Raw genomic sequence first — 45,991 nt, forward strand, 5'->3', positions numbered from 1 at the left:
ATGGTACCTGGCTCGCCACCAGCATCGATTTCACATTGGTGGCGAAATGGCGGGATCTTTCCTAACGGGGTGTCAGGCTTCTTCGCAGGCTTCCAGATTGCCGTCTTCGCCTTCGTCGGCATTGAACTTGTCGGCACCGCAGCCGCCGAGACGCACGATCCACGACGTGCCTTACCACGCGCCATCAATGCCATTCCCATTCGTATCCTGGTGTTTTACATCGGCGCATTGCTGGCGATCATGGCCGTGACCCCGTGGTCTAGCGTGTCCCCGGACCGCAGCCCATTCGTCGCGTTATTCTCGCTCGCCGGGCTGCCAGCAGCCGCGAGCGTGATCAATTTCGTCGTGCTGTCATCGGCGGCGTCATCGGCGAACAGTGGCATTTTTTCCACCAGCCGGATGCTATATGGCCTCGGCTTGCACGGGCAAGCGCCGCGCGCGTTGACGCAATTATCCGCACGCGGGGTACCGGGACGGGGATTACTGTTTTCATGTACATGCCTGCTTTTCGCGGTCGCTTTGATCTATTGGATTCCCGACGTCATGAAAGTCTTCACGCTGATCACCACCGTATCGGCGCTCTTGTTCATGTTTGTCTGGACCATGATCCTGCTTAGCTATTTGCAATACAGACGTACGCGACAGGCGTTGCACGCAAGCTCCAGTTATCCCATGCCCGGCGGACGGCTGATGTGCTGGGTGGTGCTGATATTCTTCGCCGCTATTTTGGTGATGTTGTGGCAACGCCCGGATACGCGGGCAGCCCTGTGTGCCACACCGATATGGTTCGGAGTGTTGGCGTTAGCCTGGTGGCGCGTACGCCGCTACTGAAAGAACTGCGGGCATGGGGCGGGAAAGACGGCCGCAACGCGCCGCCGCCCAATAAACCTAGCGCACTTCCGATGCGCCAAATACTCGCTCGCCGAACGGACGAGCCGCCGTCACGGTATTAGGGGCATCACCACACGATAGATCCGCTAGCCTCCGCACGATTAGGCTTTATCTTAAGCCGTTAGGCTAGCTTGAAAGCACGACAAGAAACGTATTAAATAGCTATATGCCTTGATCGTTGGTATCACATGCCGCCTGGCTAGCGTACAGACATCCACATTGATCGGAAAACCCACATAGATGATGAGTCGTCAGCGTAAGGATGCAATGGGACGACATACGATGGATGACGCTTCACCGCAGATTTTTACGGTTTGCTCGCATCGCCGACCTGGCGATTCACCTACACCGGAAAACGCAATGGAAACAAGAATATCCAGGCTTGAAGTAGCCATCGAATACATTCAACGCGACCTCGGCGATTTGAAAAAAGACATGCGTTCGATGAGGTGCCACATCGAGACCGATTTTCGTATTTTATTTGGCGCCATCACGGCTGTCGCTATCGGCCTTGCTGGCTTGATGGCCAAAGGCTTTCAATGGTTGTGATCGATCACATACGCGTCGTTCAGGACGGGCTATTGTCAAAAAACGCCAGGCGGTCGCGATAAGCGGCAATAACATTCACATGAATAGCACCCGTAACTACTCAGTGCCATCGGCTGTCGTCGCCCCATTCGGTTTCAAACCATCCCAGCGACGGATATCAGGATGCACCAAGCCAAATTGGTCGAGTAGGCGCGCCGCCATCTGCGTATTGACGTCATCCATGCTGGTGGGAAGCAAATAATACGCAGGCATCAAGGGATAAATCGTCACGCCCATATTCGACAACGCCAGCATGTTCTCGAGGTGGATCGAATTGAATGGCGTTTCGCGCACGGCGAGCACAAGTTTGCGACGCTCTTTCAACGTCACGTCAGCGGCACGCGTAATGAGATTATCGGACAAACCGATACGGATGGACGCCAGCGACTTCGTGCTACAAGGTACCACCAACATGCCATCATGCCGAAATGAGCCGCTGGACACCGGTGCTGCCAGGTTTCGCGCATCGTGTACGACACTAGCCAACGCCCGCACGTCCTGTACGCTCTGGCCGCACTCGGTCTGCAACGTCACCGAGCCCCATTGCGACATGATCAGGTGCGTTTCCACCCGGAGCAACTGCAACGCTTCCAACACTTTTACCGCAACGGGCGCGCCCGTCGCACCGGTCATACCCACGATCAATCGCATAATCACCCTGGCCCGCATTCCGAGCCGCCTGCGTCTAAATCGCCAGCTTACCGGATTTCTCACCAACCTGGCCTGTCCGAGGCCCATACCAATGGCGCCCGGAGCAGTCGGGGCAGACTCCCTCCCTCAGGCCGCGTGATCGTTGTGCGCATGCGGCAACCGTGCGACCACGGCATGAAGCGCATGCATGCCGGCAGACTGCGCCAGCGACGCATTGCGGATCTCTCCAAGCTTCCCGGTCACACGCTCCACCGAACCGACAATCTCGAACATCGTCTCACCCGCGGCGGCCACCCGCTGCGCGTTGACACCGACCTGCTCCACCGAATTACTGATACGGTCGCGGACCTCTTTCGCCGAATCCGCACTGCGTTGCGCCAGTGCCCGCACCTCATTGGCGACGCCGGCGAACCCCTTTCCTTGCTCACCGGCCCATGCGGCTTCGATCGACGCATTCAATGCCAGCAGATTGGTCTGAAAGGCGATGTCATCGATGACGTTGACGATAGACGAAATCACTTCCGCGCTTTCCTTCACTTCGCGCATTGACTCGATTACTTCATCCATGACTTGTCCTCCGCGCAGCGCCACCTCCGACGCATCCTGCGCCATATTGCTGGCTTCTTTCGCATTCGCAGCGCTGGTACGCAATGCCGCCGAAAGCTTCAGCACCGCGTCCTGCAAGGTCCGTGTCGCAACCGTCTGCTCGGTCACGTCAGTCGCGTATTTGATGACCTTGAACGGTCGGCCATTGCAATCGAAAATCGGATTGTACGTCGCTTGCAGCCATACCGTGCGACCGCTTTTCGATACGCGCGGATAACAGCCCGCATCGTATTCGCCCTGGCCGAGCTTTTCCCAAAAACGTTGATATTCAGCATTCTCGCGATCCATTGGCGCAACGAGGCGTCGATGATGCGTGCCATGCAACTCTTCCATGCGATAACCGAATGTCCGCAAAAAATTGTCGTTCGCCGTCAGCACATTGCCGTCCAGATCGAATTCCGCAACCAACTGGGCTTTGCGTATGGCCGCAATCTGCCCGTCCAGTTCCGCCGTGCGTTCGTGTTCCTCGGTAATGTCCGTCGCGTACTTGACTACCTTGAATGGGCGGCCGTAAGTATCAAGCAGCGGATTGTACGTCGCCTGCAACCACATTTCGCGACCGTCCGCAGCCAAGCGTTTATAGATACCGGCATCGAATTCACCGCGCCCCAGCTTGTCCCAGAAACGCCGATCTTCTGCGCTGGCGCGCATTGCCGGTTCAACGAATATCCGATGATGCTTACCAATCAGAAATTTACGTGAATAGCCGGAAAGACGACAAAAATTCTCATTGGCGTCCAATATCCTGCCATCAAGCGAAAATTCGACCACCGATTGCGATTTGTCGATCGCCGCCACTTGCCCGGTCAGATCGTCTACGGAATGTGAACCCATCAAACGTTCACGGAACGAGCGGAAAAACGAGGTAACGTTCATGACTGAAATCGGAAACGAGGATACATGGAAGCACGCGTAACCGAATCGCGTGCGGACATTCGAGGCGGAATACATCCCGCATTACATACTTCGCCATGCTGGCAACCGGATACCGCCGGCGCGTCGCCCACCTGGCGCAACAACGGCACGGCATGCCTCGCGAGCGGAACATTGGCTGAACCGGTCATCACACCGTTTGATGCGCGAGCCAGTGCCGGTCGAATGGCGCTGTCACTTTCGAGCACGTGCGCCACGGCGTCGCCACTGCCCTCATCGATCCCCAGGCCCCTTGCGATGCGCAACGCTTCCTCGCTTTCCAGGCCTTCGACGCTGACGCGCATTTCCAATGTGTGGGCCAGTGAGACCAAGCGCTGCACTACCCGTGCGTGCTTTGGCGTGCTGCGCACGGCTTCGATGACCCGAAAATCAAAGCACACGGCCGTCAGGGGCAGCGTTGGCAACCAGCGCACCGTATCGAAGCCTGCGCCAAATCCGGTGACGACAACGCCGATCCCCAATTCGCGCCATGCCCGAATCCGCTTTTGCGTATCGGCAAAGCGCTCGCAAAGGTGCGCGAGCGGTACCGCTATTTCCACTTGGGCCGGCAGTAAGCCGACATGCAGCAATGCATCGAGCCATTGTCTTGGCGATTGCGCCAGCAACGTCGCCCCGCCTCGGATTTGCAGTCGCGCGGAAGTGCGCCGCTCCATCGTCCACCACCGTGAAAACCAATCGAGGAGCGCATGCCGTTGCGTCGCATCCAGCACGGCGCACAACTTTTCTCCAACCACACCTTGAGCCGCTGATGTCAGCGACACCGCCCCATCTGCCGTGTAAAAGCCGGTACCGGGTGCCTGGCCCGTGCCATCATCAATACGCTCTTCCGGCAAAATCACGTCAAATCCTTCAGCAATGGCCGCACAGAGATTGACACGCATCTGGCATCCATCTCGAACCGGTGTGTAGGACCCGGCCATGCGAGGCGATTTCGTGAGCGCGCCGATCGTGCTTACGGCATACTCCTGGCCCGCGCCCTTACCTTCGCCGGACGCATGCGCGGTGCGGCTTGTATCGAACGCGATGGACCGGCGTACTTCCCGGGTGTGATGCACGGCGACACGCGGCGCCATCAACGCGGTGATCAGATCGTGACTACTGTTACACGCGTCCACCCGCATCGCCACGAGTTGCATCTCACCCGCACACGCATTCATTTGATCATCGTGCGGCCCCTCGGCAATGGCCGTCACCATGCGTGCAAACCGGGCTCGCGTACCTGCCGCGTCATCAGGATGCAAATCAGATGCGAGCGCGGCAATCGTTTTCGCGATATCGGCACGCGGCATGGTCGCAAAAAAGGCCAGATGTCGTGCTGACAACCGGTACACACCATCGCGGGTCACGACAGCGGATCGGAGCCAAGCGGCCATATGCTCAATGTGCTGGTCAATTCGCTCCGGCTTGCCGCACGCCAGCCAGTCTTCCGCGCGTCTGGCCGGCACGGCCTCGAGACAAACGGCCCAATATGCACTCGCCATGTCGCTCGATGCAGGCAGCAAGCCCTGCCGGGCGGCATACGCCCGCCATTTGCCCGTACCTGGAGACTTGCTCGTTTCCGCGCCACTGTCATGGCCTTGCCCGCAGGCCAACGTCGTACGGTCGCCGTCCGTCGCCAACAAGGCACTCTCGCGCAATGCTGCGGCGTTCTCGTGGAAGCGGCGCTGGTTTGGCAGATTCGACGCGCGATCGACATAATGCGACGAGCGATGCATCCGGATCATTACCTCCACCGTCTCGGCCATGTCCTCGAGCATCTTCAGCACGTGTGGCTCGACACTGCCACGAGGCGCGACATCGGCAACGCACAATGTGCCAAGCGGCATGCCATCTTCACTACGCACCGGAACACCTACGTAGAACCGAACGCCTGGCGGCGAGGTGACCAAGGGATTGTCCGCAAACCGCGCGTCGCAGCGCGCATCCAGTACGATCAGGGGCTCGCGCTGCAAGATCGCATACGCACAAAACGCATCTTCGCGTGCAGTGTCGGTCAGACCCACCCCGACCGACGCCTTGAACCATTGCCGATGCTGGTCGACCAACGATATGCCCGCAATAGGTGCCTGCAACAGCTCCGACGCCGCCTGCGCAACCGCATCGAACGCGGGATCTCGCGGTGTGTCGAGGATGCAGCTGTCCCACAACGCGCGCAGACGTTCTGCATCGTTGAATGGCAAAGGAGGCGAGATTCGGTGCAAGGCATCCATCGTATGGCCTGACATTATGTGCCGCGAAAAAGCAATCGCGACGATTGGTTGTTGCGTGTTAAGACAATATATACACGAAATTATCGAATTAACGCATCATTTTCGAAGACGTTACGTACCGTTACGGTTACGTAACATACAGACGAGCGTTTGAAAAATCGACTCGAATCGAGGGGATGCAAACCTCGCGGCACCACGGGAACGATTTCACTAAACCACGGAGTTACCGCTCAATCGCTGCCAAATCGACGATGTAATCAACCCTTTCACCGATCACTCTCAATGTGTCTTCTTGCACCGATACTTTCCGTAGTCATTTAGAACCGTATACGGCCAGTCATTCAATTCGGATCAGCCATATTTCCGCTTTGCGACAAAAGAACTGTGCGATGCATTTTCGCAACATTCAATCCGAAAAGCTTGATCAGGCAAGGCTTAGCAGCCTGCCTACGTTATGACGTCTCGTCACCTCCGTTGCTCAACGTCAAGCCTCAACCACGGAATACATCGCAAAACACCGGAAGAGGACGGGCTTATTTATCTAATTGATTATTCATTATCCACTCACTTCGAGTGCAGACCGAAAAAGGAAGCGGCGTGCTACCGCGTAGCGGTACGTCGCTGCCTGTTACCTTCCTTTATCGCGGCAATACGAAACACCTGACGTAGCTGTGCACCTGGCATGACATTTTTGCTATGGTGTAGGCTCGCCACTGATGGCCCATGTCCCGCATCGATGCAGGGGCAGACGACAAACCGGCCGCCGCTTAACCGATACAATGCCTGACGCCTTTACTTCCGCTGCCCCCTCCGCAATGCCCATCCGCACGGCTCCCGAACCAACGTCTTCGATCGCACCCCTTCACGTCGGCAATGCCTTACCTGCCCGCTGTCACACGCTGATGGTGCAAGGCACGACATCGGATGCAGGCAAAAGCACGCTGGTAGCGGCGCTTTGCCGATTGCTGGCAAGACGCGGCGTCAAAGTCGCGCCGTTCAAACCACAAAACATGGCGTTGAACAGCGCGGTCAGTGTGGACGGTGGCGAGATCGGACGCGCGCAGGCCTTGCAGGCCTATGCGGCTGGTATTGCGCCGCATACGGATCTGAACCCCGTGTTGCTGAAACCGGGCAGCGACCGCACGGCGCAAGTGATTGTCCACGGCAAGCCAGTCGCCAACCTGAATGCGCGCGATTATCACGCCTACAAACCCGTTGCGATGGACGGTGTCCTGCGCAGCTACAGGCGATTGCAACTGCAATACGACGCAATATTGGTGGAGGGTGCGGGGAGCCCGGCGGAGATCAATCTGCGTGAAGGCGACATTGCCAATATGGGATTCGCCGAAGCCGTCGATTGCCCGGTCATCCTGGTCGCCGATATTGATAAAGGCGGCGTATTCGCACATCTGGTGGGCACCCTGGACGTCTTGGCACCGTCCGAACAGGCGCGCATCGTCGGATTTGTCATCAATCGCTTTCGCGGCGATCCGGCGTTACTGGAACCCGGCCTGCGCTGGCTTGAGGCCCGTACCGGCAAGCCGGTGCTGGGCGTATTGCCTTTTCTGCAAGGCCTGTATCTGGATGCGGAAGATGCGCTACCGGACACCCGAACCCCCATGTCTGCAAACGCGCGCATTCGCATAGTGGCGCCCGCTTTTCCTCGGATCTCGAACGCGACGGACTTCGACGCGCTACGATTGAACGAGTCAGTGGATTTCCGTTTTGTTCGAGCAGGCGAACCGTTGCCACCCGCCGATCTCGTGATCTTGCCCGGCAGCAAAAGCACGCGCGCCGACCTCGCGTGGCTGCACGCACAGGGCTGGGCTCCCGCATTGCGCCGTCACCTGCGGTACGGAGGCAAAGTCATCGGTATTTGCGGTGGATTCCAAATGCTTGGGCATCAAGTTCACGATCCCGAGGGGCTCGAAGGACCACCCGGCAGCAGCCCCGGCCTCGCCTTGCTTGATATCGAGACAACGATCGGACGGCACAAGCACTTACGCAACGTGCGCGGTACGCTGACCCTTGCATCGCACGGCACGTCGAGCAGTAGCTTGCAACCCATGTCGATTCCCGTGATCGGCTATGAAATTCATATGGGTACCAGCCATGGTGCCGGCCTGTCACGTCCGCTTGTCCGTATCGAGGAGACACGCGCCGATGCGATCGCCCCCCTGTCACCGACGACGGGAACGGGCGACGCCAAGTGCCGGGAAACCGATCCAGGCGCACCGTTACCCGATCGCGCGGGCGCTTGCGAAACAGATGTGCCTGATCCCATCAGTGTTCGATTCGATGGTGCGCAATCCGACGACGGTCAGATTCTGGGGACCTATCTACATGGCCTTTTCGATCATCCCGACGCCGCCCAGGCCCTGCTCGGATGGGCAAGTGCTATCGATGCGTCAACGGTACTTCCTCCGTGCTTATCGGAAGGGACAACCAGCCCCTCTTCCGCATTGGCCGGTTTAGACCTGGCGGCTCGCCGTGAGCGCGACCTGAATCGATTGACCGATGCCGTGGAATCGCACCTTGATCTTGCACGGCTTGCAAATTGGCTGCCGCTACCCTTGACCGTCGTGCCGGATAGCGGCAATGGTTCGCAGATGGACGGTTCGGCGACATGATCGGCGCATTTTCGTTCCTGACGGGCAGCCTGCTTGCCCTTGCCGCGGTCGCCGTTGACCGATGCCTCGGCGAGCCTGCACGCTGGCATCCCCTGATCGGTGTCGGGCGAGTGGCCAACGGCATCGAGCGCGCATTCAATCGAAAGGCACCCTCGCGGACGCACGACGTGCACGTGCCACGCTGCGGCGAGCATGAATGTGACGATGTTCGCGCGCAGTCAGCCGATCGCGCCGCCGCCGCGATAAGCGCACGCATGCGTGGGTTCCTTGGATGGGCATGCGTGGTGCTTCCGCCCACAGCCGCCGCCGCGTTCATCCTGCACCGTTGCCCCTGGCCAATAGCGGCGTTACTGCATGTGCTGTTGTTGTGGTTCGCCTTGGGCGCGCGCAGTTTGCGCGATCACATTGCCCCGGTTGCGCAGGCATTGGCGCGGGCGGACCTCATGTCCGCCCGGGCAGCGGCGGCGCGTGTCGTGTCGCGCGACCTGACCCATGCGGACGAGACTGCGGTCGCCAAAGCCGCGGTCGAGTCCACGCTGGAGAACGGTAGCGACGCGATCTTCGCACCACTGTTCTGGTTTCTCATTGGGGGTGGCCCGGCCGCGTTGGCGTATCGCCTGATCAATACGCTGGATGCGATGTGGGGCTATCGAACGCCACGTCTGCTGCATTACGGCTGGGCCGCGGCACGAATAGACGATATCGCGAATTGGATCCCGGCGCGGCTGACCGCGATGGCCTACCTTGCCCTTGGAGCCGCGGGTGACGGATGGCGTTGCTGGCAACAACAAGCCCCTGCCTGGGACAGTCCCAATGCCGGGCCGGTGATGGCGGCGGGCGCGGGGAGCCTGCAAGTACAGCTGGGCGGTACCGCACGCTACCACGGTCGTGACGAGCACCGCCCCTTGCTGGGCTGCGGTGCCCCGCCGATGGCACGGGATGTGACACGCGCCCTTGCCTTGGTCCAGCGTACGCTTCTGCTTTGGCTGGCGATTGCCATGGGCATCGGCGTCACCCTGGCCCTATGGCCACGCGCCTGGTCATGAGCGACCATTACGCCAGCATCCCATCATTACCGCCGCGCCCGTCCGTTCGACGCGACGTTGTCGTACATGGCGGTGATTTGCAGCGTGCCATCGACCGCTACAAACGCCCCCGGGAAGCCTGGCTGGACCTGTCGACAGGCATTAATCCGCAGGCCTATCCGGTATCGATGCCGCCCCCCGGAATCTGGCGCATGCTACCCGATGACCACGACGACTTGGCCGAGGTTGCGGCCGCCTATTATGGCTGCCACGCAAGCGCGATATTGCCGGTGGCGGGCACGCAAGCAGTCATCCGCGCCCTCCCGGGCATTCTCGCGGCCATGGGGTCCGTCCCGAACGCGATGGCGCCGGAAAGCACTTGCAGCCCGCCAGCGCCACTGCCGCTCGGCGACGCCGCCGTGGCAACGTTGACTTATGGTGAATATGCGCCCGCATTCACCGCCGCGGGGATTCGCGTACATCGATTCGATCCAGCGGACCCCGCGCCGCTCGATACATTGCCGGATACGGTGCGTTATCTAGTCGTCGTCAATCCGAACAACCCGACCACGGATCGGCACACGGTGGCACGACTGCATCGCTGGCGCGAGACGCTCGCACGGCGCGGCGGCACATTGATCGTCGACGAAGCATTTGCGGACGCCTATGCATGTGCCCCCGTCGACGCGGCGATGGACCGTGACGTGGCGGAAACGCCGACGGACGTCCCGACGCACCCTACCGCGCCGTTGTCTCCACCGGAGCCGGGATGTGCTTCAATCATCTCGAAAGACATCACACAGGATGGCTTGATCGTGCTGCGTTCCGTGGGGAAGTTCTTTGGTCTTGCCGGTATACGCGCCGGCTTCGTGGTGGCGTCACCCGCTGTGTGCGACGCCTTACGCGGACACCTCGGCGCGTGGACCGTCGCCGGACCGGCCCGGCATGCGGCGCGCGAGGCGCTACAGGATCGGCCTTGGCAGGAAGCCATGCGCCAGACACTGCGCGCCCAAAGCCGCGGATTGTACGCAATACTGGTAAAACACGGCTTCCCCGCGCGCATCACACCGTTGTTTGCCTGGTGGCCGTACGCCGAAGCGCTGACCTTGCAAGCCCAGCTCGCGGAATATGGCATCTGGATACGCTGTTTTCCAGCGCCCTCCTTCCAGACATCGCCAAGCGTGGCACCGGATACATCGGCCGATCGCGCAGACGGTTTGACGCCGACACCCAGCCTGCCGAGCGTGCGAATAGGGCTACCGGGCACCGATGCCGCGCTGACACGACTGGACCAGGCGTTACAAGCGATCGGACAGGCCAAACGCAGCGCATCGGCATGAGCCATGACGCTGAACCGTGGTAACGAGGCCCCGCGCCGAAGGTCGGCAATCGGGACCTCGACAAGAAAAGAAACAAAGGAGACAGATGAGGGATGCCGTATGAAGTCGCTTACCACGCTTCGCACACTGGCGCCGGCCGTGCTGCGTATTATGCGCACGCACGGCCGCATGGTGGCCCGGCTGTTGATCGGCGCTTTCGGGTCCTACGCCTGCGCCGAGTATTTCGGCTTCGCGCAAAGCTTCTGGTCGGTCATCACCGCCTTGGTCGTGATTCAGGCCAATGTGGGAGGAACCGTTACCGTCAGCATCGACCGCCTTGTCGGAACTGTCGCGGGTGCCCTGGTCGGCGCATTGGTCACGCCCCTCCTCGCGCTGGCGGCCCCGGTATGGCTCGCACTCTTGATTGCACTGGTACCGCTCGCCTTCATGGCGGCCACCCGCCCAGGTTATCGTATCGCGCCGATCACCGCGGTGATCGTGATTCTCGCCGGCGCGGACTTTCATCCGTTTTGGCTCGGTGCAGCGTATCGGGTGCTGGAAATCTCCCTCGGCACGGTCTTTGGCGTGCTGGTCTCGTTGTTGGTATTCCCATCACATGCGCATCGGGCGATTCGCCGACAATGCGCGCGGGCCATGGGCCCACTGGCCGATCTGCTCGATCGCTTCCTGGTCGAGCGTGGTCGTATACAAAGCGATCGCATCATCCCGCTTCATGACAAGGTACGCGCGGCGATCGCCGCCGCGGAAAAAAGTGTGCAGGACGCCCGTCGCGAGCCCGGCGCACGTCATCTTGATCTGGGCGTGGAAATTCGCGCGCTGCGTCGCATCCATAGCGATGTGATCTTTGTCGGTCGGGCAACGGATGACTGGCCGCAAGCCGCGGAGTGGCCCGAACTGGACAGTGCGATCGAAGGACTTGCCGACGTATCCCATCGCGCCTTCGAGGCGTTGGGGCATGCGCTGACCCATGGCGGATCGACGAGCGCAATCAAGGATCTCGACCAGGCCGTCGGCAAGGTCATCGAGGTGCTGTCGATGGCCTCGGAAAGGGCCCCGGATCTGGCTGCCGCCGCGCAGCAGAAACTGGGAGTGTTGCCGTTCACGATTCAGACGTTGCGCCGCGATATCACGGATTTGGCCGATCTGCTGCAAGGCGCCACGGACACCGAAACCAAAGCCGGCGAGAAAAATGACGGTCAAGACGATGACCGGGACAGAGACGAAGATGGGGACGACGGGATGGAAAACACGCCGCGTAACACGCGCGTAGGGGAATCTACTGGCGGCGCCGGCCACGCGGCGCTATCATGACCAGTTGCCATTGTCGTCGCCGTCCTGCTGCCATGCGCCACGCACTCCAATCCCTGTCGTCAATGTCACCACGCCGCTTGTTTGCCGCTATCCCATGGGCGGTACCCGTGGCGCTATCATCGCTTGCCTTGCTTGCGGGCTGTGGCTCTTCGCAGAAACCGTTCCAGCCGGATCTGTTTTCCACCAACATCAGTCCGTATGCGCATACATTCAACGCGACCAGCGCGCAAGCCTGCGAGGCCGCGCGCCGGGCAGTCTTGAGCCAGGGCTATACGACATCCACGTCGACATCGGATACCGTGGACGCGACAAAGGGGTTCCAACCGAGCGCGGAAAATCACGTATCAGTGTCGTTTCACATCGTCTGTACGCCGAGCGAGTCGTCGTCCAGCGCGAGCGTGCTGTACGTCAACGCGGTACAGGACAATTACGCGCTTAAAAAGAGCGACACGTCCGCAAGCGTGGGACTGAGTGTCCTCGGTTCCGTTTCGCTGCCGATTCGTTCGAACAATGATTCGATGGTGAAAATTTCGAGTCAGACCATCCCACCAGGATTGTTCTATGAGCGATTCTTCGGTCTGGTGGATCACTATTTGAAAACGGTTGTTCGCGCAACGCCTGTGTCGGATGCGGACGTGATCAGCAATAGGCTCGCACCACTTGCATCGCCGAAGCTCGGTAATGCGGAGCCAGTGCCGGTCGTGATTGGCACGACACCCTCGACGACCGATACCATCGCCCCCTTGCCCACACCCGCGCCGCCACCGATAACCCAGCCGGCCGCGGGTACACCAAATGCGGCCCCGGCATCATCCGCACCCGCGAGCGCCGCCACATCGGCTTCAAGCGCCTCGGCCCCGGCTGTTCCTGCCGCCACCGCGGCGGCGCCTACAGCCTCGTCAGCCGCATCCGGCGTTGCGGCCGCGTCATCGCCTACGGCGCCCAGCGCGGCAAAATAGCCCGTATCAGACGCGTTGCGCGTCTGGGGCGATCCAATCCACTACCTCCATTATGTTTTCGATCACGGGCACCGGGCGGCTCAAGCGCGCCTTCACGTGGTCCTCAAGTCGGTAGCCGACAACGTGCACACCGGCCGCAAGTCCCGCCTCGATACCAACGACACTGTCCTCGACGAGTAGGCAGTCCAGTGGCGCTACCCCCATCGCGCTGGCCGCATGCAGGATCAACGCAGGATCGGGCTTCCACGCGCCAACCTCATAGGCACTGAAAATGCGATCCGGGAAATACGCAAGCAGACCGGCCGCACGCAGGCAGACATCCAACTTATCGCGTGGCCCGTTCGATGCAACGGATATCGGCACCCGCAGTTCACGCACAAGGGCGACCGCATTCGGCATTGCCTGCAATTGGGCGGCATAGCGTGCCTTACTGCGATCACGGAATCCATCTGTGAAAGCGTCCAGCTCGGTCAAACCCGTGTCTTGCGCCAACGTTGCGAGAAATTTGGCGAACTCGCACCCCCGGAATCGACGCAATGCGTCTTCCTCATCCATGGTGATGCCCTGTTCGGCCAGCATTTCCACCACGACTTGAGCCGACAAGATTTCGCTGTCGACCAGCGTACCGTCGCTGTCGAAGATTACGCCGCGGATCTGTCCTTTACCGGACAGATCGATATGCGCTGCCTCCCCTGCAGGGGATTGCATTGCATGAGTCCCAGCGCGTACAACTGCGGTCATTCCTTATTCCCAGGAGTGTATCTATCGTTCCGTGATCTGCCGCCGAGACCAAACAGGAGATACGGCAACATGACACGCCATCCCTTCAGGCGGCGCGCCCCTCCTGAAGCAAGGCCAACACCTCGGTCGCCCCCATCGTACGGGCCGCGACCCGGGCATCATTTCCCTGGGCGTCGCGTGCGTCGGGGTTGGCGCCGCGCGCAATCAACTGGCGCACGATATCAATACGATTGAACATTGCCGCGATCATCAATGCGGTGCGACCGTCAGGAGATGCCCCCTCCACGTCAGCGCCATGCTCGAGCAAGGTATCGATGATCTGCCGATAACCCTTGAAAGCCGCGCCCGCAATGGGCGTCTGCCCCTTATCGTTGCGTAGATCGGGATCAGCGCCGCCGGCAAGCAAAACCTTCACTGCATCGACGTGCCCGTGATAACTGGCCAGCATCAACATCGTGTCGCCGTTTTCGTTGCGCAGATTCACGGGCAGGCCTTTCTCGATGAGCTTGCCGAGCATTGCGGCATCACCGCGGCGAGTACAGTCAAACACCTCGCGGGCAAATGCCATCGCTTCCTCGTCGGGTGCGGGTCCGCCCTGCCCGGAGGCATTGGTCGCGCCGGTTTCGCGGCTATTGGACGCTTCATTCATTGCGACTGTATCCAAAAGCGGTTTTTATTCACCACGTTGATCGGCAGGCTGCAATAGTGCGTTCACATCGCCGCCAAAAGCGCCATAGGCACTGGCGGGTTGCCCGGAATGCTGCGCAACCGCGGCGGCAATCTTCCGGGCCGCGGCATAATGCGACATATGTCCCACGCGGGGCAGGATACGCAGATCACTATGGGGGATGTCACGATGCAGCCGCAGCGATTGCGCCCCGGGATCGACGACCGCATCGGCGTCACCCACGAAGATCGTCGTGGGCTGCAGGATTTCCCAATAGCGTTTGCGCAACTTGAAAACGCCCGGGAGCATCAAGGCTTTTTCCCGTGCCGCCGCGCTTACCTGGGACGGGCGCGCACGCATGCCGCGCGGCACCAGCGCTTCAAAGCTCGGTGTCACCGAGTGCGGTGCAAACATACGCTTGGCAGCCCGACGTGCCAGCAGTCGAACCGCGAGTGGGGTGACAGACTGGCCGATCAATCTGCCAACCAATGGTAACTGCTGCAAGCTCGCCAATGCCTCCAGATGCATGCCAGGATAGAAATAGCCCCCCAGCAGAACGAGGCCTTTCACGGATTCAGGAGAAGTCAGTGCCAATGCCGCAGCGACCGTGGCGCCAAACGAATGTCCAACGACCACCGCCTCGTCGATTTCCATGAAATCGAGGAAGTTTCGAATGGTGGCTGCTTGCGCCATGGGCGACACGGGCATATCGGGGTGCGCCTGTTCCGCCGGCGTGAATGGGTCCGCAAGCAACCCCGCTTCACCATATTCGTCATCGGCGATGCGCAGGCCATGCAGGACCGGACCGCCATCAGGCGACACGCCGCTATAGCCGAATCCCGGGCGGTCGATCGCAATCACACGATGGCGGCGCGCCAACACATCGAACAAACCGCTGGCGACGAAGTCCGTGGCTTGCAAGCCCGTCCCGTGCAACAGCAATACGACCGGACCCTGCCCCTTCTCAAGATAATGCAGGCGGACCCCCGCGATATCGACGAAGCGCCCTTGTGCCGGTGCCCGTCGCTCAGCGCGGCTGGCCTGGCGTTTGTTCCACAGAGTCGTTCCTGCCAGCGCCACCGCGGTCAACGCGACGCCTCCGAGGATCCAAGGCAAGCTCCCGCCGCGTTCCGTACGCTCCGTCATTCGTCCGTCTCCTTGTTTGCCATGCGTGAGGGGTCGGGAGCGGAACGCCACCGGCCGGCCCATGCGCTAATTTACCGGGCGGGCGGACTGTGTGGCGCAAAATTTACACTTTGAAGCGAAATGTGGGACACAGCAGCGCGCCGACGTTCGGCATCTCTCCCTTATGCTATAGCGAAACCGCAATGGCTGCGCATTCCGTGAATCAATCGCAGATTACCCGTGTCCGTATAAAGCCGGGCTCGGCACGCAGCGCGTCGATGGCTTGCACGGAAGGCGTCCGGTCCAGATCCGTTACGACATACCCCAACTCTCCCCGGGTTTGCAGCTGTTGGGACACGATGTTCGCTTCATTGGTCGCAAACGCCGTGTTCAAACGCGCAAGCGCACCCGGGACGTTGGCATGCAGATTCAGCACGCGGCACCGTCCCTCCAAGGGCCCCGGCGTGATTTCGGGCACGTTGACCGCACCAGTGGTGGCGCCGGTTCGCATGAAACCAACCAGTTTCGCCGCAACCTCTACCCCGATGTTTTCCTGAGCTTCCTGCGTGCTGCCACCGATGTGCGGCGTCAGAATCGTATTTACGGCACCGCGCAGCGGGCTTTCGAACGGCTCTTGATTGTTCGCCGGTTCGGTTGGATATACGTCAATCGCCGCGCCACCGAGTTGACCATCGTCAAGCGCCGCGCGCAGGGACGGGATATCGACAACCTTGCCCCGCGATGCATTGATCAAGATCGCTCCGCGCTTGAACTTGCGCAACAGGTCGCCGTCGATGAGATTCGTCGTGGCCGCAGTGGCAGGTACATGCAGTGTGACGATGTCTGCCTGCGACACCGCGTCGGCCAGCGTCGGTGCCGCCCGCGCAGTGCCCAATCCCAGCTTCGCCTGCAAATCGTAATAGACCACACGCATGCCGAACGACTCTGCCAATACCCCAACCTGGGAGCCGATATTGCCATAGCCCACGACGGCGATCGTCTTACCGCGCGCTTCATAGGCGCCAGCCGCGCCCTTGGCCCAGATACCGGCATGCGTCAATGCCGTCTTCTCCGGCACGCGGCGAAGCAGCAAGACGGCTTCGGCGATGACAAGTTCAGCGACCGATCGGGTGTTCGAGAACGGTGCATTGAATACCGGGACGCCGGCACGGGCCGCGGCGTCGAGCGCGACTTGGGACGTGCCGATGCAAAAACAACCCAACGCTTGCAACGACGGCAACGCTAGAAAGTCATCCGCGCAGAGGTGGCTTGCTGAACGGATGCCCAGCAGCGCGCTGTCGCCCACGGCGTCATGCAGTGCTTTACCCGTCAACGCCGAGGCGTGCCGACGTACATCGAGGCCGGCGTCTGTCAACAGATCCGACGCGGTTTTATGTATCCCTTCCAACAACAGAATAGACGTCATTGATGCACCAAATGAAAAAGGCCGGTGAAAGTCGGCGGCCGATGCCGTACCGCCATAAGCGTTGCAAAACGTCTGCGCCTTATAATCGGAGGATATCGGCAAACGCGGCCCACCGTATGACACCGCGCCAAAGACCCTTTGGAGGCTAATGGCGATCACGTCTTCGGCTGCGCGCGCCCTCTCGATCCACCACCTTCACGTTGATCCCGGTCACCCATGTCTTCGTCACCGCAGCCTTCCTCGCCATCGTTGCCGCAGTTGGCATCGACCGATCAGAACAGCGACATCCGTGCGCAATCGCCGACGAAGCAGGCTTGGGACGTGGACCCTCGTCGAGCATTCGACGACTGGCTTGCGTTGCAACGTTTCCGCACCTCGTCGGTACTCGTCTATCGTGCGCAATGGCACCACTTCCTGGATTGGCTTGCCGCACGCGGACGAACACTACGCGGTGCCGAACCGGCGTTGATCGATGAATTCGCCGCAACGATCGATGTCAAACGCCAGCAACGCGCGCGTTACCTCCGAATCATGGAGCGGGTATTCGATGATATGACCGGGCAGTCGCAAGCACAAGGCAACCCAGCGCGCGCGGTGACGCGACGGATCGATGCTCCTTGGACCGATACCGTGTCGAATGCGCCAACCGGCTTCCTCGATGCAACGGAACGCGGGCGCCTATGGGAAGAATTGGCGCGTACGATATCGCCCGAAGGGCAGGTACTACCGTGGCGTGACCTACGGGACCGGGCGATGGCGGCAATGTTGCTCGGCGCCGGTCTGAAGTTGAATGAACTCGAATCGATGCATCTGCGCCAGTTACGGATTGCCTGGATGCCACCGAATACCTTGGCGCGGACAGATAGCGACGCAAAACCGGAGCGCGCGGACGATGCTCCGGCCCTATGGTCCCCTGAACAGGAAACCGATGAACGTGGCGGAGTTGTCTTGATCCCCCGAGCTGCCGCGGGCGGAAATGGCCGCGCCGGCAAGGGATCCGAGACAACATCAAAGGCGACGACGGGCGGGTATGTCCACGATGATGCCGAAGACGCGGATAGCACCGTCGGCGTAAACGGCACCGCCGGCGGCGACGGACAGCGCACCGTGCCATTTCCCGCTCACGCGGCCGAGATCCTGCTGTGCTGGTTGCGGGCGCGAACGGATCAGGGCGTGGAAGGCGAACTGGTATTCCCCGCGGGACGAAGTGGCCTGAAAATGCATAAGGCCACCGCACTACGGGCGATCGACGCGTTGGTCGAACGCTGTGGATTACATGCATCCCATCATGGCCGCATCAGCCCGCAGACGTTACGAAATGCATTTGCCGCCGCGCTGTTCACAGCGGGCCATACGGACGAACAGGTCGCGGAACGGCTAGGCATGATCAAAACGCTGTCGGCGCGGCGTTTGCGGGCCGCATGGGATCTGGCCCGCGCCGCACCGGCAGCACTTGCGGCGGGCGAAGGTGCCACAAGCGCTCGCCCCTCCCGACGACGCGACAACGATCAAAAGGTGCGGTAAAACCACGAAATCACGTCAATAACGCAATGGCATCGGATAACTGTTTCTGTCCATTTGCAAACTTGGCGATGTCAGGCAAGTTCAGTGCATCGGGGCCGATCGTACCGAGGCGATTGGCGCGGAATGCCGGCATCCCGAGCCGCATCGCCTGCACCAGATGCATTGCATAGAAGACAAAACCGTATGGGTAGGTGCGGCGCAACTCCTGAACCTGCTCATCGCTCATGTCGTTCATCCACTTCAGTGCGCGCTCGTGTTGACCACTGCGATAGCAAACGATGCCAAGGTTGCCGCGATACACTACGTCTCGCAACGATTTACGAATTGCGGACTCATAGCAATCTGCTGCCTTGTCGATACGATTCTGTTTCGAATAGCAAACACCACCCAGGTTATCCAGCGTATGGTGGACAAAGTTGGCCTCGCGGAAACGCTCATAATCGACAATCCCCTGCGACGCCCGCACCGCATACAATGCCTTTAACAATTCCCGTGCACGCGGCAGGTTGAACGGGATCAAGTTGATCTTTGCCCGATCCATCCGATCCACTCGCTCCAAGCCATAATCAGACGCCGCGTATTGCGCGAAATCAACCGCATAGCGTGGATCGACGTCCTTCAATCCCACCCCTACCGTGGCATCGTCGGCGAAGAAATAACCGCAAATCAATTCCAGATCGTCCAGTGCCGCACACGCCACAAGCGCCTTGCGCAACACCCCCGGCGTAATCGATACTTCCCCGCCCGCCACACAGATCGAGGTCTGGTCGAGCACCCCAACGGTGACATCGGGAAAGATACGGTTCAAATCCGAATACAGCTTGGCGAGATTCCGGTTGAACGCACCCGTTCCAAATTTCTTCGTGAAAGTCGCGGCGTTCTTGAAACGAAACACCGCCGCGGCGGGCATTTCATTGCGACGCAGTGCATTGAACACCGCCGTGTTCAATTCCTCACTGCCTTGCGTGGCGGCATTATCGAAGACCGTACCGGGAAAGCCCTGATCGCTGGACAATCGAATCAAATGGGAAATACTCCCCAACGGCACGGCTTCCAGATGCGCCCCCACCGGAACCGGCACCAAACGGGTGTGGTCCGCCGGCAAGGCAAACGCGATTTCATTCTGAACGTTGAACACCACCACTCGCACCAGTTCGCGCTTGGGATAGTGACCGACGACCTTTCGGGTACGGCCGTCATCGGTGACAAACGGCACCTTGCCCGAATACGTTTCGGGATAGACAACGAATTCCTGTCCAACCGCCACGCCCACTTTCGAACCGATATCGATCGCGGTTACACCGGTCTGGCCATCGTATTCGAGGACTCGCCCGCAGTTATGGATGATCTCGTCGAATACGGTAACCATATTGCGGCCCCGTGCTTTCGACCGCGACAAAGCGGTGTCCGCGTTATCAAGCAATGCCAACACCTCGGCATCGGCGCTGTTCGAGTGATTCGGCGTATAGATGGCCACGCCGGCGCTGGTCGTCAGATGCCGTTCGCTTGCCAACGGAAACTCGATTTCCTCGATCTCAGGCTGCTGACTGATCAAAGCCGACCATTCCGCTTCCGAAGGCAGCGGCTCATCCTCTATCCGAAAGCAAAACCGCTCGGCCATTTCGCGGATCATGCTCGCTTCCACGGCACCTTCGATCAGCACCAGATACTCTTCACCAGACGGGTGGGCAACACGAATGTCCACGTCATCGTGCTCGGCCATGATGGCGCGCGCGACCTGATCCAGGCGACGCGCGAACGTTTTCAATACCTGATCGCCGTACAAGTGACCGAAGTTGTCGTTCACCTGCTTGAACCGATCGACATCAAGGGACATCACGGCCAGGATCTGCGACTTGCCTCCTTCCTGAGCGATCTTGCCGTTGTTCAGGTAATGCTTGATCTGGTCTACCTTGTCGCGCAAGATCGACCGAAACGAGTCACGTGCGAGCAGGTCCGTCAACGGGTTGTGCGAGACGTGATAGGCATTGATCGCGTGTTGCAGGATCGTGCCGATCCGTGCCGTGCATAGTCGGACGGTTTCGACATCAGGTTCGGTCGCGAAGCGAATCGACGCGGCCGCACGGAGACCCGCGATGTCGAACCACAAGGCACCCGAATTCGGGGCGACCCGATGGGTACCTTGCACGACCTGCTCATTGGGCAGCCGAACCGAGTCGGGCGCGTCATAGTCGGCGGAAGACATCGCTCGCCATTGTTCGCCATCGTCGAAAAAGAGGTCGAGCTCGACCTGCCCCACGTCCAAGTCCCGGCGTAATGCCTTGCCCAGTACCCGCAACTGCTCTTTATTGACCATGCTTCCCCGAACACACCTCATGCGCGCCTGGCTGGCGGGCGCGCTTCGTTTAGAGCATCTGTCCGTGACGACGCTCGTGTCGATAGTCGCGTTGCGACTGATGAACATTACTGCACTTACCTGCACCAGGACAGTGAGATCGACGTGTCGCTGAATACTTCCGTGCAAATACCAGACATTTTTACCGAATACCGCCACGAATGACCAGGAGAAACCTGGTGCCAACATGCTTTACTGCAACACGCAGCCGTTTCACGAAGCAATTGATGCGGGCGAGAATACCATGGCACCCCTGATGCCATTAAAACGAATCGTGTCGTCACCCAACGCCGGAATCACAACGCAGCATCGAAGATGCGGAGCGACCTTGGCAACATTACAGATACGACCAGCGCATCATCAGCTTTAAAAAACAACTGCATAGCCACCGAACCGCTGAGCGTGTATCGGCATATTTCAGAAAAACTGAAGAGCAGCATCCACTGCCCGAAAGGTCTACGTGCAACATAATAAAAATGCAATATTTTTTTGAACAGACGTGTATAAAACTCCTCTTTCAAAAATATTTATAACGTTTTTAAAAAAAACGGGCCAAGCATAATGCATGGCCCGGCGCGTTGATCTGGGAAATTAAGACTTCAATGTCGCCGTCATGGTAATTTCTGCGTTCAACAGTTTGGAAATCGGACATCCCGCCTTCGCGGCGGCCGCGCATTCATCAAACTTTGCTTTATCGGCGCCAGGGATTTCGACGACGACATCAAGATGCGACGCTTTTACCGCAAAACCATCGCCCTCCTTATCGAGTGAAATGGTCGCCTTGGTATCGATCGACTTGGCTACCAGACCCGCATTGCCCAGAATCATGGACAATGCCATCGAGAAGCAACCGGCATGGGCAGCCCCGATCAGTTCTTCCGGGTTCGTGCCGGGACCACCTTCGAATCGCGCATTAAAACCGTAAGGCGCAGCCTTCAGCACGCCGGTTTCCGTGGAAATCGTACCGCCTCCTTTCTTAAGGTCGCCTTCCCAATGTGCCGATGCGGATTTCTTGATCATTGCCTTCTCCCATTACACGTTGCGACACCCGCAAGGGATATGAGCGCCAACGGACAGCAGACGTTACGTCGCACGCATCACCTGCTCTTCGCCATTGCATCCCTATCGGGTCCAGCAACCAGGGTAGCTCGGAACCGCATTGCTTGCTGATCGCGCGACGAGCGGTGCACATCACGACGACTGACTCAAGATGACGGCCATCAGACCAGGGAAGCGGGCATCTAGCTCCTCCCGTCGCAGCGAATTATGATGTGTCGTACCCATTACATCGGTACGCACCAGGCCTGCCTCACGAAGAATGCGGAAGTGGTGTGACATCGTCGACTTGGGGCGGCCACCCTCCAATGCCGCGCAACTCGCCTCACGTACCTTTGCCAGTTCCCGGACTATTTCCAGCCTGACAGGGTCGCTCAAAGCATCAAACAGTCTCTCGAGAACAACGTCCTCAAGGGCGGGATGGGTATAGATTCGCATGCGAAGAAAAAAATAGAACGAAAAACAAAGCAGTGCACGCCATCTTACAAGAGAAGTCGCATGCAGCACCTGAAATTCGTTAGTTCGAATATAATCGAAATATAAGGATTTGGCGGCTTACCAGGTAGCTGCGCAGCCGGCATGGATGTCGGCCTATTTTTCTGCGCGGCTTTCCAACAACTTCGCGGCACAAGCAATGGCGGGCGGCACGCATGCTCCCCGGAAACCCAGGAGTTATTTCATGGCAGGTTTGTTCGATCCCTTTTCCCTCAAGTCCGTGACGCTGCGTAACCGCATCGCCATACCGCCTATGTGCCAGTACATGGCGGAGGACGGTGTGTTGAACGATTGGCACGCAGTACACCTGGCCAGTCTGGCAAGGGGTGGTGCCGGCCTGGTGATCGTAGAGGCGACGGCGGTGTCGCCGGAGGGCCGCATTACCCCCGGATGCACTGGACTGTGGAACGACGTGCAGGCTGCCGCTTTCTCGCCTATCGTGCAAAAGATCAAGGCTGCGGGCGCCGTCCCTGGCATTCAAATCGCCCATGCCGGCCGCAAAGCCAGCGCCAACAAACCCTGGGAAGGGGACGATCACATCCCGGCCACCGATCCTCGTGGCTGGCAGACCATTGCCCCTTCGGCGATCCCATTCGGCGCGCATCTCCCGAAAGTCCCCACGGCAATGACGATCGATGACATTGCCCGGGTACGCGCCGATTTCGTCGCCGCGGCGAAGCGCGCACGGGATGCCGGATTCGAATGGTTGGAATTACATTTCGCGCACGGGTACCTTGGGCAAAGTTTCTTTTCGCGTCATTCGAACCATCGGGACGACGCCTACGGCGGCAATGCCGAAAATCGTGGCCGCTTCCTGACCGAAACGCTAGCCGCCGTACGGGACGTCTGGCCCGCGCACCTGCCTCTGACGGCCCGCTTCGGCGTGCTCGAATACGATGGTGAAGACGAACAAACACTGACCGAGTCCATTGATCTGATCAAGCGCTGGAAGACCGAGGGCCTCGATATGCTGAGCGTATCGGTCGGGTTCTCAACGCCGACGGCGAATATCCCATGGGGTCCGGCGATGTTGGCTCCTATTGCCAAACGCGTACGCACCGAAACCGGTCTGCCAGTGTCATCGGCATGGGGCATCGACACGCCACGGCTCTGCGATCAAGTCCTGCGTGCCGAGCAAATGGACGTGGTGATGGTGGGACGTGCGCATCTTGCCGATCCGCACTGGCCCTACCATGCCGCAAAAACATTGGGCGTCGACAAGCCGTCCTGGACGCTGCCCGCCCCATACGCGCACTGGCTCGAACGTTACGCGCCAGCGGCCTGAGGTCGGAATGCCCACCACCGGCTGCCGCAAAAGTTATAGATCAGGCCAATACCGGTGGTGATCACCTGCGCGACCCAGTACGACCAGCCCAGGTAGTGGGCAAAGAGCCACATCAGGAGATTGTTCAGACACCAACCCACGCCGAGTAGGGCAAAGTAACGTGGCGCGGTGTGAAAGTGCCCATGGGTCGCGCGAAAAGTGATCAGATAATTCAGCGCATAGTTGCAAACGGAACCAAGCAAATAGCCCACCGCGGAGGCACTCACGGCCGTGGTATGCAGACCTTGCACGCCGATCCAGAGCGTCAGGTACTGCACCGCAGTGCCTGAGAGGCCGACGGCCGCAAAGCGGCAGAACTGGAGGAATAGCGGTTGGTAAGTAGACACGATGTATCGAATAGCGCAACGGTTTCGGGCTCGGAGCACGCGTCACGGGTCGGTGGCACGACCGGTAACCGGCTGGGGAAATTTTCCCACACAAATCATAATCTCCCTTACGGCGGAGAGCCAGGAAGCAATTGCGACGTTCCAGCAAGCGTTGAAACCAAATGCAACCGGCACCAACGCTGCACATTGCCGACGTAGTGTCTTCAAAACCCGCTTGCCGGTGGACGCCGTGCTTTATAATCCAGCGTGGCTACCCGCATCTCGGACGCAGGCCCTCTCGCAACTCGTATCGCCGCATCCCGGAATCCGCGCATCACCCTCTTGAGGAAGAACAGCGAGGTCCCTGCCCTACCATCGGGACGGGGCTGCATGCATGTGCGGCGCGGCGGAACATATAAATACAACACGGACGCGAAGCCACCGCTCTCCAGTTTGTCTCACGGTGCACCAACAACATGAATTTGATAGCGCAATTTACTCGCCTCTTCCCGCTGTGGGCCATTGCCGTCTCGGTGCTCGCCTATTTTGCGCCAGGTTCATTCGTCGGCCTGCTGCCACACGTGCCACAGCTACTGATGCTGGTCATGTTCGGCATGGGAGTAACGTTATCGCTAGGCGACTTCAAGCGCGTTCTTGCGCGTCCGACGCCTGTCATCGCCGGCACGGTCATTCACTATCTGGTCATGCCGCTGGCGGCGTGGCTGGTCGCGAAACTGCTGCATATGCCACCAGACCTGACCACCGGCATGGTATTGGTAGGCAGCGTGGCGAGCGGCACTGCCTCGACGGTGATGGTCTATATCGCGCGTGGCGACGTGGCGCTATCGATCTCCATCAGCGCGGTGTCGACGATTGTCGGTGTAGTGGCAACGCCGCTCCTGACACGCCTTTACACAGATGCATCGATACACGTGGCCATTGGCCCGATGATGATGAGCATCCTGCAGATCGTCGCCGTTCCCGTTGGTCTCGGCTTGCTGGTCAACACGCTCTTCAATCAAACGGTACGTCGCGTCGAACCGGTGTTGCCGGTGGTCTCGATGGTGGCGATTCTGTTGATCATCGGTGCCGTGGTGGCGGGTACGCATTCAGCCATAGCGAGTGTCGGCCTGATCACCATCGTCGGCGTGATCCTGCACAACGGCCTGGGCCTGCTCGGCGGCTATTGGGGCGGCCGGATGCTGGGTTTCGACAAGTCCGTTTGCCGGACACTGGCGATTGAGGTCGGCATGCAGAACTCCGGGCTGGCGGCAACGCTTGGCAAGCTGTATTTTGGTCCGACCGCCGCGCTGCCCGGTGTGCTGTTCTCGATCTGGCATAACCTTTCGGGGTCGACCCTAGCCGGATGGTGGTCCAATCGTCCCACCGGCGTACAACGCACACCCGAAGAGGAAGCAGAAGCGGCAGCTGCCGCGGCGAAACATTGAAGCGTACTGATGCGTGCCGCCACAAGCGGCACGCATCTCGAAAAGCAAGCTCCCAGGATTTGGCGGCTGTCCGATCTGGACCGATTGCAGCGCACTTCCCCAATCTCTAGTAGAACCGGCGATGACGCAAAGCTAGGATGCGCTGGTTGGGCGATAGCTACTCGCGCATCGGCGGCCTGTAAAAGCGAATTGGTAATCCCACATTTTGAACGGTCGTCGAGGGTAGAGGCTAGGCCGCAATGGCCAACTTCTGTTTCGGCGGAATGCCGCAAATAGCTGTATTGGGCCGCTCATGGTTGTATGACCACAACCACTCGGTCGCATAGTCTTGCAACGCAGCAACCGTGTCGAATTGGTAATGGGCAAGCCAGTCGTATATCACTGTTTTGTTACAGCGTTCAATGTAGGCGTTCTGTTGTGGCTTGCCCGGTTGGATAAATAGCAGCGTGATGCCACGCTTTTCAGCCCAGTCTTTCAGTGCTTCGCTGACATATTCCGGGCAGTTATCGCACCGAATTTTTTGCGACGCTCCACGCCAATCTATGACCCGCTTCGTCGTCAGCAGAAAACAAGTCGTGCTGCACCCACTCCTGCGCAGCGAGCGCAGGCTCCGCGCTCACGAGCCCACCTACTCTCACGCCCAACAAGCGTAGTTTTCTCTCCAACGGGACGCGCTTCAGACACTCCCCCGCCGCCCGTCGAATCTCCACCGCATCGGCTGTGGGTACCTGACGCGTGACATCACGCGTAACGGTCTTGAAATCGTCATAGCGTAATTTGATGCCGATCGTATAACCAACATAACCTTTGCGTCGCAGGTCTTCGGCTACCCGCTCACACAATGTCGTGAAAGCAGTTGTCAATGCTGGACGATCCTGTTTGGCATGCAAGTCGCGCTCGAACGTTGTCTCGCGACTCATTGACTTTGGCGTCGAGTCTACGACCACCTCCCGGTCATCCCGACCGTTCGCCACAAGCATCAACCACGCGGAGTAGCTTCGACCGAAATGAGCCTGTAATAGTGCCGCATCCGCCTTGGCGAGATCTCCGACGGTATGAATGCCAATGGCCGCTAGTTTTTCGCTGGCCTTCGGTCCGATGCCGTTGACCTTTTTTGCAGGCAACGGCCAGATGCGCGTTTCAAGGTCGGACATTTCCAGCAATGTCAGCCCGTTCGGCTTGTCGAGTTCCGATCCGATCTTTGCCAACAACTTATTCGGCGCGATACAGATGGAACATGTCAAGCCGGTAGCCCCCGCCACTGCATCCTTGATGCGCGTGCCGATTTCCGCCATGCTAATTTGCATTTCCGCGGCGAGCACCGTCAGATCAATATAGATCTCATCAATCCCACGATCCTCGACGCGATCCGTGAACGTCCGGACTGCAGCCTTGAATAAACGCGAGTAATTGCGGTATGCCTCAAAATCGGTTGGCAGCAAAAAGGCATCCGGCGCTAGCTGCGCAGCTTTCATCATGCCCATTGCAGAAAACACGCCTAGCGCGCGTGCTTCATAGGTCGACGTCGTGACCACGCCTCTTCCAGCATAGTCACGGAGCCGCGCAAATTGTCGGCTTCCATCGGCTTGCTCGACCGGTGCAGCTTGTCGGCCGCCGCCAATCACCACGGCATGCCCTTTTAATTCAGGGTAGCGCAGCAACTCGACCGACGCATAGAACGCATCCATGTCCAAATGCGCAATGCGCCGGACCGGAAGGTCGTGCAAGCCAGGACTGAGAGCAGGATCGACGGCAGACGGCATGTCAGCAGTGAGTCGGTTCACCAGATGCAACAGAAGAAATACATTCCGGCCGTGACGCCGGACAGACACCTTAGACAGACGACGAAGCATGCCGGGCATCTCATCCGCCACCCCTTCGCACACAGCCGCATGGCGAGAATAACTGTTTATCCGTACAGTATCACAGATCGATCGAAAGAGCGTTGCATCGCGGATACGTGGTTAAAACCGTGCATCGATCCACGGCAAGAAATGCCAGTCTAGAAAGTGGAAAGCGGCCACCGCGTACCGATGGCGTCGGACAAAAAAACCGCCGCGAAAAACACCCCGAAAATCGGACGAAAGTCCGAGGTCTGGGGTGCCATTCAAACGGCGGGTTTTCTATTAAGCGGGCGGAGAGCGGGACGGTCGCCCGCAGGGCCAGTTCACAAGGTGCATGCGGCCAGACTTCTTGCCTATTCCTTCGCGTCAGTTGACAACTGGGCGCGCACCTTCGCGACTTGCGAGGCCGAAACGCTACCCCCCTTGTTACCCCAACCAGAGCGAACGAACGTTGCCAACTGCGCGACCTCGTCATCGTTCATGCGGTTCGCGAACGCGGGCATCGGCAGACGCTCCGGCGACTTCGCTGTCGATGGCGCTTCGGCGCCACGCAGGATCGTCTCGATCAAACCGGTCGGGTCCTTGGCATTCACCATTGAATTGCCGGCGGTAGCCGGGAAAACGCGTGCCGCACCGTTACCGGTCACGGTATGGCAACCGGCACAGTTGTCCAGATACAGACGCTCGCCCAACGACAACTGTTTTGCCGCGGTCAGATGCGCCTGCGTTGCAGCCCGGGCAGCGTCGTCAATTGCCGGCGTTGCCGTCGCCTGGTTGACGCTCAGCGTTTTCAAGTACTCCGCAATGGCATGCAGGTCGGCATCCGTCATATGCGAGGTGCTGTGTTCGACCACCGACTTCATCTCACCGCCTACAGTAGTGTGCACATTACGGCCCGATGACAAGTAATCGACGACCTCGTCCGCATTCCAGCTCGCCACGCCGCCAGCTTTGCCGTTGGCACGTAACTGCGGTGCCCACCAACCATTCAGCGTTGCACCACCGAGGTAGTCAGCACCAGTGCCATCGAGCGCCTTTTCCTGCATCGCCACGCCACGGGCGGTGTGACAGCTACCGCAGTGGCCCAAACCTTCCACCAAGTAAGCGCCGCGGTTCTGGTCTGCGCTTAACTTCGTATCCGGCTTGAACACCCCTGGTTGCGTGAACGCCCAGTTCCACAGACTCAAGCCGAAACGTAGATTGAACGGGAACGACAAGGCGGTCTGTGGCGGGGTGGTATCCACCGGCTTCACACCCTTCATGAAGTAAACGTACAAATCGTGCACATCGGAATCTGTCAGCTTGCTATACGAAGGATACGGCATGGCCGGGTACAGATTCGTACCATCAGCCCGCTTGCCATCACGCAATGCCGCCGCGAATTGCGCTTCCGTGTAGTTGCCAATGCCGTGTTGCGGGTCCGGTGTGATGTTGGTCGAGTAGATCGTACCTAGCGGACTCTTGATGGCAAGCCCGCCGGCGAATGGTTGACCCGCTGGGTTCTTTCCCGAGGGGGCGGCTGTGTGACAGGCAACACAGTCGCCCACGCGTGCCAGATACGCGCCGCGCTGAATCGCCGCGTCGGAGACACTGACACCGGACGCGGGTTGCGCCGATGCTGCAGCAGTTGATGACGCCGGTGTGTCGGGTGCCGCGACGGCAGCAGCGGCATGAAACCACGCAGACAGTCCGAATGCGCCGACAACCACGCCGGCGCTCAGCGCGCGAACGGCCGGCCGCTGCCAGGCCGCGCGATGTGTAGAGACCTTCATCTTCTTTTTCATCCCAATGTGCGCGTTATGCCTGAACCAGCGGGCCCGGATTCTTCAGGTACTGATTGATGATGGCATCGACTGAAAAGTAAGTCAGCGCGCCAATTGTCCCGGTCGGGTTGTTCTGGAAGTTTTGCGGAAATGCATTGCCGCCCGGCACGAACACGTTGTGTACATCCCAGCTTTGCATGAACTTGTTCAATGCCGAATTGCTCGGACTGTCGCCCATGATCGCCCCTCCCACGTTGTGCGTGGATACGTAGCCGACCATCTTCACATGGCTGCCCGGCTTGATGATCGTATCGTCCATCCGGTCCGGTTTCAGTTCCGCAGCAATTTCCCGTAGCTTGCCACCCAGATACTGCGCAACGTTGATCTCGTTGTCCTTGTAGTCGTAGGTCATGCGCAGCAACGGCTGACCGTAAGGATCCTTGTAGGTCGGATCCAGGTCCAGATATACGCCGCGATACGACATGTTCGTCAGCGACATCGACAACTTCATGTGATGACCGTAATAATTCTTCAGCGCCGACTTATAATCCGCCCCCCACTTCTTCGTACCCGCCGGCAACGTCGTCGACATCGGCGTACCGGTAGGCTGCGAACCGTGTAACTTCGCCCCACCAATAAAACCATATTTCGCCGCATCGAACGTGCCCGGCGAAAAGTCGTTGATCATCTTGCCGGTCGTGCCGGCCGAAGCGAACGGATTGAAATGCAAGTCCTTGAAGAACATTTGCAAGTTCGTACCCATCTGCCACGAATAATTACGCCCGACTTGCCCTTCTTCCGTAACCGGGTCGTACGGCTTGCCGATACCCGACAGCAGCATCAGTCGCACGTTGTTCAAAGAGAACGATGACAGGATCACCAGCTTGGCAGGCTGGAATATTTCATTGTTGTGCTCATCGACATACGTCACGCCCTTCGCGGTCTTCTTATCCGCATTCAGGTCCACACGAATCACATTGCTATTGGTGCGGTAAGAGAAATTAGGCATACGACGCACGGCATCGAGAATCGTCGTTTCCGGCGAGGCCTTCGAGAAGTTCACACATGCGTAAAAACTGCAGAAGCCGCAATAGTTACACGGGCCCAACTGCATGCCGTATGGATTTGTCCAAGGTTGGGAAACGGCTGCGGATGGATTCGGGAACGGGTGGTAGCCGAGGTTGCGTGCCGCTTTGTCGAACATCGCGCTGCTCAAGCTGTCTTTCAACGGCGGCAACGGATAGTGATTCGAGCGCGGACTTTCGAATGCATCGCCCCCGTCGAACAGTTTGCCCTGGACATTCCCGGCCTGGCCGGACAAACCGCAAACTTTCTCATAAAAATCGAAGTGCGGCTCCAGCTCCTCATATGAAACAGGGAAATCTTGCAGCCGCATATCGTCCGGCAACTGACCCTTGCTGTAGTGCTCTTTGGCGAACGTCGCTATTTTCAAGTCGGTCGCTGTAGAACGCATCAATTGACCGGTCCAGTGCAAGCCCGCACCTCCCACGCCGTCTCCCGGGAGGAAGGGGCCGAGCACACGATTAGGCAATGCGGTTTGATCGATATTTTGACGCACCGTGATGGCCGCTTGTTTCGGTCGCATCATCAGTTTATGGCGCTTGCCATACATCAACTCATCGGCGGCCTTCGGATAGGCAAACTCGGAATTCTTGCGATCGGCGCCGCGCTCGAGTGCAAGCACTTTCAGCCCCTGCTTCGCCAATTCGATACTCATGATCGAACCGGTCCATCCCAAACCGACGATCACGACGTCGACTGGATCTTGTGTGATAGCCATCTTGTGTCCTGTTGAATCGCGCTGCAGCGCATCGCTTTCTCGCGCAATGATCTTTCCAAACGCCTACGGCAACCTTGCACCCCGCGCATATCGCCTATCAGCGACATGGACAAGCACGCTGTCGCGGGAGTCGTCTGACCACTTCAGCTGGGGGCGCCACCACGGCGTCGCCAATCGCGGCAATCATGTGGGGGCAATGCAAGATGACAACTGATTTGTCAGTTGTCGCATAAAAGGCATCGGGCAATGGAATCAGCCTCGTCGGCCGGCCAGATCAACCGGGCCCAACGGATAGGGCACATTATGCTGGTCGATCCATTCGGTATAGCTGGCACGTGCACCCGGGAACCCCATCATTTTCCACGAACCCATATCGCGATTGCCACCGTGGATCGGGTCGGACAGATAGCCTTCCTGCGTATTGCCTAGCAGCGCACTAAAAAACTGCGCGGCGCGCAATTGCTGTTCGCCGAACGCCTTGAAGTCAACCTTGTTCTTCTCCAGCGCGGTCAGGACGTCGTCGCGCGTCTTTTCATCAAGTGCTTCGAACGATTTTTGATACTGCTGCTGGCAGTACTTCTGCGTCGCCCCGATGCCGATGCGATACATTTCCCGCGGGGAATAAGGCAACTGATAGCCGAAGAGGGGATCCGCGTTGACATCGAATGGGCCCTCCATGTACCAGTCTTCCGCCGCACCGTAGCCGCTCGCTAATTCGCGATCGATAAAAACCGGAACGTTGGTCTCCAGGGCCCCCGGACCGTCGCTATTCGCTGGAATCAAGCGATCGGTGGCGGCTTTGATGAATGCCCATTCAACTTGGTTAAAAAACGTAGGCTGGTACTGATCTAGCGGGGCGGCGGGTGGCGCTTCCGCAAATGCGGATTTGATCAACGGCGCACTCGCGCCGGCCACGGGAATCACCGGAATGACGGCCGCGGAACCGCGCAGAAAGCGGCGCCGATTAGCACTCACCGGCGCGCCGTCGGACACGTCCGCGGTGGTCGCCCGCAGCGCATCGTTGGAAACGTTTTTGTCGGACACGATGGACTGGCTTGTATTGTGGGAAATGGAAACAACAGCCGTAAGATATTACTAGGGTTGTCCCGGTGTCATCATACAACCAAATGAAAAAAACCCGCGAAAAATCGTCGCTGTGCGGAAACGACGCATATGATTATTGACAAGTCAGATGCACATGCTGTAAACCCGCGCGGGAAAAACCTAGCTAACATCGCGGCTTTCATGGCCTTACTCTTGCGTTACAAAGTCGCGTCAGCTTGACCAATAATGGAGGAGACAGCCGTGACCCATATTCATATGCGGCAAGCGATTACCTTGTTGGTGATCTTGATGCTTGGATTCCTGGTGGCACACAAGGCCATTCAACATGCGCAAGCAGCGAATGCCGATGGCAGCCAGACATGTCTCCAGCGCGCGGCGGCAAAACGGGCTGAATCACTGGCGAACGGCTTCTCGAAGGCTGGCGCTTTTGCCCAGGCCGAAAACGTGCTGGCGCGTTGTTTGATTGATCGATAACCATCCCAAGTCAGGCGTGCAGAAAGCTAGGGGGTATGCGCACAAGCACTGGTAAAGGTTTGGGCCGGGCAATACCCCTTCCCTGCGCGCGGAACGCGAACAACCTATGATGGCGTTTTATTTCTTATTCGCGTTTTTTCAAACGCCGCGCCAACATGTCAGATTCGCTGCCATTTCCCGCCCCACCGTCTTTTGCTGAACGCACGGATGACGACCGCGTTCCGTGCGCAGCGCCGTTGCACTCCGATGTGACTGACATCGACGAAGAGGCGCTATCACCATCCGCGTTCCCGGTTCCTCTCTCGCTGCTCGATCTCTCGCCAATCGTAGAAGGCGGCAGCGCCGCGCAATCATTCCGATGCACTGTGGATCTCGCGCGGCATGCCGAGAAATGGGGATTTCGGCGATACTGGTTGGCCGAACATCACAATATGCCAGGTATCGCCAGTTCCGCCACGTCGATACTCATCGGACAAGTCGCTGCGGCAACCAAGCGAATCACGGTGGGATCAGGTGGCATCATGTTACCGAACCACGCTCCGCTGGTTATTGCCGAACAATTCGGCACATTGGCGACCTTGTTCCCGGGGCGGATTGAATTGGGCCTGGGCCGAGCACCCGGCTCCGACCAACTCACCGCACGTGCGCTACGGCGAACATTGCAGGATAGCGCCGAACGCTTCCCGGAAGACGTGCTCGAGTTAAGAGACTATTTCGCACCGGCCGTGCCGGGCCAGCGCGTCTTGGCCGTACCGGGCGTTGGCACGGAAGTACCAATCTGGTTACTCGGATCAAGCTTATTCAGTGCGCGCCTAGCGGCGGCGCTCGGGCTGCCTTTCGCCTTCGCATCGCACTTCGCGCCGGACCTCCTGAATGCGGCACTGGACACCTACAGACACCACTTCGAACCATCGCCTACCCTCGCCGCACCCTATGCGATGGTTGGCGTCAATGTGTTTGCTGCCGATACTGAAACCGAGGCGCGCCGCATCATGACTTCGGCGCAGCAGCAGTTTCTTGCGTTACGACGCAATAACCCCGGTCGCCTGAAACCGCCGGTGGACACCATGGAACGAATGTGGCACGAAAGCGAGAAAGCAAACGTCGAACGCGCGCTGAGCTGCGCCGCGGTGGGCGACCCTGCGCAGGTGCGAAACGCACTACAGGATATCGTGGCGCGTACGGGTGCCAATGAGTTAATGCTCGCCGGACAAATATTCGACCACTCGGCACGCCTGCATTCGTTCCATATCGCCTCGGAAGTGGCAAGAACACTGCAACCCGCGTCGACCTGAACGCATTGCGCCATGTCGCTCGCCTCCCTCCTGCCAGGGCGGGCTGCCCAACAGAAATGGCAGCGCGCGGCAAGACGATTCAGCGCTGGAGCATCCGTAATGCGCCATATCCGGCAACAGCCCCGGCGGCGGTGACAATTGTCCCCCAGACCATATCGGCCACCACCAGCTTCAACGTCCACCGTGCCAGTGTTGCATGATTTGTCAGTTCGTAGGTCGCGTAGGCGAGAAACCCCAATGCAGCGCCTCTTACCAATGCCATGGTCCAATCTGCCACGGCAACGCCGGGCAACACGGCAAAATAGACGATACCCAGCACATAAATTACGTAAAACGCCACCGCCGGCCCCATTCTCACCGGGTCGACGAGATAGTCCCCCAAGGCCGAGCGATATAAAGCACCGCCAATCCAGCGCAGGTAGACCGCGTCCAGCAACAAAAATACAACCGCCGTACCTACATACGCAATTCCACCACGTAGAAGCCATCCCATCGTTCCACCTGTGGCCAGGTCACCCATTCGCCTTCTCCTCTTCTTGCGTTTCGTCATCGATTGACCATGCGCATTGTTCGTGCCGTGTGACACCGAACCTTAAAAAGTGCTCGGCGCCACGTCTCGGCGTCTTTCAGGATCACGTGTGGTTTACGTCGGTAAGAGGCGTTTTGGATCATATTTTCCTTTTGGGAAGCCTGCAATACGCGATAAATCGGCTTGCTCCACTTTCTGCCTACGGCGATAGAATCACGTTCTGATACTCGCCTGAAATGGAGACATGGACACATGGACTTGCAACTGACGAAAAAGCGCGTTGTTATCACCGGTGGATCACGCGGCATTGGGTTTGCGTGCGGGAAGGCGTTCGCGGAAGCCGGGGCCGACGTCACATTGATCAGCCGTCAGGAGAAAAGCCTTGATCTGGCAATCAAGAAGTTAAAATCTGAAAATAACCTGACCGTCTCGACGTTGTGCGCCGATCTATCAGCGTCAATATCACCGGAACTAGCCGACCTCGTGTCGACGGCAGACATCCTTGTGAATAATGCGGGTGCCATTCCAGGCGGCGATCTCGAAAAAATTGACGAACAAACGTGGCGGACGGCGTGGGATCTGAAAGTGTTCGGCTATATCAACCTGACCCGCGCTGCATTTCCCGCAATGATCAAGCGCGGTAGCGGCGTGATCGTCAATATCATCGGCATGGCCGGAGTAAATCCGCGGTATGACTACATCTGTGGTGCCGCGGGTAATGCGGCATTGATTGCATTTACCCGCGCCGTAGGTGCGCATGGATCACAGCACGGCGTTCGCGTTTTCGGCATCAATCCTGGCCCTACCGAGACCGATCGACTGGTAACGCTCTACAAAGCGCGGTCGGAACACAAAACCGGTGACCCGGAAAAGTGGCAGGACTTGCTAAGAGGGATGCCCTTCGATCGCGCCGCAAAACCGAGTGAAATAGCCGATCTCACTCTTTTTCTCAGTTCTCCACGGGCTGGCTACGTCAGCGGTGAGGTGTTTAATATAGACGGCGGAGCGACGTATTCAGCTTGATATCGAGAGACCGCTCATCCGCCGGCAATGTACATACCGCGACATCAGTCAAATATCTCTCGCAGGCACCGATGAAGAAAGCGCATGTCGCGTCTGCGTTTCCGCCAAAGCGCGGTCGGCGCTGCGCGTTCAGCACATCGGGTAATCTCGTGGATAGATCGGCCGGTAGGCCGACGTCTTTAATCAGGAGGGACACAATGGCAGGTATCTTGCAGAACAAAATTGCCGTCGTCACCGGTGCCGCATCGGGCATTGGCCTGGCGAGCGCGGAAGCATTGCTTGCGGCGGGAGCGAAAGTGGTACTGGTCGACCGGGACGAAACCGCATTGACCACGCTTTGCGGCAAACTCGGAGCCGATGCGTTGCCGCTCGTTGTCGATCTTCTGGATGCCGAGGCGTGCGCGGCACTCGTCCCCCGCGCGCTGGCCCTGGTCGGGCATATCGACATCCTGCATGCCAACGCGGGCACCTACATAGGCGGTGATCTTATTGAAGCTGATACGGGTGCGATCGATCGAATGCTGAACCTGAACATCAACGTTGTCATGAAAAATGTGCATGACGTATTGCCACACATGATTGCCCGTCAAACAGGGGATATTATTATCACGAGCTCGCTTGCGGCGCACTTCCCGACCCCATGGGAGCCGGTGTATGCGTCGTCGAAATGGGCGATCAACTGTTTTGTTCAGACGTTACGGCGACAAGTTTTCAAACACGGAATCCGCGTCGGATCGGTGTCACCGGGCCCTGTTGCTAGCGCCCTCTTATCGGATTGGCCTGAAGAAAAACTTGCAGAAGCCAAAGCGGCGGGTAGCTTGCTCGACACAAGCGAGGTCGCGGATGTCATACTTTTCATGTTGACCCGCAAGCGCGGCACCACGATTCGCGACGTGGTGCTGATGCCATCCAATTTCGATTTGTGACGATTAGAAGTCACATCCGACTATCTCTCTTGCGTGGCGTCTTTTTTACCACCGTGCCCACGCGCAGGCGGCTACCTATTCCGTCGTAGCCCCATCCGCCGGTTGCCACGTATTCGGGGTTCGACCGTGAACGTTGATCTCCTCTTGCAATTTCACTAGATCCCGCTTCATCGGACCCGCTTCGTAGACCGCGCCGTCCGACCTGGCTTTTTTGATCAACGTCTCAAAATTGTTGTAAAGAACTTTCTCACGCGTTTCCTATGGCACGTAATCGAGCAAGCCGCGTTTAGCAAATGTCCCAGCCGCCTGACCCTTATTCGCCTACAAATCATAGGTTGCGGAGATCGACTTCGGATTACGCGACACCAAAGCATCACTGCCATAGATGAACCGATCCGGATGATCGCGGACCAGCATCGCCATTTCCTCGATACGCGCTTTACGCTCCGCCCCATCGTTCTGGCGCCGAGGGTCACCTACGTCATATTTTGAATTGGATGAATAGGCTTCAGCGACCACATCCCAAGAAATATCGAGCTTGTAATTCGGATGCTTTTCAAGCATCTGACGCAACTTCTTCGCATGGTTCGGCTCTGGCGACACATACTTGCCTAGCCCACCAAAGTGGGCGTGCAAGAATGTCGTATTTGGATGCCTTGCCACGGTCGCATCAATGCCGTCCCAATGCTCACCTTGTCCCGGTTCCCCACTCTTGATGCACTTCTCCGCATCACTCGAACCGCAATGCAGGACGATGGGCATGCCAGAATGTCCACCAAAGCGAAACACGTCGTTGACCGGCGCCTTTTCCCGAAAATCAACCTGGTTAACTTGGTTTTGCTTCCCACGAACTTTTTGTGCATGGTCACTTCACCCATGAGGTAGAAGCTGTCCGGGTACGCTCGCTTCAATGCATGTATTGCATGGACCGAATTTCCGTTGCCCACCACAATACCGGTGATAGAGGGATGCATCGGTTCGGCCAAATCGGGTCGCATCCGCTTCACCGCGTTATACGCCTTGCCGACCGGCCAATCGACACTTGTGTTATCGCTTTGTTTGCCGAGTTTCGTAATGGTGTCGTACGCTTCACCGGTCATGGGCGCCCCATTGCGGAACGACTCTGGCATGTAGTACGTTTTACCGCCGATTGACGGACCGCCATGAAACCCGGCCTGCTGTGATGCGGCGTCATGCGAGTTATTCGCCGGTACATCAACGCCGTGATCATGATCGTGGTTACCGCAAGCACCCATCAGAACAGACTTGCCCTCGACAATAATCGTAGGAATGGGTTCCCAGACGAAGTGATGCACGCCAGCTTCATCAAACAAAGACATCTGTGAAATCGCATTCTCGGCCAGAGTCTTACTAAAGTCTTTCACCTCCGTATGCGAGTAGCGGGGACCGATCGTGTGATTATGGATATCGTTCACTTGTTCCTGCGCCTGTACTCCTACATCGGTTGTGGAATACGCCGATTCCAGGGCTTGGCCCTTACGTATCAATGGCTTGAATTCTTCCGCGGTAGCAAGGTGGCCTCGTGGAAGACCTAATTGCTCCGTCTTTCTCTTCACATGAGACGGATTGACCTGTTGATCGCTCGTGTCGAAGCGCGACGAGCCGGTGCTACTCGCTCCCGCACTGCCGTGCGGGTTACGTTGCGTGCGCCGCAGAGCAGACCGGATTCTCCACCGCGCGATACCGTATTGCTCAATCCCGTTAATGCCCCTCGCGACTGGATTGAGGAGGCGATACCGGGGAGGCAGCCGAGTTCGGGTGGCACCTCCGAAAGCTTTCCAAATGAGTCTTGCCAATACGTTTGCGTGCCAGCGTCAACAGCTATTTTGGTCATCATCGTCACCGAGCGGTTGTAGATTGGGCGGCTTAGACGGCCGACATCTCCTCGTATTTCAAAAAAACGAAGCGTTTCAGCAAAACCCGAAGTCAAACGACGCCCATGAGGCCCTAAAGACTATCGCGCCAATAGTACTCGTACCTTGCAGCAATCCTAAAACGGCAACCTCATCCCAGCCACCGTCGGGTCGATTCAGTTCGTAGATAACCATGCCTTTCACAACATTATCTTTGTCTTCAAACACCTGCCATACCTGCCTTTTCAGTTGTCATCAGACGCATTCAGCCCTGTTTCCAAAACTTACCTATAACGCCTTTGTAGACAATTGCGTTCGTGCGAACCTTGATTGTCACGCCCTGATCGGCTCCACCGAGTCGGGACATGACATTTGTATTTTACTTACTAAAGGAGCGTTTTATGAATCGCATTGATTCAGTTGTCCTGACGCAAGGTATGCGTTTCACCCCATTGGACAAGTTGGTGGACCAGCGGGTGGAAACGAAAGCCGAGCGTTTACCGTTTACAGTGAAGGTGGTAAGTACAGCCGCCGAACTCGACCAGGCCGTCTTGATGCGCCGCGCCGCCTACGGAAGGCACTTGCCAGAATTCGCGGAGACGATGACAGTCGAAGCCCTGGATGCTCATCCAGACACCGTCGTACTGCTTGCGCAGTCGCGGCTGGACGGTGGCCCGTTGGGTACCATGCGGATTCAAACGAATCTGTTTGGCCCACTCGCTGTCGAGCAGTCGGTCCAGTTACCCGACTGGTTGGGTAATGCGCGTCTCGCCGAGGCAACACGGCTCGGCGTCGCCCGAGGTGCAATTGGGCGGATGGTCAAGGTCGCTCTGTGCAAGGCTTATTACAAGTATTGCGTAGAAAACAACATTGACTGGATGTTGATTACGGCACGCGCGCCGCTTGATCGAGAATACGAGGCAATGCTATTCAGTGATGTCTACGGCAGTAACGCATTCCTGCCGATGACTCATGTGGGAGGTATGCCGCACAGGGTCATGGCGAAGCCGGTCGCGACGGTTCGCCAACGATGGGCGCAAGTGAATCATCCCTTCTTCGGGTTCTTTTTTGAGACGGAGCACGTTGATATCGACGTCACTGTTGCGGCATTACAAGCCGATATAGGAGAGACTAGCAACTGCGATACATTGCCTGACGGTACCCCTGAAGACGATCTGTCCTTGAACGCTGCATAAAGCAAATTGTCCGCTCCGATCCATTCGGGCGGACAATACGCCAGCGGCGAACTGGGGCCCTTCCCTTTTCATCGCTGGCAAAAAGAAAATTGTTATGGATTCGAGAATGAATTTGTTTGGAATCTTCAGCAAATGATCCGCTTCAAATGGGCGTTTCGAGACAGGCTGACGGGTTGGGCAGTCCACCGATTCTCAATCTTTGTCGCACCATTCGTGATTGCGTTTGGCAGCATTCTTGTCATTCTCTGCCTACCGCGTCAATTTGATACGTCGGGCCCAATTACGCTAAGTTTTCCCGTGGTGGCCGATGCTGACGCAAGCCTGACACCCACTCAGGCCCTGCAGCGTTTGGACCGTGCGCCACCAGCGCGCCGCTATGGCACCCATCTCGCTGAAACGCCATTCTGGTTCTTGCTGACGATACCCGTCGTGACTGGCAGGGGCGTACCGTTCATCGAGCTGCCGTCGCGTCACGCACAGACGATTTCGTGCTGGCTGACCACACCCGGCTTCCCTCTACTGGGCGCAGGAAATCGATACAACACCAGTGGCGAGATGCGTTCGAGCAAAGCGGGATTCTCGTTAAGATTGATCAACTTGGCGCCAAATGAGCAAATTCTATGCCGTGGCACCTTTTCAGGGCCGGCGTATATCAGTGCGTTGGCGTTGAGTGCTGCCCAGTTGACGGAAACGAACCTCGACTATCAGCAAAGCGCCTCCCTGATCACGGGCGGTTTGCTTACGCTCGCGATATTCGTTTTTGTCACGGCCATTATCAATCGCGAATGGACTTACGTTATCTTTGCCGCATGGCTCATCGGCAATCTGAGATTAAGCGCGAATGCGATTGGTTTTGATACGGAATGGATGGGCCGCGCCATTCCTCCCGATCATATCGCGTTCTTGCGTGAATTCACCTTCGCTGCCTACTATCTACTGACCACAACGCTTTTTGTCGAGCTTTTTCGTCGGGAACTTAAGAGCATTGGAACGCACTGGAGCCTGCAGGCGGTGCGCTATGGCGGCTGTTTGTTGATGCTTGCGGCGTTCACCCTTGATTACCAGCATTTCATTCCGGTTTTATGGGCGAGTGCCAGCTTCTGCGTCGCGGTGTTGACCTACTTCCTCGTGCAGTTGCTCATCAAGGTGCGCTCGCGCACAGTACTTTGGTACGTCGCTTCAATGGTCGTGGTGCTGGTGGCTATTTTATCGGAAGTTTTCGCGGCAGCATTTGGTTGGAAAGCGCTATCCGGTGCGCATAGCCCCGTGGTCACAGCCCTATCATCCAGCATGCTGTGCGCCTTCGCCATTGCCGAACGTATGCGGGGAGACCGAGAACGGCGACGGCAAATGCAGGTCGCATTGCGTAACACCTACGATGTGACCCCGATCGGGCTTTTCACGCTGAGCCGCACGGGCTATTTCGTGCGGGCCAATCCTGCCGCGCATGCGATGCTGGGCTTGCCGCTACAGCAATATGCATCATGCAAATGGGCGGATTATTTTGCACCCGGCGCAGAAGAAGCACTTTCTGACCTTCTTACGCGGCATGATTCGTCTGCAATCGAAATTGATGGTTTGCCCGGCACGAAAACGGGTGCACGGCGCTATTCCCTACGCGCCATTCGCGCAAACGACTTTATCGAAGGGGCGCTCGAGGATGTCACCGAACGCGCAAAAGCCGTCGAAAGGTTGCATTTCCTTGCCGAACATGATTCGCTGACCGGGCTTCTGAATCGCCCAGGCATAGAGCGCGCGATAGAGGAGCAATGTGCGAAAGGCGCCTCCTGGGCACTTGCTTATCTCGACTTAGACCGTTTCAAGGTGTTTAACGACCTGTTTGGCCACAGCACAGGCGACGAAATATTGCGGCTGGTGGGTGCACACCTGGGTGAACGTTTTGGCGCGGACGTGCCAATTGGTCGCATCGGCGGTGATGAGTTTGTCTGCGTGTTAGCCAACATTACCGTTGACGACGCCATCGCGCGTTGCCGCGATATCGTCGTCACCCTGAATTCCATGCCGTTCCAGGTAGCCACTCGAGCCTTTCAGGTGCGAGGGTCGATCGGCGTTGTTGAATGCACCCAAGGCGATCGGGTACTGGATGCGCTAGCCTACGCGGATCGCGCCTGCCGTGCGGCGAAGCGTGGCGGCAATGCACGTGTGGTCGCCTTGCGTAAAGGATCCTCGGCATTCGAGGAACGTGCTGCGGAATTGACCTTGATCGAGGCCCTGGGGCAAACACGATTGCCCGAGAGCCTGTTCCTCGTCATGCAGCCAATCATGTCAATGCGCGCGCCCACACAAGCGTTGGATTTCGAAGTGCTATTGCGTATGCGTGCGCCGGACGGCTCCGTGACCACGGCGACCAGACTCATCGCCGCCGCCGAGGACTCGGGAAATATTGTCGCGATTGATCGCTGGGTGCTGTCGACGACGTTGGCATGGCTCAGTAAGCATCACACCTTGCTGACCAATACCAATTTCGTTTGTGTCAACTTGAGCGCCGGCTCGCTGAACGACGAACAGTTTCTGGATTCTCTGTTCGAGTTGTTCTCCCGGCACGAAGACGTGGTGCATTTTCTCTGTCTCGAAATCACGGAAAGCGTGGCGCTCCATGATCTTGAGCACACTGAACGCTTTATCTCACGCGTGCATGACATCGGTGCGAAGATCGCAATCGATGATTTCGGCGCGGGGCAGACATCATTGCGTTATTTGAAAATGCTCTCGGCCGATGCGCTGAAGATCGACGGTGAATTCGTACGTACGATGTGTAAGCATCCCGCCGACGTCGCAATCGTCGAAGCAATCGTTACCCTTGCACGAAACCTTGGCATGCGCAGCATTGCGGAATGGGTCGAGGATTTCGAGACCTTGCGCGCTTTACAGGAGCTGGGCGTGGATTATGTTCAGGGCTTTGGGATTGCAACACCCCAATTGCCCGACGATGTGCTCGCCGCCACCTCCGCGGCCAGCTTCGTGACGAACGCCGAACTCATGAACTATCTGCTTGCACAGGAAACGTCGGCAAACGGGTCTGGCGCCAGCATATGACGTGTGTCGTATTAACTGGCGAGGGGTACGAGACGAGCTAAATGATTTACCGGATCTCTACTGTCACACCATCGATACGATCCGGTTCCGGCACTTCCAACCGAAACTGCTCGATGATGCGCTGGTTGTAATCGTCAAGATAATCTCGCAATTCACGCCGACTGACCAGACGTACCAACGCGACATCGGCCAGCTCGAGGGCTGATGTCGTGAAATAAGAATTAGTGACAACCATTGCCTCATCGCACCCATAGAAGCTTTTCGCAGAGATTGCTTCCTGAACGGCGGCATTGCCAACGCTTCCGGAATAATGCTTCACCTGAATGACGATTTTCTTACCAGAGCGGCTGACAAAGAGATCGGCCCCTTGATAACCGCTTCGCTTCGTTCCCTCAACGTCATACCCAGCGGTTTGAAAGATGTCAGCCAAGAATCGCTCAAAATCCCACCCTGTCATTGCATCGACTTGATACATCGTGACAAAACGGCTTGGATCGAAGTGCTCCAGCTTGCTGGTCATTCGCTCGACAAGGATGTCCAAATGCAACTGCTCACACATGCGAAGCCATTCCTGGATAAGATGCCATGGCACAAGCGGCGTGCCGACTGTCACGGCGGCTTGCTCTGAAAACGTCACATCATCGAATGCGATATCGTTGTCCCATAAAAAGTACAAAAAGAGACTGAGATCGTCACGGAAGACTTTACCCCCTTCGCCAATCCAAGACGTGAGACTATCCTTCATTGAGGCGAGAATATGTTGGGAGATCTCGCTAGAGAAACCGAGGTATGCGGCGTTGAACCCTGTCGACAAAAGCTGTTTGTCGAAAAGCAGCGGTAACTCTTCTAGTTCAGTAAATCCCTTGCGGATTAGCACGGCACGAAATAGCTCGCGATTTGAATACGTGCCATCCTTTTGTGCACCGGGAATCACGATAGCATCTGGCTCGTTCGCTTGCTCCCTCACTGTGTGAAAGGAATTTGGAAAGTAAGGTCTTTTTAAGTTGCGCGTACTTCTCCAAGACGTCATTCAGCAATTCATTGAGTTGGGTCTGCTCCCGCTTTTTCCCGAATAGATCCTTGAAGAATCCTTTGGTTTGATATTGAAATTCCGGGAAAAAAAAGGGCCAATGGGACTTGGTGTCGCTTTGGTGACGGCTGGTTGACCGGCCCTGCCGGAATAGATGCACATCAAGGACACGACGTCTCGAACGACGTTCTATTGCAGGAACTGCATTGGTAAATCACGAATGCTCTCCAAACAGTCTTCGTTTCTTACGACGGATTCACTGCTATTGAAAGAAATCGTCAGTATTTTGATATGAAAATAAAATGAAAACAATAGATGAAACCCTAGCACCATCGAGATATAACGACATTTCCAACCGGGAATATTCACGACAGTAATTTACGATGATCTGAAATACCCGTCGCGCGCTTTATCCCGCATGATCGATGACAAGCTGATATGACGTCATGTCCTTCAACTTTTGAGGCTGCAAGATACCCCCGTACCTCCACTCACGCCGCGCGGAATGGATCGGACGTGACACGTTGCGCAAATTTCTGTGCATTCAAGCCGTCGGAAAAGACGCCGATGGTTTTCAAATCTTGTGCGTAAGCGGCGATTTGTTCTTGAAATACAGTACCGATTTGCTGATCATGATGTGCGTGCTCTTTCAGCATGGCAGTCAAGTCCTCCACTGGAACCTTCGGCGCGTATCGTGAGAAAACCGCCGCAGCAACGGCGGGATGTTCGCCAACCACCCTCCCGCCTTCCAAGATACTCCGAACCAGCGCGTTTGCGATATAAGGCTCTTTGCGCAGTAGCTGACCGCGAACCCCTATGACGCAGCACGTCCGATGCGCATATGCACCATCCATGTTGGTTGCTATCTGATGCAAGTCATGCTGTTTGCGGAACTCCCAGGCGAGTGGATCGCCACCGCATATCGCCGCAACTTCGCCCCGTTGCAATGCGATGGGCAGAAGGTCGCCGGGAAACGCACGCCATGTCACATCGGAATCTGGATTAAGGCCTGCTTGTTTCAATAGTATCGAAAAAAAAGCCTTGTCTGGACTGGCTAGATCCGAGGTGCCAATTGCTTTGCCTTTTAAATCGGGCAACGATTTCACACCACCCGTCGAATTCGACAGTAGGCGCATGCAGCCCCCATGTAAACCTGCAACCAATTTGACGTCGAATCCTTGATCCAGCGGCTTAAGCCAGCGCAACGCCATGCCGACCGCCCCGTCCGCCTTGCCGGTAGCGATGGCTTCCAGCAATTGATCCGTCGATCCCGAGAAATTGACAAAATCGACAGACAAACCATAGCGGGTAAAGATCTCCTGTTTTATCGCCACTGGAACGGCTGCGGTGCAGATAGCATTTTCATTCCATGCAAGCGTGACCTTTCTCAAGGTTTGGGGGCGCGGCGGCAAAGGACCGAGATCAGGAAATGGCGCTCCATGCATCGCCATGTCGGCCATATCATCCGTGGCAAACGCCCTGCCCGTTGCCAGCACGACAGTGCCCGACATTAACGTTGCAAGCGCTCGACGGCGAGACAATAGCGTGTTATTTGAAAGAGACATGCACTTCCTTGATATGCGTTGATCAATGTGTAGTTTAAAAAAGCATGTGCGGTCGCCACGCTGAGATAGCATGCGGCTCCAGAGCATATGCCTAAATCATTTTAAATCTCACATATCTCAGTCAACAAAGAAGAAAAGCGACTTACTTTATATCTAGTTGGCGCTTAACGATAATCGATTGCTGCGACCAACTTCAGTTTATCCGTATATTTGCTCATCCTTACCCCAAGGAATGTCCAAATTTCGAGGGCCGTTCAAAAACAGCGAACAGCGTCGTGGCGGATTCAACCGGTCACTGCAACGCGGCTTGAAGAACCTGTGCCGGGGTTTTGAACTTCAAGGTTTTTCTGGGTCTCGTGTTCAGCTTTTCCGCAATCTTGTCTAACTCCTTCTGCGAGAAGCCCGAAAAACATGTGGCTTTCGGGAAATACTGACGCAGCAGTCCGTTAGTATTCTCGTTCGTGCCGCGCTGCCAGGGGCTGCTGGGGTCACAGAAGTAGACCGCCATATCAGTGGCAAGCGAGAACGCCTTATGCGCAGACAGTTCCTGACCGCGGTCCCAGGTAAGACTCTTCGATAACGCTCGGGGTAGTTTGTGTATCTGTCCGGCAAGAGCCTCTATCACGGCGAGTGCGCCTTTGTTCTTTACCTTGCATAACAGCGTAAATCGAGAATGTCGCTCAACAATTGTTGCGATCGCGCTGTTCAGCGAACCGACGATCAAATCACCTTCCCAGTGGCCGGGTATCGCGCGATCTTCAATTTCAGCTGGACACTCCCGAATTGAAACCGCTCCTTGAATGTTCCCGCGACTCGGCGTCTGGTGGTTTCTGGCACTCCGGAACATACGCTTCATACGAAGATGCTTTTTTAATTCTTCACGCAATACGCCACGCGTTTGAATAAAAAGGGACTTA

General features: G+C 57.7%; 36 protein-coding genes and 2 pseudogenes. 16 read left to right on the forward strand and 22 right to left on the reverse strand.

Translation table 11 applies throughout. The features are described 5' to 3' along the window. Together WM40_RS21600 and WM40_RS21605 are read left to right on the forward strand one after the other, a co-directional pair. Positions 1-831: amino acid permease (locus tag WM40_RS21600; protein WP_046153951.1), on the forward strand; the 831-nt coding region annotated here is incomplete at its 5' end. Between the two features lie 342 nt (positions 832-1,173). Next, on the forward strand, positions 1,174-1,440 hold the full coding sequence (locus tag WM40_RS21605; protein ID WP_236693630.1) for a hypothetical protein: 267 nt from the start codon (positions 1,174-1,176) through the stop codon (positions 1,438-1,440). 96 nt (positions 1,441-1,536) lie between these two features. Here the strand turns inward: WM40_RS21605 and WM40_RS21610 are convergent, their stop codons facing one another. From WM40_RS21610 to WM40_RS21620, 3 genes are all read right to left on the reverse strand, one after another. Beyond that, positions 1,537-2,130: a UbiX family flavin prenyltransferase gene (locus tag WM40_RS21610; protein ID WP_024904612.1), complete on the reverse strand. Its 594-nt coding sequence runs from the start codon at positions 2,128-2,130 to the stop codon at positions 1,537-1,539. Positions 2,131-2,256: 126 nt separating this feature from the next. After that, the gene (locus WM40_RS21615; RefSeq protein WP_024904613.1) at positions 2,257-3,612 is read right to left on the reverse strand and encodes a methyl-accepting chemotaxis protein; all 1,356 of its coding nucleotides are present in this window, start codon (positions 3,610-3,612) and stop codon (positions 2,257-2,259) included. Continuing rightward, positions 3,609-5,894: a sensor domain-containing phosphodiesterase gene (locus WM40_RS21620; protein WP_082103093.1), complete on the reverse strand. Its 2,286-nt coding sequence runs from the start codon at positions 5,892-5,894 to the stop codon at positions 3,609-3,611. Before WM40_RS21620 ends, WM40_RS21615 begins: the two co-directional genes overlap by 4 nt. A gap of 764 nt (positions 5,895-6,658) precedes the next feature. On the opposite strand from WM40_RS21620, the gene WM40_RS21625 reads away from it, so the two are divergent. The 5 genes from WM40_RS21625 (at position 6,659) to WM40_RS21645 (ending at position 13,144) form a co-directional block, all read left to right on the forward strand. Next, positions 6,659-8,509 (forward strand): cobyric acid synthase, encoded by a 1,851-nt coding sequence (locus WM40_RS21625; protein ID WP_413783818.1) that lies wholly within the window; start codon positions 6,659-6,661, stop codon positions 8,507-8,509. After that, positions 8,506-9,555, forward strand: coding sequence for a CobD/CbiB family cobalamin biosynthesis protein (locus WM40_RS21630; RefSeq protein WP_046153953.1), 1,050 nt, complete (start codon positions 8,506-8,508; stop codon positions 9,553-9,555). Before WM40_RS21625 ends, WM40_RS21630 begins: the two co-directional genes overlap by 4 nt. Further along, positions 9,552-10,874, forward strand: coding sequence for a threonine-phosphate decarboxylase (locus WM40_RS21635; RefSeq protein ID WP_157685891.1), 1,323 nt, complete (start codon positions 9,552-9,554; stop codon positions 10,872-10,874). The genes WM40_RS21630 and WM40_RS21635 overlap by 4 nt, the downstream gene beginning before the upstream one ends. Positions 10,875-10,973: 99 nt before the next feature. Further along, a complete protein-coding gene (locus WM40_RS28190; protein WP_157685892.1) occupies positions 10,974-12,185 on the forward strand; it encodes an FUSC family protein in 1,212 nt (403 codons plus the stop codon). Positions 12,186-12,247: 62 nt separating this feature from the next. Next, a complete protein-coding gene (locus WM40_RS21645; protein ID WP_046153954.1) occupies positions 12,248-13,144 on the forward strand; it encodes a DUF2242 domain-containing protein in 897 nt (298 codons plus the stop codon). A 6-nt stretch (positions 13,145-13,150) separates the two neighbouring features. Here the strand turns inward: WM40_RS21645 and WM40_RS21650 are convergent, their stop codons facing one another. The 4 genes and pseudogenes from WM40_RS21650 to serA all read right to left on the reverse strand — a co-directional run. Continuing rightward, positions 13,151-13,852 (reverse strand): HAD family hydrolase, encoded by a 702-nt coding sequence (locus WM40_RS21650; protein WP_052738452.1) that lies wholly within the window; start codon positions 13,850-13,852, stop codon positions 13,151-13,153. Positions 13,853-13,970: 118 nt separating this feature from the next. After that, positions 13,971-14,453, reverse strand: a complete 483-nt coding sequence (locus WM40_RS21655; protein ID WP_046153966.1) for an ankyrin repeat domain-containing protein — start codon at positions 14,451-14,453, stop codon at positions 13,971-13,973. A gap of 105 nt (positions 14,454-14,558) precedes the next feature. Further along, complete coding sequence (locus tag WM40_RS21660; RefSeq protein ID WP_046153955.1) at positions 14,559-15,698, reverse strand: alpha/beta fold hydrolase; 1,140 nt, start codon at positions 15,696-15,698, stop codon at positions 14,559-14,561. A 202-nt stretch (positions 15,699-15,900) separates the two neighbouring features. Continuing rightward, positions 15,901-17,106: pseudogene (gene serA / locus WM40_RS21665) on the reverse strand (phosphoglycerate dehydrogenase); the annotation flags it as partial. Between the two features lie 213 nt (positions 17,107-17,319). Here serA and WM40_RS28195 point away from each other — a divergent pair. Further along, positions 17,320-18,627, forward strand: a complete 1,308-nt coding sequence (locus WM40_RS28195; protein WP_052738453.1) for a tyrosine-type recombinase/integrase — start codon at positions 17,320-17,322, stop codon at positions 18,625-18,627. A gap of 10 nt (positions 18,628-18,637) precedes the next feature. Here the strand turns inward: WM40_RS28195 and WM40_RS21675 are convergent, their stop codons facing one another. From WM40_RS21675 to WM40_RS21690, 3 genes are all read right to left on the reverse strand, one after another. Then, the gene (locus WM40_RS21675) at positions 18,638-20,944 is read right to left on the reverse strand and encodes a diguanylate cyclase domain-containing protein (protein ID WP_046153956.1); all 2,307 of its coding nucleotides are present in this window, start codon (positions 20,942-20,944) and stop codon (positions 18,638-18,640) included. 630 nt (positions 20,945-21,574) lie between these two features. Further along, positions 21,575-22,000, reverse strand: coding sequence for an OsmC family protein (locus WM40_RS21685; protein ID WP_024904626.1), 426 nt, complete (start codon positions 21,998-22,000; stop codon positions 21,575-21,577). 174 nt (positions 22,001-22,174) lie between these two features. Next, on the reverse strand, positions 22,175-22,477 hold the full coding sequence (locus WM40_RS21690; RefSeq protein WP_024904627.1) for an ArsR/SmtB family transcription factor: 303 nt from the start codon (positions 22,475-22,477) through the stop codon (positions 22,175-22,177). Between the two features lie 241 nt (positions 22,478-22,718). On the opposite strand from WM40_RS21690, the gene WM40_RS21695 reads away from it, so the two are divergent. Further along, positions 22,719-23,819 carry an NADH:flavin oxidoreductase/NADH oxidase gene (locus WM40_RS21695; RefSeq protein ID WP_024904628.1) on the forward strand — a complete coding sequence of 367 codons (1,101 nt, stop codon included), beginning with the start codon at positions 22,719-22,721 and terminating at the stop codon, positions 23,817-23,819. Here the strand turns inward: WM40_RS21695 and WM40_RS21700 are convergent. After that, positions 23,801-24,205 (reverse strand): GtrA family protein, encoded by a 405-nt coding sequence (locus WM40_RS21700; protein WP_036011550.1) that lies wholly within the window; start codon positions 24,203-24,205, stop codon positions 23,801-23,803. The genes WM40_RS21695 and WM40_RS21700 overlap by 19 nt on opposite strands. 461 nt (positions 24,206-24,666) lie before the next feature. Between WM40_RS21700 and panS the strand changes: the two genes are divergently transcribed. Next, a complete protein-coding gene (panS, locus tag WM40_RS21705) occupies positions 24,667-25,632 on the forward strand; it encodes a ketopantoate/pantoate/pantothenate transporter PanS (RefSeq protein ID WP_024904630.1) in 966 nt (321 codons plus the stop codon). 229 nt (positions 25,633-25,861) lie between these two features. Here the strand turns inward: panS and WM40_RS29005 are convergent. The 5 genes and pseudogenes from WM40_RS29005 to WM40_RS21730 all read right to left on the reverse strand — a co-directional run. Then, positions 25,862-26,185: pseudogene (locus tag WM40_RS29005) on the reverse strand (integrase core domain-containing protein); the annotation flags it as partial. Continuing rightward, positions 26,136-27,395 (reverse strand): DNA polymerase IV, encoded by a 1,260-nt coding sequence (dinB, locus tag WM40_RS21710; protein ID WP_051504613.1) that lies wholly within the window; start codon positions 27,393-27,395, stop codon positions 26,136-26,138. The gene dinB and the pseudogene WM40_RS29005, both read right to left, overlap by 50 nt. A gap of 434 nt (positions 27,396-27,829) precedes the next feature. After that, positions 27,830-29,248: a c-type cytochrome gene (locus tag WM40_RS21720; protein ID WP_081765066.1), complete on the reverse strand. Its 1,419-nt coding sequence runs from the start codon at positions 29,246-29,248 to the stop codon at positions 27,830-27,832. 25 nt (positions 29,249-29,273) lie between these two features. After that, positions 29,274-31,040 (reverse strand): GMC family oxidoreductase, encoded by a 1,767-nt coding sequence (locus WM40_RS21725; RefSeq protein WP_024904633.1) that lies wholly within the window; start codon positions 31,038-31,040, stop codon positions 29,274-29,276. A 252-nt stretch (positions 31,041-31,292) separates the two neighbouring features. Beyond that, positions 31,293-32,084 carry a gluconate 2-dehydrogenase subunit 3 family protein gene (locus tag WM40_RS21730; protein ID WP_024904634.1) on the reverse strand — a complete coding sequence of 264 codons (792 nt, stop codon included), beginning with the start codon at positions 32,082-32,084 and terminating at the stop codon, positions 31,293-31,295. Between the two features lie 261 nt (positions 32,085-32,345). On the opposite strand from WM40_RS21730, the gene WM40_RS21735 reads away from it, so the two are divergent. Both WM40_RS21735 and WM40_RS21740 read left to right on the forward strand, forming a co-directional pair. Next, positions 32,346-32,579, forward strand: a complete 234-nt coding sequence (locus tag WM40_RS21735) for a hypothetical protein (RefSeq protein WP_157685121.1) — start codon at positions 32,346-32,348, stop codon at positions 32,577-32,579. A 257-nt stretch (positions 32,580-32,836) separates the two neighbouring features. Further along, complete coding sequence (locus tag WM40_RS21740) at positions 32,837-33,874, forward strand: LLM class flavin-dependent oxidoreductase (protein ID WP_046153970.1); 1,038 nt, start codon at positions 32,837-32,839, stop codon at positions 33,872-33,874. A gap of 79 nt (positions 33,875-33,953) precedes the next feature. On the opposite strand, the gene WM40_RS21745 is transcribed toward WM40_RS21740, so the two are convergent. After that, positions 33,954-34,394 carry a DUF2177 family protein gene (locus WM40_RS21745; protein ID WP_024904637.1) on the reverse strand — a complete coding sequence of 147 codons (441 nt, stop codon included), beginning with the start codon at positions 34,392-34,394 and terminating at the stop codon, positions 33,954-33,956. Between the two features lie 261 nt (positions 34,395-34,655). Here WM40_RS21745 and WM40_RS21750 point away from each other — a divergent pair, with 261 nt between their 5' ends. Together WM40_RS21750 and WM40_RS21755 are read left to right on the forward strand one after the other, a co-directional pair. Continuing rightward, positions 34,656-35,426, forward strand: a complete 771-nt coding sequence (locus WM40_RS21750; protein WP_024904638.1) for a short-chain dehydrogenase/reductase — start codon at positions 34,656-34,658, stop codon at positions 35,424-35,426. 197 nt (positions 35,427-35,623) lie between these two features. Further along, positions 35,624-36,352, forward strand: coding sequence for an SDR family oxidoreductase (locus WM40_RS21755; RefSeq protein ID WP_024904639.1), 729 nt, complete (start codon positions 35,624-35,626; stop codon positions 36,350-36,352). Between the two features lie 321 nt (positions 36,353-36,673). Here the strand turns inward: WM40_RS21755 and WM40_RS29010 are convergent, their stop codons facing one another. Continuing rightward, positions 36,674-37,069, reverse strand: coding sequence for an amidohydrolase family protein (locus WM40_RS29010; RefSeq protein WP_236693634.1), 396 nt, complete (start codon positions 37,067-37,069; stop codon positions 36,674-36,676). Beyond that, entirely contained in the window at positions 36,964-37,788 is an 825-nt protein-coding gene (locus tag WM40_RS31730) for a hypothetical protein (RefSeq protein ID WP_236693635.1), read from the reverse strand. Before WM40_RS31730 ends, WM40_RS29010 begins: the two co-directional genes overlap by 106 nt. A gap of 839 nt (positions 37,789-38,627) precedes the next feature. Here WM40_RS31730 and WM40_RS21770 point away from each other — a divergent pair. Both WM40_RS21770 and WM40_RS21775 read left to right on the forward strand, forming a co-directional pair. Then, positions 38,628-39,422, forward strand: coding sequence for an N-acyl amino acid synthase FeeM domain-containing protein (locus WM40_RS21770; protein ID WP_024904643.1), 795 nt, complete (start codon positions 38,628-38,630; stop codon positions 39,420-39,422). Positions 39,423-39,554: 132 nt separating this feature from the next. Next, on the forward strand, positions 39,555-42,479 hold the full coding sequence (locus WM40_RS21775) for a putative bifunctional diguanylate cyclase/phosphodiesterase (RefSeq protein ID WP_046153960.1): 2,925 nt from the start codon (positions 39,555-39,557) through the stop codon (positions 42,477-42,479). A gap of 46 nt (positions 42,480-42,525) precedes the next feature. Here WM40_RS21775 and WM40_RS21780 read toward each other — a convergent pair whose 3' ends face one another. From WM40_RS21780 to WM40_RS21790, 3 genes are all read right to left on the reverse strand, one after another. Further along, positions 42,526-43,446, reverse strand: a complete 921-nt coding sequence (locus WM40_RS21780; RefSeq protein WP_236693631.1) for a restriction endonuclease — start codon at positions 43,444-43,446, stop codon at positions 42,526-42,528. Positions 43,447-44,000: 554 nt separating this feature from the next. Continuing rightward, the gene (locus tag WM40_RS21785; protein WP_236693632.1) at positions 44,001-44,969 is read right to left on the reverse strand and encodes an ABC transporter substrate-binding protein; all 969 of its coding nucleotides are present in this window, start codon (positions 44,967-44,969) and stop codon (positions 44,001-44,003) included. Between the two features lie 397 nt (positions 44,970-45,366). Next, positions 45,367-45,991: IS30 family transposase (locus tag WM40_RS21790; protein WP_046153971.1), on the reverse strand; the 625-nt coding region annotated here is incomplete at its 5' end.

This window comes from Robbsia andropogonis (genome assembly GCF_000970345.1).
Lineage (GTDB): Bacteria > Pseudomonadota > Gammaproteobacteria > Burkholderiales > Burkholderiaceae > Robbsia > Robbsia andropogonis.

Excerpts from the sequence above, each read along its gene's own strand:
- WM40_RS21625 (WP_413783818.1), top strand. The coding sequence starts at position 6,659 with ATGCCTGACGCCTTTACTTCCGCTGCCCCCTCCGCAATGCCCATCCGC.
- WM40_RS21610 (WP_024904612.1), bottom strand. The coding sequence starts at position 2,130 with ATGCGATTGATCGTGGGTATGACCGGTGCGACGGGCGCGCCCGTTGCG.
- WM40_RS21775 (WP_046153960.1), top strand. The coding sequence starts at position 39,555 with ATGATCCGCTTCAAATGGGCGTTTCGAGACAGGCTGACGGGTTGGGCA.
- WM40_RS28190 (WP_157685892.1), top strand. The coding sequence starts at position 10,974 with ATGAAGTCGCTTACCACGCTTCGCACACTGGCGCCGGCCGTGCTGCGT.
- WM40_RS21785 (WP_236693632.1), bottom strand. The coding sequence starts at position 44,969 with ATGGCCGACATGGCGATGCATGGAGCGCCATTTCCTGATCTCGGTCCT.
- WM40_RS21725 (WP_024904633.1), bottom strand. The coding sequence starts at position 31,040 with ATGGCTATCACACAAGATCCAGTCGACGTCGTGATCGTCGGTTTGGGA.
- WM40_RS21605 (WP_236693630.1), top strand. The coding sequence starts at position 1,174 with ATGGATGACGCTTCACCGCAGATTTTTACGGTTTGCTCGCATCGCCGA.
- WM40_RS21770 (WP_024904643.1), top strand. The coding sequence starts at position 38,628 with ATGAATCGCATTGATTCAGTTGTCCTGACGCAAGGTATGCGTTTCACC.
- WM40_RS21745 (WP_024904637.1), bottom strand. The coding sequence starts at position 34,394 with ATGGGTGACCTGGCCACAGGTGGAACGATGGGATGGCTTCTACGTGGT.
- WM40_RS21750 (WP_024904638.1), top strand. The coding sequence starts at position 34,656 with ATGGACTTGCAACTGACGAAAAAGCGCGTTGTTATCACCGGTGGATCA.
- WM40_RS21630 (WP_046153953.1), top strand. The coding sequence starts at position 8,506 with ATGATCGGCGCATTTTCGTTCCTGACGGGCAGCCTGCTTGCCCTTGCC.
- WM40_RS21645 (WP_046153954.1), top strand. The coding sequence starts at position 12,248 with ATGTCACCACGCCGCTTGTTTGCCGCTATCCCATGGGCGGTACCCGTG.
- WM40_RS21695 (WP_024904628.1), top strand. The coding sequence starts at position 22,719 with ATGGCAGGTTTGTTCGATCCCTTTTCCCTCAAGTCCGTGACGCTGCGT.
- WM40_RS21690 (WP_024904627.1), bottom strand. The coding sequence starts at position 22,477 with ATGCGAATCTATACCCATCCCGCCCTTGAGGACGTTGTTCTCGAGAGA.
- WM40_RS21660 (WP_046153955.1), bottom strand. The coding sequence starts at position 15,698 with ATGACGGAGCGTACGGAACGCGGCGGGAGCTTGCCTTGGATCCTCGGA.
- WM40_RS21675 (WP_046153956.1), bottom strand. The coding sequence starts at position 20,944 with ATGGTCAATAAAGAGCAGTTGCGGGTACTGGGCAAGGCATTACGCCGG.
- WM40_RS21720 (WP_081765066.1), bottom strand. The coding sequence starts at position 29,248 with ATGAAGGTCTCTACACATCGCGCGGCCTGGCAGCGGCCGGCCGTTCGC.
- WM40_RS21655 (WP_046153966.1), bottom strand. The coding sequence starts at position 14,453 with ATGGCATTTGCCCGCGAGGTGTTTGACTGTACTCGCCGCGGTGATGCC.
- WM40_RS21650 (WP_052738452.1), bottom strand. The coding sequence starts at position 13,852 with ATGCAATCCCCTGCAGGGGAGGCAGCGCATATCGATCTGTCCGGTAAA.
- WM40_RS21620 (WP_082103093.1), bottom strand. The coding sequence starts at position 5,894 with ATGTCAGGCCATACGATGGATGCCTTGCACCGAATCTCGCCTCCTTTG.
- WM40_RS28195 (WP_052738453.1), top strand. The coding sequence starts at position 17,320 with ATGTCTTCGTCACCGCAGCCTTCCTCGCCATCGTTGCCGCAGTTGGCA.
- WM40_RS21615 (WP_024904613.1), bottom strand. The coding sequence starts at position 3,612 with ATGAACGTTACCTCGTTTTTCCGCTCGTTCCGTGAACGTTTGATGGGT.
- WM40_RS21635 (WP_157685891.1), top strand. The coding sequence starts at position 9,552 with ATGAGCGACCATTACGCCAGCATCCCATCATTACCGCCGCGCCCGTCC.
- WM40_RS21755 (WP_024904639.1), top strand. The coding sequence starts at position 35,624 with ATGGCAGGTATCTTGCAGAACAAAATTGCCGTCGTCACCGGTGCCGCA.
- dinB (WP_051504613.1), bottom strand. The coding sequence starts at position 27,395 with ATGCCGTCTGCCGTCGATCCTGCTCTCAGTCCTGGCTTGCACGACCTT.